General features: G+C 40.8%; 50 protein-coding genes, 2 tRNA genes and 2 rRNA genes (1 of these 54 running past the window's edge). 18 read left to right on the top strand and 36 right to left on the bottom strand.

Annotation, left to right across the window (positions count from 1 at the left end; translation table 11 throughout):
- Positions 1-153 carry the final stretch of a type I glutamate--ammonia ligase gene (gene glnA, locus DC083_RS08280; protein ID WP_109189756.1) on the top strand. The gene continues 1260 nt to the left of window position 1, outside the view, so only the last 153 of its 1413 coding nucleotides appear in the window; its start codon lies beyond the left edge, outside the window; it ends in the stop codon at positions 151-153.
- A gap of 475 nt (positions 154-628) precedes the next feature.
- Here the strand turns inward: glnA and csrA are convergent, their stop codons facing one another.
- From csrA to mutM, 15 genes are all read right to left on the bottom strand, one after another.
- Positions 629-814: a carbon storage regulator CsrA gene (gene csrA, locus DC083_RS08275; RefSeq protein WP_109189755.1), complete on the bottom strand. Its 186-nt coding sequence runs from the start codon at positions 812-814 to the stop codon at positions 629-631.
- A 142-nt stretch (positions 815-956) separates the two neighbouring features.
- Positions 957-1646 (bottom strand): tRNA (guanosine(37)-N1)-methyltransferase TrmD, encoded by a 690-nt coding sequence (gene trmD, locus DC083_RS08270; protein ID WP_109189754.1) that lies wholly within the window; start codon positions 1644-1646, stop codon positions 957-959.
- A gap of 12 nt (positions 1647-1658) precedes the next feature.
- A complete protein-coding gene (rimM, locus tag DC083_RS08265) occupies positions 1659-2162 on the bottom strand; it encodes a ribosome maturation factor RimM (protein ID WP_109189753.1) in 504 nt (167 codons plus the stop codon).
- Between the two features lie 77 nt (positions 2163-2239).
- Positions 2240-2509 (bottom strand): 30S ribosomal protein S16, encoded by a 270-nt coding sequence (rpsP, locus tag DC083_RS08260; protein WP_026879662.1) that lies wholly within the window; start codon positions 2507-2509, stop codon positions 2240-2242.
- A 133-nt stretch (positions 2510-2642) separates the two neighbouring features.
- Positions 2643-3557 carry a UDP-3-O-acyl-N-acetylglucosamine deacetylase gene (gene lpxC, locus DC083_RS08255; RefSeq protein ID WP_109189752.1) on the bottom strand — a complete coding sequence of 305 codons (915 nt, stop codon included), beginning with the start codon at positions 3555-3557 and terminating at the stop codon, positions 2643-2645.
- Between the two features lie 29 nt (positions 3558-3586).
- Positions 3587-4702 (bottom strand): cell division protein FtsZ, encoded by a 1116-nt coding sequence (gene ftsZ, locus DC083_RS08250; RefSeq protein ID WP_109189776.1) that lies wholly within the window; start codon positions 4700-4702, stop codon positions 3587-3589.
- Positions 4703-4764: 62 nt separating this feature from the next.
- Complete coding sequence (gene ftsA, locus DC083_RS08245) at positions 4765-6015, bottom strand: cell division protein FtsA (protein WP_109189751.1); 1251 nt, start codon at positions 6013-6015, stop codon at positions 4765-4767.
- 79 nt (positions 6016-6094) lie between these two features.
- Positions 6095-7048: a cell division protein FtsQ/DivIB gene (locus tag DC083_RS08240; RefSeq protein ID WP_133243364.1), complete on the bottom strand. Its 954-nt coding sequence runs from the start codon at positions 7046-7048 to the stop codon at positions 6095-6097.
- Entirely contained in the window at positions 7015-7974 is a 960-nt protein-coding gene (locus DC083_RS08235; RefSeq protein ID WP_109189749.1) for a D-alanine--D-alanine ligase, read from the bottom strand. Before DC083_RS08235 ends, DC083_RS08240 begins: the two co-directional genes overlap by 34 nt.
- A 12-nt stretch (positions 7975-7986) precedes the next feature.
- Complete coding sequence (gene murC, locus DC083_RS08230; protein WP_109189748.1) at positions 7987-9405, bottom strand: UDP-N-acetylmuramate--L-alanine ligase; 1419 nt, start codon at positions 9403-9405, stop codon at positions 7987-7989.
- Positions 9402-10508, bottom strand: a complete 1107-nt coding sequence (gene murG, locus DC083_RS08225) for an undecaprenyldiphospho-muramoylpentapeptide beta-N-acetylglucosaminyltransferase (RefSeq protein ID WP_109189747.1) — start codon at positions 10506-10508, stop codon at positions 9402-9404. Before murG ends, murC begins: the two co-directional genes overlap by 4 nt.
- On the bottom strand, positions 10505-11713 hold the full coding sequence (gene ftsW, locus DC083_RS08220) for a putative lipid II flippase FtsW (RefSeq protein WP_157954913.1): 1209 nt from the start codon (positions 11711-11713) through the stop codon (positions 10505-10507). Before ftsW ends, murG begins: the two co-directional genes overlap by 4 nt.
- A gap of 467 nt (positions 11714-12180) precedes the next feature.
- Positions 12181-13587: a UDP-N-acetylmuramoyl-L-alanine--D-glutamate ligase gene (gene murD, locus DC083_RS08215; RefSeq protein WP_109189745.1), complete on the bottom strand. Its 1407-nt coding sequence runs from the start codon at positions 13585-13587 to the stop codon at positions 12181-12183.
- Between the two features lie 156 nt (positions 13588-13743).
- Positions 13744-14079 (bottom strand): ribosome hibernation-promoting factor, HPF/YfiA family, encoded by a 336-nt coding sequence (hpf, locus tag DC083_RS08210; RefSeq protein WP_109189744.1) that lies wholly within the window; start codon positions 14077-14079, stop codon positions 13744-13746.
- Between the two features lie 300 nt (positions 14080-14379).
- Positions 14380-15195: a bifunctional DNA-formamidopyrimidine glycosylase/DNA-(apurinic or apyrimidinic site) lyase gene (gene mutM, locus DC083_RS08205; RefSeq protein WP_109189743.1), complete on the bottom strand. Its 816-nt coding sequence runs from the start codon at positions 15193-15195 to the stop codon at positions 14380-14382.
- 106 nt (positions 15196-15301) lie between these two features.
- On the opposite strand from mutM, the gene DC083_RS08200 reads away from it, so the two are divergent.
- On the top strand, positions 15302-15664 hold the full coding sequence (locus DC083_RS08200) for a DUF2069 domain-containing protein (RefSeq protein ID WP_229822726.1): 363 nt from the start codon (positions 15302-15304) through the stop codon (positions 15662-15664).
- Positions 15665-15748: 84 nt separating this feature from the next.
- Here the strand turns inward: DC083_RS08200 and lnt are convergent, their stop codons facing one another.
- Together lnt and DC083_RS08190 are read right to left on the bottom strand one after the other, a co-directional pair.
- Positions 15749-17425, bottom strand: coding sequence for an apolipoprotein N-acyltransferase (gene lnt / locus DC083_RS08195; RefSeq protein WP_109189741.1), 1677 nt, complete (start codon positions 17423-17425; stop codon positions 15749-15751).
- Positions 17422-18609: a serine hydrolase gene (locus tag DC083_RS08190; protein WP_109189740.1), complete on the bottom strand. Its 1188-nt coding sequence runs from the start codon at positions 18607-18609 to the stop codon at positions 17422-17424. The genes lnt and DC083_RS08190 overlap by 4 nt, the downstream gene beginning before the upstream one ends.
- A 137-nt stretch (positions 18610-18746) precedes the next feature.
- Here DC083_RS08190 and DC083_RS08185 point away from each other — a divergent pair.
- The 3 genes from DC083_RS08185 to DC083_RS10195 all read left to right on the top strand — a co-directional run bounded on the left by DC083_RS08185 (position 18747) and on the right by DC083_RS10195 (position 19743).
- A tRNA-Phe gene (locus tag DC083_RS08185) sits at positions 18747-18822 on the top strand.
- A gap of 406 nt (positions 18823-19228) precedes the next feature.
- Positions 19229-19304 (top strand) — tRNA-Phe (locus DC083_RS08180).
- A gap of 295 nt (positions 19305-19599) precedes the next feature.
- The gene (locus tag DC083_RS10195; protein ID WP_157954912.1) at positions 19600-19743 is read left to right on the top strand and encodes a hypothetical protein; all 144 of its coding nucleotides are present in this window, start codon (positions 19600-19602) and stop codon (positions 19741-19743) included.
- Positions 19744-20069: 326 nt separating this feature from the next.
- Here DC083_RS10195 and DC083_RS08175 read toward each other — a convergent pair whose 3' ends face one another.
- The 3 genes from DC083_RS08175 to thrC form a co-directional block, all read right to left on the bottom strand.
- A complete protein-coding gene (locus DC083_RS08175) occupies positions 20070-20669 on the bottom strand; it encodes a DUF2058 family protein (RefSeq protein WP_109189739.1) in 600 nt (199 codons plus the stop codon).
- Positions 20670-20853: 184 nt separating this feature from the next.
- Positions 20854-22089, bottom strand: coding sequence for a phosphoglycerate dehydrogenase (serA, locus tag DC083_RS08170; protein ID WP_109189738.1), 1236 nt, complete (start codon positions 22087-22089; stop codon positions 20854-20856).
- A 15-nt stretch (positions 22090-22104) separates the two neighbouring features.
- The gene (thrC, locus tag DC083_RS08165; RefSeq protein WP_109189737.1) at positions 22105-23508 is read right to left on the bottom strand and encodes a threonine synthase; all 1404 of its coding nucleotides are present in this window, start codon (positions 23506-23508) and stop codon (positions 22105-22107) included.
- Positions 23509-23929: 421 nt separating this feature from the next.
- Here thrC and DC083_RS08160 point away from each other — a divergent pair, with 421 nt between their 5' ends.
- The gene (locus DC083_RS08160; RefSeq protein ID WP_109189736.1) at positions 23930-25741 is read left to right on the top strand and encodes an aminopeptidase P family protein; all 1812 of its coding nucleotides are present in this window, start codon (positions 23930-23932) and stop codon (positions 25739-25741) included.
- A gap of 144 nt (positions 25742-25885) precedes the next feature.
- Here the strand turns inward: DC083_RS08160 and DC083_RS08155 are convergent, their stop codons facing one another.
- Positions 25886-26401 (bottom strand): hypothetical protein, encoded by a 516-nt coding sequence (locus DC083_RS08155; protein WP_109189735.1) that lies wholly within the window; start codon positions 26399-26401, stop codon positions 25886-25888.
- Positions 26402-26678: 277 nt separating this feature from the next.
- Positions 26679-27530: a 3-deoxy-8-phosphooctulonate synthase gene (gene kdsA / locus DC083_RS08150; protein ID WP_109189734.1), complete on the bottom strand. Its 852-nt coding sequence runs from the start codon at positions 27528-27530 to the stop codon at positions 26679-26681.
- 352 nt (positions 27531-27882) lie between these two features.
- Between kdsA and rarD the strand changes: the two genes are divergently transcribed.
- The gene (gene rarD, locus DC083_RS08145) at positions 27883-28806 is read left to right on the top strand and encodes an EamA family transporter RarD (RefSeq protein WP_109189733.1); all 924 of its coding nucleotides are present in this window, start codon (positions 27883-27885) and stop codon (positions 28804-28806) included.
- Positions 28807-28857: 51 nt separating this feature from the next.
- Here the strand turns inward: rarD and murJ are convergent, their stop codons facing one another.
- The 9 genes from murJ to purL all read right to left on the bottom strand — a co-directional run bounded on the left by murJ (position 28858) and on the right by purL (position 42276).
- A complete protein-coding gene (murJ, locus tag DC083_RS08140) occupies positions 28858-30417 on the bottom strand; it encodes a murein biosynthesis integral membrane protein MurJ (RefSeq protein ID WP_109189732.1) in 1560 nt (519 codons plus the stop codon).
- 499 nt (positions 30418-30916) lie between these two features.
- Positions 30917-31261 carry an integration host factor subunit alpha gene (locus DC083_RS08135; protein WP_157954911.1) on the bottom strand — a complete coding sequence of 115 codons (345 nt, stop codon included), beginning with the start codon at positions 31259-31261 and terminating at the stop codon, positions 30917-30919.
- Between the two features lie 4 nt (positions 31262-31265).
- Positions 31266-33650 carry a phenylalanine--tRNA ligase subunit beta gene (gene pheT, locus DC083_RS08130; protein WP_109189731.1) on the bottom strand — a complete coding sequence of 795 codons (2385 nt, stop codon included), beginning with the start codon at positions 33648-33650 and terminating at the stop codon, positions 31266-31268.
- An 18-nt stretch (positions 33651-33668) separates the two neighbouring features.
- Complete coding sequence (pheS, locus tag DC083_RS08125; protein WP_109189730.1) at positions 33669-34682, bottom strand: phenylalanine--tRNA ligase subunit alpha; 1014 nt, start codon at positions 34680-34682, stop codon at positions 33669-33671.
- Between the two features lie 105 nt (positions 34683-34787).
- Positions 34788-35144, bottom strand: coding sequence for a 50S ribosomal protein L20 (gene rplT, locus DC083_RS08120; protein ID WP_026879638.1), 357 nt, complete (start codon positions 35142-35144; stop codon positions 34788-34790).
- A gap of 24 nt (positions 35145-35168) precedes the next feature.
- A complete protein-coding gene (gene rpmI, locus DC083_RS08115; RefSeq protein WP_109189729.1) occupies positions 35169-35366 on the bottom strand; it encodes a 50S ribosomal protein L35 in 198 nt (65 codons plus the stop codon).
- A 39-nt stretch (positions 35367-35405) separates the two neighbouring features.
- Positions 35406-35939 carry a translation initiation factor IF-3 gene (infC, locus tag DC083_RS08110; protein WP_109189728.1) on the bottom strand — a complete coding sequence of 178 codons (534 nt, stop codon included), beginning with the start codon at positions 35937-35939 and terminating at the stop codon, positions 35406-35408.
- A gap of 203 nt (positions 35940-36142) precedes the next feature.
- The gene (gene thrS, locus DC083_RS08105) at positions 36143-38062 is read right to left on the bottom strand and encodes a threonine--tRNA ligase (protein ID WP_109189727.1); all 1920 of its coding nucleotides are present in this window, start codon (positions 38060-38062) and stop codon (positions 36143-36145) included.
- 320 nt (positions 38063-38382) lie between these two features.
- Positions 38383-42276, bottom strand: a complete 3894-nt coding sequence (purL, locus tag DC083_RS08100) for a phosphoribosylformylglycinamidine synthase (protein ID WP_109189726.1) — start codon at positions 42274-42276, stop codon at positions 38383-38385.
- 507 nt (positions 42277-42783) lie between these two features.
- Between purL and DC083_RS08095 the strand changes: the two genes are divergently transcribed.
- The 7 genes from DC083_RS08095 (at position 42784) to rimO (ending at position 48993) form a co-directional block, all read left to right on the top strand.
- The gene (locus DC083_RS08095) at positions 42784-43425 is read left to right on the top strand and encodes a c-type cytochrome (RefSeq protein ID WP_109189725.1); all 642 of its coding nucleotides are present in this window, start codon (positions 42784-42786) and stop codon (positions 43423-43425) included.
- Positions 43426-43621: 196 nt separating this feature from the next.
- A complete protein-coding gene (locus DC083_RS08090; protein ID WP_109189724.1) occupies positions 43622-44344 on the top strand; it encodes a thiol:disulfide interchange protein DsbA/DsbL in 723 nt (240 codons plus the stop codon).
- A gap of 242 nt (positions 44345-44586) precedes the next feature.
- Positions 44587-45408 carry a prolipoprotein diacylglyceryl transferase gene (gene lgt, locus DC083_RS08085; protein WP_109189723.1) on the top strand — a complete coding sequence of 274 codons (822 nt, stop codon included), beginning with the start codon at positions 44587-44589 and terminating at the stop codon, positions 45406-45408.
- Positions 45405-46199, top strand: a complete 795-nt coding sequence (locus DC083_RS08080; RefSeq protein ID WP_109189722.1) for a thymidylate synthase — start codon at positions 45405-45407, stop codon at positions 46197-46199. The genes lgt and DC083_RS08080 overlap by 4 nt, the downstream gene beginning before the upstream one ends.
- A gap of 75 nt (positions 46200-46274) precedes the next feature.
- Positions 46275-46766 carry a ribonuclease HI gene (gene rnhA, locus DC083_RS08075; RefSeq protein ID WP_109189721.1) on the top strand — a complete coding sequence of 164 codons (492 nt, stop codon included), beginning with the start codon at positions 46275-46277 and terminating at the stop codon, positions 46764-46766.
- A gap of 36 nt (positions 46767-46802) precedes the next feature.
- Positions 46803-47492, top strand: a complete 690-nt coding sequence (gene dnaQ, locus DC083_RS08070) for a DNA polymerase III subunit epsilon (protein ID WP_109189720.1) — start codon at positions 46803-46805, stop codon at positions 47490-47492.
- A 181-nt stretch (positions 47493-47673) separates the two neighbouring features.
- Complete coding sequence (gene rimO / locus DC083_RS08065) at positions 47674-48993, top strand: 30S ribosomal protein S12 methylthiotransferase RimO (protein ID WP_109189719.1); 1320 nt, start codon at positions 47674-47676, stop codon at positions 48991-48993.
- A gap of 125 nt (positions 48994-49118) precedes the next feature.
- On the opposite strand, the gene DC083_RS08060 is transcribed toward rimO, so the two are convergent.
- Both DC083_RS08060 and DC083_RS08055 read right to left on the bottom strand, forming a co-directional pair.
- Positions 49119-50669, bottom strand: coding sequence for a phospholipase D family protein (locus DC083_RS08060; protein WP_189364637.1), 1551 nt, complete (start codon positions 50667-50669; stop codon positions 49119-49121).
- A gap of 225 nt (positions 50670-50894) precedes the next feature.
- On the bottom strand, positions 50895-51482 hold the full coding sequence (locus DC083_RS08055; RefSeq protein ID WP_109189717.1) for a glutathione S-transferase C-terminal domain-containing protein: 588 nt from the start codon (positions 51480-51482) through the stop codon (positions 50895-50897).
- Between the two features lie 278 nt (positions 51483-51760).
- Here DC083_RS08055 and nfsB point away from each other — a divergent pair, with 278 nt between their 5' ends.
- From nfsB to DC083_RS08035, 4 genes are all read left to right on the top strand, one after another.
- The gene (gene nfsB / locus DC083_RS08050) at positions 51761-52408 is read left to right on the top strand and encodes an oxygen-insensitive NAD(P)H nitroreductase (RefSeq protein ID WP_109189716.1); all 648 of its coding nucleotides are present in this window, start codon (positions 51761-51763) and stop codon (positions 52406-52408) included.
- A gap of 382 nt (positions 52409-52790) precedes the next feature.
- A complete protein-coding gene (locus tag DC083_RS08045; RefSeq protein ID WP_109189715.1) occupies positions 52791-53930 on the top strand; it encodes an ABC transporter ATP-binding protein in 1140 nt (379 codons plus the stop codon).
- 30 nt (positions 53931-53960) lie between these two features.
- Complete coding sequence (locus tag DC083_RS08040; protein ID WP_109189714.1) at positions 53961-54980, top strand: ABC transporter permease subunit; 1020 nt, start codon at positions 53961-53963, stop codon at positions 54978-54980.
- Between the two features lie 9 nt (positions 54981-54989).
- Positions 54990-55814 (top strand): ABC transporter permease, encoded by an 825-nt coding sequence (locus DC083_RS08035; RefSeq protein ID WP_109189713.1) that lies wholly within the window; start codon positions 54990-54992, stop codon positions 55812-55814.
- A gap of 188 nt (positions 55815-56002) precedes the next feature.
- On the opposite strand, the gene DC083_RS08030 is transcribed toward DC083_RS08035, so the two are convergent.
- The 3 genes from DC083_RS08030 to DC083_RS08020 form a co-directional block, all read right to left on the bottom strand.
- Entirely contained in the window at positions 56003-56644 is a 642-nt protein-coding gene (locus DC083_RS08030) for a cysteine hydrolase family protein (RefSeq protein ID WP_275667369.1), read from the bottom strand.
- A 356-nt stretch (positions 56645-57000) separates the two neighbouring features.
- Positions 57001-57115 (bottom strand): 5S ribosomal RNA (rrf, locus tag DC083_RS08025).
- A 169-nt stretch (positions 57116-57284) separates the two neighbouring features.
- Positions 57285-57671: ribosomal RNA gene (locus tag DC083_RS08020) — 23S ribosomal RNA — on the bottom strand; the annotation flags it as partial.

Here is a 57671-nt window from a genome sequence, read left to right as displayed (position 1 = left end):
GAAGCTTTAGACAAAGATCGTGAATTCTTACTGGCAGGAAATGTCTTTAGCAATGATCTTATTGATGCTTATATTCAATTAAAACAAAAAGAAGTGAATAAAGTTGCGGAAACACCACATCCTGTAGAATATGAGCTTTACTACTCAATCTAAAATTTCACTACTGAATGTTTTTTGAATAACTACAAGGTACATATTTTAAAATACATATTAAGCCCACTATATACTCCAATATAGTGGGTTTATTCATAACCTAAAATTACTGATTAAATCAAAAATATAGAGTAAATTTGGTTTAAGAAAACATAAAACCGTACTAAACAACACTTGCAAGATGCCGGATAGAATGGCGTCCTTACTTATTACAGCCGATGCGCCGGCATTTATAGTGAAATCGGTTTTAAATTATTAAGTGAAAATGTTGGCAAGATTGCAAGAATCTTCATCCCATAATGATTGTGAATTTTCTTAAACCGGAACGACTATAAATAAGCTTGTTTTGAACCGATACTGCTATAAATACACCATCAAGGACTTATTTTTTAATAGCTAGTACTTATCATTGAATGACTATTTCACCATATATTGACAGCAAAAATCCCGATATTAGATCGGGACTTCTAACTCATTACTTCTTTTCATTATCTGAAGAAGCTGCCATGATCCGTTCATAAACTTCTTCTCTAAATATTTTTACATCACTAGGTGCATCAATACCAATGCGAATTTGGTTTCCTTTGAACTCTAGTACTGTAACTGTGATATCATCGTTAATAACGAAGCGCTCACCTGGTTTTCTAGTTAAAATTAACAAGACATTCCTCCTTGTGTCATATCTATCGGCAGACCCAATAATCAACTCCTGCTCGAGCCTTGAAAATAATAAACATTAATTGATAAATAGTCAATATAATTGACAATATTATCATTAATATAAATTAAATTTTATTAATAAGTTAATGATTATTAATATCTGCTTTGTTATGACGCAGCGCAGTTCTCCGAAGAGATTCTTCTCGGCGCCAAGCTTCAATCTTGGCATGGTCACCTGAAAAGAGAACATCAGGGACGGATAATCCGTTAATTTCTCGTGGTCTTGTGTAATGAGGATGGTCTAACAGATCTCCTTCACTAAAAGAATCATTTTGATGAGATGCTTCATTAGACATTGCATCAGGGAGTAGGCGTACCACAGTATCTATCACTACGGCTGCAGCTAACTCTCCTCCTGAAAGTACGTAATCCCCTATTGAAAGCTCAAAATCAATTTCTGTATCGATAATACGTTGATCTACGCCTTCATAGCGTCCACATAAAAGCACTAAGTGAGGTATCGCCACCAATGCTCTTGCTTTCGATTGCTTTAGAACCTCACCTTGCGGAGACATATAGATACGAACACCACGACTTTGCCGATAATCTGCAATTGCATCGAATGTCTTTTTCAAAGGTTCATACATCATCACCATACCAGGGCCGCCGCCAAATGGCCGTGCATCCACAGTATGATGACGATCTTCCGTATAATCTCTAGGGGTCCAAAAACGAAGCTCAAAGAGTGATTTCTGATGCGCACGACTGACGATCCCATCTTCAATAATTGGCTGAATAATCTCCGGAATAAGCGCTATAACATCAATAATCATCTTGTTCACTTTCTACTCTTCATCCCAATCGACTACAATATAACCTTCTTCTAAATTGACTTCCATGACGATATATTCCATTGAATAAGGGATCAAGATCTCTCCCTTCTCACCTTTCACGGCTAATACATCATTCGCCCCAGTTTCAAAGATATCTTCAATAATACCCAATTCTACATCTTCATGATTAAATACTTTGAGTCCGTAAAGATCCACCCAATAGATCTCATCTTCAGCTAATTCTGGCAGATCTTCCCGTGCAACATAGAGTACTGCACCTAACAAAGGTTCAACTGCATCCCTTGAATCCAATCCCTTAAATTTAAAAAGAATATGCTTGCTATGCTTCTGTCCTACTTCAACTTCTAGAGTTTCCCAAGCACCATTTCGCTGAATCAAAAAATGCTTATAATGCAAAATACCTTCTCTTGGTCTAGTTTCAGAAAATACTTTAATAAACCCTTTGACCCCATGAAAACCATTGATCTTACCTACAACAATCTTCTCTGCTTGCATTATTCTGACTCCTCAAAAGCGAATAAAAAAGCCACCTTATACTAGATAAGATGGCTCTACATTAAATTATTGAACGATTAAGCTTCAACTGCTGCTTTAGCTGCCGCTCTTTTTGCTTCTTTAAGTAATGAAGCAACACGTTCAGAAGGCTGTGCACCTACACCTACCCAATAATCAACACGGTCTTGAGCAAGCTGTAAACGTTTCTCCCCACCTTTTGCGATGGGATTAAAAAAGCCAAGACGCTCAATATATTTACCTGTTACTGAATTTCTTTGATCCGCAACAACGATTTGGTAGAAAGGACGCTTTTTTGAGCCCCCACGAGCTAGACGAATTGTAACCATAAAAATTTATATCCTATATTCAACTAATATCCAAAACTTTTTTATATTATATAGAGACACGTTATTCAATATAAAATCGTAAACTAAAGACTATACTCCAATTTCTCTCAAAATTAAAGTATTTCCCATAAAATTAATTCCAAGCAGGTACCGTGAAAGTCACAGGCGAATGTTCAGCTTCTTCATAAGTGACAATCTCATAAGCTGAAGTATCTTTCATTAACTCACGAATCAGCATATTATTCATCATATGCCCTGCTTTATATCCTACAAACTCTCCGATAATAGGGTGCCCTAATACATAGAGATCACCTACAGCATCTAGGACTTTGTGACGCACAAACTCATCTTCATAGCGAAGACCATCTGCATTTAAAATACGATAATCATCCACAACAATAGCATTATCCATACTACCGCCTAATGCAAGATTCAGCTCACGCATTACTTCGAGATCCTTCATAAAACCAAAGGTTCTCGCTCTTGCCACTTCATCAATATAGTATTGACTTGAAAACTCACAACGGTGTTGTGGATTTGTTTTATCTAATACCGCATGGTCAAATTTGATTGTAAAATCTAATCTAAAGCCATTGTAAGGCAACAATTTAGCAATCTTGTCTTCATGCTGGTACATGACCGGTTTTTTAATCTTGATAAATTTCTTAGCGGCATTTTGCTCCTGAATACCTGCTGATTGAATCAGATAAACAAAAGGGGCAGAACTCCCATCCATGATAGGAATTTCTGGTGCACTCACTTCGACTATGACATTGTCAATCCCTAAGCCACATAACGCCGACATAAGATGCTCAATAGTTGAGATCGTCACATCGGGTGCTTCAGGAGATGCAATCATTGTCGCAAGCTGCGTGCTCACAACCGCATCAGCCGCAATTTTAATATCTGGTGAAGGTACATCCGTTCTACGGAAAATAATACCTTGATCAATTCCTGCAGGTCGTAAAGTCAAATAGACTTTCTTCCCGGAATGTAATCCAATCCCAGTGGTTTGTACCAGACTTTTTATCGTTCTCTGTTTTAACATAACTTTTCTTTCTTAGAGTTCTACGAATTTTAAGAATTTTTTCTTAAAAACGCAGGAATATCTAAATAACCTGTTGAATGTGAACCGCTCGGTTTAGCACTCTCTTTTACAGCTTCTGGTGCTACTGCAGGTTTTGTTCGACCTAACAACTGATCGGCAATACTCACCTTCTCTATAGAAGATTGATACTCACCCAATCCCGTCGCCACAAGCGTTACTCGGATATCATTGCCCATCTCTTCATCAACAACGGCACCAAACACAACTGTTGTATCTTCATCTGCATATTCACTGATAATGGCACCGATTTCATGAAGGTCACCAATACTCAATCCTAGGCCACCAGAAATATTCACTAAAAGACCTTTAGCACCTTTAAGACTCACTTCTTCTAAAAGCGGTGAAGAGATCGCTTGTTGAATTGCTTCACGCGCAGCATTATCGCCAGATGATAAACCTACACCCATCATGGCGAGTCCTTGCTGACGCATCACCGTTTTGACATCATTAAAGTCAAGATTGATCATGCCAGGCTTCGTGATACTGTCTGTAATACCTTGTACAGCATTGAATAACACATTGTTAGCAGCGCTAAATGCATCATAAAGGCTTACACCTTTCCCAAGCACACTCATTAAACGATCATTCGGGATCGTAATTAATGAATCGACATTTTGCGCCAATTGTTTTAAGCCTTGAGTCGCTGCTTGATCACGCTTACGACCTTCCATAGAGAAAGGACGAGAGACTACTGCAACAGTTAAAATACCTAATTCTTTCGCAACTTCTGCCACGATAGGTGCAGCTCCTGTACCGGTACCTCCACCCATTCCTGCGGCAATGAAAACCATATCTGCACCATTTAATTCAGCTTTAATATGTTCTTTCGTTTCTTCTGCCGCTTGACGACCAATCTCTGGGTTTGCCCCAGCTCCTAATCCACGAGTTAACTGCTCACCTAATTGAATACGAACATCAGCTTTCGCCTGATGTAGATCCTGAGAATCTGTATTCGCGGCAATAAAAGTTACACCGGTAAGACCAGAATTCACCATATGCGTGATAGCATTACCACCCGCGCCACCGACACCTATTACTTTGATAATAGGACCATGTTCGTTATGATCTTGCTGCAGTTCAAAAATGGACATTATTAATCCTCAATTTTATTCGTATTCTTTAATGTAATTGTTTGACCAGAAATAAATCACAAATAATTTCGACATATTCCAGCGATTTTCTTATATATATTACTAAAGATGTTACCACTTGGCATTGTTTTTTGTAACTCTTTTTGCCAAATATTCTCATATTTATAGGAAGCAAGAAGACCTACGACAGCAGCATGTTCTGGCGTTAAAGGTTCTGAACTTTTATAACTGACATTAATCGGTAAGCCAATTCTACAAGGCTTATCCATCACATCCCTTGCTAATTCAACACATCCCACCATTTGACTTGCGCCACCCGTCAATACAACACCGGCATCATGCAACTGATAAACCCCTGCTTCTTCTATCTTTTCTCGAACAAATTCTAGAATTTCACGATAGCGGGCATCAATAATAAAAGAGAGCTCACGAACCGACATTTTACGATTTTCACTCTGATTTGTTATAACAGGCAATGTAAATGTTCCATCATAACTGGCATACCCCATACATGAACCATGTTCAATTTTGATACTTTCTGCGACTTGAGTTGAAAAGCGCTTCAATTTGGCGATATCTGCCGTTACATCATCGCCCCCTAAAGGAATTGAGTCATGAAAAACCACAGCCCCATCTTGGTAAACTACTACATCAGTAACACCCGCGCCGATATCTATCAGAGTTACACCTCTTTGACGCTCATCCTCTGTTAAGACACTAATTGCCGAAGATAATCCTTCATAAATAACATTATCAACATTAACATCGCTTGCTGCAATACAATTACGGATATTCGTAATTTCATTGGTTGCGGCAGTTATCAAATGCGCAATCAGTGTAAAGCGAACACCCGCGAGACCTATGGCATTCTCAACAGGTTCGCCACCATCAACAATATATTTTTGTGGCAATACATGAATAACACTCTCACCAGGATCTAATTTCAATTTCCCCGCTTCGATTAAAATACGTTCATAATCCCGCTCAGTAAATCGTTCGTGGTCTTTAGCGAGTGTGATCACGCCTGTATTCTTTCGACTACGAATATGTGATCCGCTAATAGAAGCAGAAACCGATAATACATCGATCTTCAAATCGCGTTCAAGTTCAGTAATGATATCTTTAACAATTCGAGTGATGGGCTCAATATTATTAATAACACCTCTTTTAATACCTCGAGATGGACGAGAGGCAATCTTTACAATTTCGATAATTCCGTCTTCTCGCGCTTTTGCCATCATTCCAACGACTTTGTGCGTTCCGATGTCGATACATACACCTACGGACTGTATTGAAAGTTCTGTCATACTCTGCACCTATTTATCGTTTTTATTATTCATTGCCTATTAATACTTTACTAATAGTCTATTAAATATTAGCGTTAATCTATTTTTTCCATTTTACCGAAAAACCATTTCTATAACGAAAATCAATATGCGATATCGCATCTAATACATTTTGATCGGGTAATTGTCGTAAAAAACGCGCTAATCGTTCATCTAGCTCTTCTGAACCCATGATAAGCAACAAATCACCATCAAGCAAGATACTCCAAGAATCTTGATCATCTAATATAATTTCTTTAACCTTAAAACCATTAGCCGCCAATTGTGGAGCAACCTTATGATAAAACTGTAAAATCTCTTTAGAATCTTCATCCGCTCCAGTGAGATAAACCCAATCATAAGCCGGAATATCCTTTGGCGAAAAGATCTCTCCTTCGCTATTAAGCATTTCAGTATTATTCCAAATGGCCACAGGCTGTTGTTCTGTCAGATACACATCTAATTCATGAAACCATTGCCGCTTTAAATCTACAGACTTTACCCAAGGTTCACTCAATATTTGATCCTGATACTCTTTAATGTCTAAACCCACTAGGTTTTTCCCAACAGCATCTTTAACCAGCTCGTTCACTCGATCATGGGGCAAATAATGGATATCCCCATAAACCATCACTTTATCAATTGTAAAAAAGACGGTGCTTCGCTTCAGATATTGCCATCCATAGTAAGGACCTGCTACGATCAAAATCAGTAGCGCTACTAAAATAAATCCTCGAACAATACGGAAAAACAGTTCCCAAAACCGCTTCCAACTAAACTCTTTCCGCGGTACAACGCCTTGTTGATAGCGCCGTGATTTTCCTTTTATTCGTTGATTTGATGAATATAACAATAACTGCTTCAAAGTAAATAATAACCCATCAATGTGTCCATATTTATAGTACGAAAAACTTACGATATTCTCGATCCTACTACCGATTTTAATTAAAATAAGTTTTCCAAGTTTTTCTACAACATCTGCTACGCCGCAAGCGTCTCTTCTAAGATCAGCCAACAGAGCTTTTCAAAAGAGATACCGGCCTCTTTCGCCGCCATAGGAACTAACGAGTGGCTTGTCATACCCGGCACTGTATTGATCTCTAATAACCAAGGATTATTTTCCTGATCGACCACTAGATCAATGCGCCCCCAACCACATGCACCTAATGCTTTAAATGCAGATTCGCAAAGCAATCTAAAGCGTGATTCATCTTCATCTGGCAAGCCTGCAGGACAGTAATAACGAGTATCATCTCTCAGGTATTTAGCTTCATAATCGTAGAAAGCGAGATCTGTCTCCATACGAATCAGAGGAAGCGCGGTTCCATTTAATAGGCCACAAGTATACTCACCCTTACCAATAATCCAGTTTTCAGCAAATACTGCTGAATTAAATCCTCCAGCCGCCTGCCAAGCGCTCACTAAGTCCTCGGCACGATCAACTCTGCTCACGCCAATACTTGAGCCCTCTTCCGCAGGTTTCACTGCTAATGGGTAAGACAACTCATCTTTTAAGCGTTCAACTGTCTCAAGATCTTCTAACAAGTAAGACTCTAAAACAGGCAAATTTAAAGCTTTCCAAATTTGCTTCGTTTTCAACTTATCCATACCCACACTAGAAGCTAATACACCACTGCCGGTATAAGGAACCTGTAGATACTCAAGCGCCCCTTGTAACACGCCATCTTCTCCGCCCCGACCATGAAGCACGATAAACACACGATCAAATTGTTCTGATTTAAGGTAACTCAAGAGCTCAACAGCTTGCGTATCGACACCATGTGCATCAATACCTTGTGCTTGAAGCGCCTTTAATACCGCCTCCCCCGACCAAAGAGAGACTTCTCGTTCTGAAGAATTTCCACCGTAGACCACCGCTACTTTACCAAAAAGCGCTGGATCTTCAATACGTTTTATTAAATTATTATATTTATTATTCATATAGTTATCGCCCTAAAGCGCCCCTCCTTTATAAAAGTTTGCAGCAATACCACCTATATTTCCAGCGCCCATCATCACAATCAGATCCCCTTCTTGTGCAATAGCAGCATATTGATCTCGAATATTATCAATACTTCCTACAAACAATGTCTGATTCCCACCTTTAGTCGCCACATCTTTTGCGAGTTGTTCACCACTAATACCGGCAATCGGTGTTTCTCGTACGCCGTAGATATCTGTGACTAAAACGGTATTAATCGTTGATAAGACATCTACAAATTCATCATAGAGTTCTGCTGTACGAGAATGGCGATGAGGCTGGAATGCAACCACAATTCGTTTCTCAGGATATGCCGTAGTCAACGCTTCATATACAGCCCGAATTTCGGTTGGATGATGACCATAATCTTCCATCACCTCCACATTGCCACCCGCTTTAAGTGGAACTGAAGGGTGAAACTGAAAACGACGACCAATTCCTTTAAAACGACGAAGTGCGCGGCGAATAGCGGGATGTGGCACCCCTAAATCATTGGCAATAGCAATCGCAGCAATACTATTTAACACGCTATATTTACCAGGTAGAGCTACCGTAAATTCACTTGTGCCATTAGGCATTTTAAGTTCAAAACAAGTCTGCATGCCTTTCGATTCATAACGCAATAGTTGATAGTCCGCGCCCTCTGCTTCCCCGTAAGTAATGATCGGACGATGAATACGTGGCACTAAATTCGCCACTTCTTCATTATCAATACAGAGTACCGCTAAACCATAAAAAGGTAATAAATGTAAGAATTCAATAAAAGTCTTGCGTAAATTCTCAATATCACCGCCATAGGTACTCATATGATCTTGATCGATATTGGTAATAATCGCTGACATCGGATGAAGGTGCAAGAATGAAGCATCAGATTCATCGGCTTCTGCAACAAGATATTGTCCTAATCCTAAACGCGCATTTACATTTGAACTATTTAAACGGCCACCAATCACATAAGTAGGATCAAGCCCTGCCTCATCTAAGATCGAAGCAAGAAGACTTGTTGTTGTCGTTTTACCATGCGTTCCGGCAACGGCGATACCATAGCGAAAACGCATTAACTCTCCAAGCATTTGAGCCCTTTGAATAATAGGAATACGTGCCTCTTTCGCACTAATGACCTCAGGATTATCTTCTTTAACTGCAGTAGAGACAACCACAACATCGGCACCTAAAGCATGCGCCTTATCGTGACCTATCCAAACAAGCGCACCCAAATCGATAAGGTGTTCAACAACGGGGGAACCGGCGATATCTGAACCCGTTACTTCATACCCAAGATTGAGAAGTACTTCTGCAATCCCACACATTCCTGATCCACCGATTCCCACAAAATGGATACGCTCAACTCGGCGCATATCAGTAGGACAAATATAACTTTTATGATTCATGATGCTATAACCTTTTGAATTTCAGAAACAATCTTTTGGGTTGCTTCTGGTTTTGCTAAAATTTCTGTCTTACTCGCCATCTCTAAAGCTGTTTCACGAGTAAATGATGTTAAAAGTTGTTCTAATGTTGATACATCCATCTTTGATTCAGGATAGAGAAAAGCGCCACCAATATCCGCAACTGCCTGTGCATTTTTAGTCTGATGATCATCTACAGCCTTTGCAAAGGGGACAAAACAGCTAGCGACATGCACTGCTAAAATTTCAGAGACAGTCAATGCGCCTGCTCGACAAATCACGAGATCAGCCCAACCATAAGCCTCATCCATATTTTCAATAAAAGGGGTTAAACGATAATTCTCGCGATTAAAACAATCATCTTCTTTATGTGCTTCGTAGAATGCAGTGCCGGTTTGATGCCAAATGTCAAATTGCTCCGAGAGTTCCTCTTCAGCAAACTGCTGCATCAATTGATTTAAGATACGCGCCCCTTGAGACCCACCAAAGACCAATATACGTAAAGGTTCATTTCCCCTTGACTTATAACGCTCACGATAATCAGGTAGAGCCAAAAGAGAAGCTCTGATAGGGTTACCTACGACTAATGCATTCGGTAATTTTTGATTAAAGGCAGCAAGATTACGTTGACTCAATCGAGAGAGTAGACGATTCACCAATCCAGGCTCGGCATTTTGCTCGTGAATCACTAACGGAATTCTCAATAATCTTGCAGCAATACCACCGGGTGCAGCTGCAAAACCGCCGAACCCTACCACACATACAGGATTAATCTCTTTAAGGAATGTTTTCGCTTCACGTATGGCTTTTAAGAGAATAAAAGGGGCTTTTAACCAACCAGCAATACCATTTCCTCGCAGCCCTTTAATCGTGAGTGAATGCAGAGGCAATCCATTTTGAGGGACAAGACGCGTCTCTAAACCATTCGCCCCTAACCAATAGATATTATACCCCGCTTGCTGTAAATCCTCGGCAACAGCTAGACCAGGAAAGATATGTCCGCCCGTTCCCCCCGCCATAATAACGATATTGCCCTTATTATCACGCCCTGTTCCTGAATCTTTTTGTATCTCATTGAGGCTCATTTTATCGTCACCTTAATCTTAGAATCTGCTAATTCTTGCTCCGCTCTTGCTGCTTGTTTCTTCTGATAATCTGCTAACTCTTCAGTCTGTACAAAACGATCCACTTTGAATAACACACTTAATGCAATTAACATCATCACAATACTTGACCCACCATAACTAATCAAAGGCAGCGTCAATCCTTTAGTGGGTAATAGGCCTGAAGCCACACACATATGAATTAAAGCTTGGATACCAAACCAGAAACCGATGCCATAAGAGATATAAGCTGCGAAATACCGCTTAAGATTTTCTGCCCTGCGTCCTATATCAAACGTCCGATAGACAAACGCAAGATAGAGAAGCACGAGAATCACGACGCCAAAAAAACCAAACTCTTCGGCATAAATAGAAAAGATAAAATCGGTATGCGCTTCTGGAAGATAGCCCAATTTTGACATACTCTCCCCAATGCCGACACCCGAAAGCTTTCCTCGCCCAATCGCAATAAGTGAATTAGCCAATTGATAACTTTGATTATAAGGATCATCCCAAGGATTCATAAAGCCTGATAAACGTGCTCGGCGATAGGGGGATGTCAAAACAACAAATGCCATCACACCTAAAGTTGGCACTAAAACACATAAAAACTGCCAAATACTGACGCCCGCAATAAAGAGTAATCCTAACCCAATCACAAAGATGATCGCAGTTGAACCAAAATCAGGTTCTAATAGCAGTAAAATACCAAGAAACCCCATCACCACAAGGGGAATAATCAGTGCTGTAGCGCGTACATCAATCGTCTCTTTATGCCGATGAAGATAGGAAGCGATATACATCACAATCGCGAATTTAGCCACTTCAGCAGGCTGGAAGTTAAAGACAAAGATCGGAATCCAACGCAACGCCCCATTAACCTCTCGCCCAATCCCAGGAATGAGTACTAATATCAAACAAATAATCGTAATGATCATCAAAATAGGGGTTAACCGATACCACCGATCTAAACCTATCTTCATATAAACGGCAGAACCTAAAATAGTCCCTATGGCAATATACATTAATTGGCGCATCCCATAATGGTATGGTGATAAACCATAATATTCTGCAACATATCCTGAGGCTGTTGTCACCATTAAAAGCCCAATCAGCAAGAAGATAACCGTCGTTACTAATAACCACGGATCTGCATATATTTTTGTAGTTGACAATGCGTTTTTCAAAATACACCTAAATTTAGTCAATATGGTCGAAATTGTAACATACTCTTACTCTAGAGATCATAATGACAACATCTCATTTACGAAACAATTGTTAAAAAAAGACATATATCACAAATAATATCAACATTATACACCGATATAATCTCCAACAATCTCTAATAACCCCTGATACCCACTAATACTCTAACATTATCTTTTTTATAGTAAATTTGGTTTAAAAAAAATGGTTTTTAAAACGCTATTACGGAATTTTAAAAAATATAAAACCTGACTCACCCACACTTGCAAGATGCCGGATAGAACGGCCTCCTTACTTATTACAACTGATGCGCCGGCATTTCAATAATGCTTATTTTGAACCGATCTTACTATACTATTTCATTGCCTCTTAATAGCTATTTAATAGCAATTTAGTAGCGATTTAATCTACTGTCGCATCTAGAACCATTAATCACTATTTATAATACCTATAATGCTCGAACCATCTCTGCAAACACTTCACCGCGATGTTCAAAGCCTTTGAACTGATCGAAGCTAGCACACGCGGGGGAGAATAAAACAATATCACCTGCGGTCGCCTCTTGCCGAATATCCGCTATTGCTTGAGTTAATGTATCGCTCTTAAAACAGAGAATACCCTTTGGAATATGGGGCAAAATCGTAGAGTAATCTGCACCAATCAATGCAACACCTGCCACATTATGCGTTAATAAGCTTTCTAGAATAGAGAAATCTTGCCCTTTCGTGACACCGCCTAAAATAACCCACTTGCGCTCAGGAAACCCTAAAATCGCGGCTTCCGTAGAAGAGATATTCGTTGCTTTTGAATCATTGTAATAAGTCACACCCTCAAGGGTACGCACTTTCACAGTTCTATGGGCCAGCGGTTGATAGTTTGTAATACCTGTCTCAATGGCTTTGAGAGGTGCACCAAAAATCTCAGCCGCTCCGGTCGCCGCAATCATATTGAGGACATTATGTAAGCCCCCTAAATGACTCTCCCGGAAACTCACTCGCTCCCCTTCTCTACTAATAATCATCTGTGTTTCTAAGTCCGCCCAATAATCGATTTGCATATTATCATTATCGCTTGTAGATCTATCTGTCAGCGCAAAGCGATAGATTGAATCTTCTCCTAATTCAAACTGATAACGATGATCTGCCATTCCTGCCCTAAGATCCGTTTCGATTGCAGTAATTCCGGCAGGGATCATAATATTATTTGACTGGGCAAAGAGTCTAAACTTAGAGGTAATATAGTGCTCATAATCACGATAGCGATCGAGATGATCCGGCGATAGATTGAGCAATATGCCCACATCGGCTTTAAGACTCGTTGTAGTTTCCAACTGAAAGCTCGATAACTCTAAGATAAAGAGGGGTTCCCGTAGATCTGCTTGATCTCGAGATTGATACTTAAGCCAAAGCTCTAGTGCCGGAAGCCCAAGATTCCCCCCCACATAGAGATCATAACCCGTTTCAGCAAAGATAGTGCCTAACAGCGTGGTCACCGTACTCTTTCCATTCGTGCCGGTAATAGCAATGATATTCTCTTCTACTAAGCGGGCAAATAACTCGATATCGCCCCCAATATGCGATTGTGGCAGACGCACTAAGGTTGATTGTAGCTCAGGAGTCGCCAGTGCAACGCCAGGGCTTAACCAGAGATAATCACATTGATCTAATAAAGTTGCTGAAAAACCACCGACAGCTGTCTCTTCACACAATGGTGCAATTTCAGCATAATTTGGGGGATTCTCCCGAGAATCAAGTGCCCAAATATGTTGTACATTTAAAGCTTTTAGAGCTTTAACGATAGAGAGGCCGGTAATACCAAATCCGACCACAAGATGTTTCGCATCTACAGGGAACATAACGTATCCTTTGTTGATTAATCGAGAGAAAGATAGCCGTATGATACGCTGAAATAGTTCAAGACAAAAGAGAAACCCCGCATAAAAATACGGGGCTTCCTGCACGATTCTATTTAAGCATATTTCCTAAACGTTGCCATCACAACTAAGATCGACTTATGCTTCTTCCTCTTCTTGTCGAATCTCTTGTCCTTGCTTGCGCTCAGCGGTCATTGCTTTCTCTTTCTGTTTGAGCAGTTGACGCTCAATTTTACCAGCAAGTTCATCAATTGATTGATACATATCCTCAGAAGTTGCTTCAGCGTGAAGATCTTTACCCTTCGCAATGTTTAAGGTAATTTCAGCGGTTTGTTGTTTATCTTTTAAACTTAAGATCACGTGTGCGCCGGTAATATGATCACTAAAGCGTTCAAGCTTAGAGAATTTCTCCTCAATACGACTGCGAAGTCCATCAGTTAACTCTAAACCTTGGCCTGTTAAATTAACATTCATACAAACTCTCCTTCATTTCATTATCAATTGTTATATCAAGAGCTTCAAAGCAATCAATGATCATCCATTATTAATGTTGTTCAAAGGCTTCTACGCCTATTCATCAATTGAATAATCTTGATCTACCTTTACTTCACCCTATCACTTTTTATGAGAAAGGGATAGCCCTTTTCAGCGCTAAATCATTTCCCCTTTTGATCTTATGCCAAAAATTGTCTATAAAAATGACAAGATGAACACAATAAAACGTCAAGTACTTCTTCGATCTGATAACAGCGGTTTTTTAAGATATCTAGATGATTATTTTTGACATTGAGGGCAGAAATAGGTAGCCCGATTGCCAAGTACAATCCGCTCAATAGGGGTTTGGCAAAGTGCACAAGGTTGCCCTTTTTGCCCATATACTAATAACTCTTGGGCAAAATAGCCCGGATGACCATCCGGCGTTGTGAAATCTTTCAGGGTCGTTCCTCCTTGAGTAATCGCCCGAGTTAATACTGCTTTAATCGCCGACACTAAACGCTCAACTTCCTCTCTGTTCAGATTATTCGCCGGACGCTCAGGATGAATGCCCGCCATAAAGAGGGATTCATTCGCATAAATATTCCCGGCACCCACAACAAAAGCTTGATCCATCACCACAGATTTAATCGGTCTTGTGCGACTATTTAATTTAGCAAAGAGGTAATCTGTAGAAAAAGCATCACTCAGGGGTTCGGGGGCTAACTTTTCTAAGAAAGGAATTTCTGCCTCTCGATCGTAGAGCAGAATAAAACCAAACCGCCGAGGATCGTGATACACCATCAACTGATCGTTATCCATCTGCATAATAAAATGATCGTGCTTTTGCCACTCAAGATCGCCCTCATTCTCAACGATGCGAATTGCACCAGACATTCCAAGATGAATCAAAACCTTATGCTTTTCGGTATAGAGAATGAGGTATTTCGCCCGGCGTTCAATTGCCATAATCTCGGCACCATAGAGGGACTCTATCGCTTTGGGAATGGGATATCGCAAACGATCATTACGAATCTCTATCGCGCCAATTTTCGCCCCTATTAGATGAGGGGAAATACCGGCTCGGACCGTTTCAACTTCAGGTAGTTCTGGCATACTTTGCTCTCTCTTCGTTCAATGATAAGATAGCGCCTTATCACTTCATATTTCTATTAGACATACAAAAGCGAATATCACACGTTGTTAAACGCTTAAGGATTAGATGACTATAATGCGCCCGATTGTTCCTATTTCAAGAATTTCCACCTTAGTGGCTTACTTTGCCCTCTTCTTTTTTACGATTTACTGTATTGTGAGTAACCAAATCTACCCAGATCAGCCTCGAATTTTCCTGATTATTGGACTACTGATGCCACTGGTATTCCCGGCACGAGGGTTATTACGCGCTCGCCGTTTTACTCACGCGTGGACGAGCTTCCTCTCACTCTTCTATCTTGTCGCTGCAACTGATATTTGGGTTTCAGGTCATCCAGCCATTGGTAGCGTCTACTTTCTCTTAACGGTTATTCTCTTCATCAGCTGTATTCTCTATGCGAGATACTCGCCTCTTCCTTTTCGAGAATAGGCACTCACGATATCCACTACAGATGCGCCGGCATTTGCATAAGCTTATTTTAAACTGATCCTACTATCCATAGTTTAACTGCCATCAGTGAGTTGCCGGCAATGAACTTCTAGTAATTAATTTCCGGCAATAAGAGCGCCCTATCAACATCGTAAGGCTTAAGAGCAGTAGAAAACTGACACTCCAAAATAGATCCCCCAAACGCGCATAGGCGGTCATTCCTCGAATCGGCGTTACGGCGACTTCTAATGTACCCTCTTGAAATTGTGGCAACATTGCTTTCACTTGCCCATTAGAGCCAATCCAAGCGGTAATCCCATTATTAGTAGAACGCACCATCTCTTTCTGTAATTCAATCGCCCGAGCGCGGGTAATTTGAAAATGTTGCCAAGGACCAATGGAATCCCCAAACCAAGCATCGTTACTGATATTGATTAAGAAATCCGACTCTCGCCCCATTAAACGCGCCTCATCTCCAAAAACCGCTTCATAACAGATCGAACTCCCTCCTTGGAAGCGGCCTTGTGCCGTCATAAACGAGAGCGGTTTTTGTATCATCGTTCCTTCCGACAGATCCGCGAAAGGAATTTCAATCATATTGCCAAAGAGACTTAATAGCGAACGAAAAGGAATATATTCGCCAAAAGGCACTAAATGCACTTTATGATAGAGCTGATCACTACGGCTATCTGCACCATAAGCCACTATAGAGTTGCGAATTTGAGCCCCTTCCGTTGAAAATATCCCTGTGACAATCGTACTCCCTGACTCTGCAGAGAGATCTCGTAATACCGTTGATAACGAAAAATCATCTTCATAAATCCCAGGGATTGCCGTTTCTGGCCAAATAATTAAATCAACTTTCGGTGCAACCTTTTCTGTTAATTGGTAATAACGCCGGATAATCGCTTGATATTGCGCTTGGCTAAATTTCATCTCTTGCGGAATATTACCCTGTACCAAGGCAATCTGGATCTTTTCATTCCCTCGTTCAATCGGCGTTGAGATAGTAGAGACGATCACCATCAATAAGGCAACAATCACCCCACCGGCAATACTTGGGACAAGATAGAGTAGAAACTGTTTTCCCCATAAAGCCCGCAACAATAAGAAGAGCAATCCGGCAATCCAGTAAACCCAGAAGCTTGCCATCAATGCGCCCATTTGCGGGAAGAGCCAATAAGATACCGGCAAATCAGTAAAACTATAGCCTAAAGCTAACCAAGGAAATCCAGAGAAGAGGATACTGCGCAGATACTCTAATAACACACCGACAAGTGGGAAAATAAGACCATATTGTATGGCAAATGCGATTAACGAGCTTTTTGAGGATCTCGCAGGTTTTGAAGTGCTCATTGTCGATTCTTGAGTTTGAAAAGCAGCTTGTAACCACTTACCTAATCGCTTTGTGATATAGAGTAACAAACTATAATAGAACGCTAGATAGAGTGCCAGCAGTAGTGCCACAAACGATCCAAGCGCTAAGGGTGCCCCGCCAAATTGCACTAAACTAATTCGCACCCAGAAAATGCCCCAAGCAAAAAAACCAAAGCCAAATAAAAGGCCTAGCAATGCACTAAAACGGGGGGATTGAGACACCGTTAATTGTAAAAGTGCCACTAATGCTAGAGGCACAATAAGAGACAACGAAAAAGGTGCAAAGCCCAATGGCATTAAAGCGCCCAACAGAAGCGCAATGATCATTATAAATCCCTTTTTGCCACGCATACCGTTACCCTCCTTCAAATCGTTCCTTTTCATTTCCCCATCCCTGCTAAGTCTTGGTAGATTGCTTGAATCATATTCAAATATCGCCCTGCCGGCAATCGATCTCCATAAAAAAGATGTTGATTTTCAACCGGGTTAATCACCGGTGTATTTTTACGATTGGTTAAATAGATCATCGTTAATGCAATTTTTGGATCGCGCATCACAAGGCATCCGGTCCAACCAGTATGACCAAAGGATTGTAAGGAAGCCTCATCTCCGAACATATAACGCATATCCGGCCCATTTAAACGCCAACCTAAGCCAAAGGTCGGATCAGAAAAGGCCGGCGTTAAAAATCGATTAATTGTCACTTCATTAAAATAGTCATTGGGCTGATACATCAAACGAAATAGTGACAAAAGTGTTCTCGCATTAGCAAATAACCCTGCGTGCCCTGAAATGCCATCCATACAGTGATAGGCTTTCTCATCCTGCACTTCCCCTTGGGTCATCTCTGTTCTGATATTCGGGAAACTAATCACACCATCGCGCGTATTGCCATATCTTTCAGTAGCAGCTAGGGTATTGAACGATCTCCCAGAGTCTAATGGCTTGTAGAGAATATCGCAAAGCCCTAAAGGCTCCCAAAAAATCTCTGATAATTGATGTTCAATAGATTTCTCGGCATAGCGCTCTAAAATAAAGGTTAAGAGCATAAAATCCACATCAGAATAGAGCCCTTGAGCGCCAGGCGGATGAATTAACGGTGCTTGTAACAATGAAGTTAAAAAACCCATCCTATTTTGACAATAGAGCTTTAGATCATACTCAGGATCATAAAAGAGCGGATTCGGTTCAAAGCCGGCGTGATGCGATAAGAGCATTTCAACCGTAATATTGGCAACCAACTTATTTGATGTAATATTTAGTAAATTGGGCCAAAAATCGACAATTCGTTGTGTGAGAAGTTTTGGATCTCGCTTCGCATAATATTGAAAAAGATAGGTTGTGGCGAAAATTTTAGTGAGCGAAGCAATATCAAAAAGTGTCTTCTCCGTTACCGGCGCACCCCGCACTACCTGTAATTGATCGTCAACCACTTGGCACTGCGTCAAAATTTGACTGCCAAAATTGCGTTCATAGATCACCTCGCCTGATAACTCAAGCAGTAATTGCCCGCCGGGAAAACCACGAGATAGAGATTCTTCAATATTTTCAGTGATATGCCGCCACATATACCGTCTCACTTTTATAATCACAAACCTTTATTTTACCCTGTTATATCAATAGCCCTTCGCTATTGCGCAATAATACAGCAACATTACATCTTGACGAAGTCGGGATAATGCTGTTTAATAGCCTTCATCAGCACGGCTTGATAGCTCAGTCGGTAGAGCAGCGGATTGAAAATCCGCGTGTCGGCAGTTCGATTCTGCCTCGAGCCACCATATTAAGAAACCTAATAACGAAATGTTATTAGGTTTTTTTATTTTTCTCTTCTCACCTGATTCCCTTCCCTTCGAACCCCCTCCCTCATTTGTTCGATAACTATTAATACTATAGTAAATTTGGTTTAAGAAAAATGGCTTTTAAAGAGCTTTTTAAAGAGCTATTGTATGGTTTTAAAAGAAGATAAAACCTGACTCACCAACACTTGCAAGATGCCGGATAGAATAGCTTCCTTACCTCGATCAACGGATGCGCCGGCATTTTAATAAGCTTATTTTGAACCGATCTTACTATCTGTTAATGCTTGTACTTATTTCGATCAAAATCCCCTCATTCTAATGAAAAGATCAATTTCTCCTTGACGAAGTGCTCATTATCCTGTTTAATACCTATCTTACTTCTTACGGCTCGATAGCTCAGTCGGTAGAGCAGCGGATTGAAAATCCGCGTGTCGGCAGTTCGATTCTGCCTCGAGCCACCATATTAAAAGACCTAATAACTCAATGTTGTTAGGTCTTTTTTTATGACTTTATAGTCGAATCATCGTCAAAATTTGATACGCGTCAAACTCCTCGCAGAGTTCTACCATTTCGCTAGATTCCCCTTTGATTTTATGGAATAGTAAGCTTAACTCTATTTTATAAAATATTTATTTATCAATTCAGACATTTCTGATGATAAACAATAACAAAATGAATTATAGAAATAATATTCAATAAGTGGTTTCAACCTAAGTAACATCTATTTAACATAGCGATATTATGAGGTAGTAATTTATGACAGCACTTTTTGGGGCAGATCCCTATTTCATCTTCATCATCGGTTTTGGTATCGTCTTTATGATTGCGATGCTCTCTTTTCTTGGCTATTTCTTTTCAAAGAAGATCAAAGAGGAACAGAAGCAGCAATCTAAAAAATAGTAGGCTCTCACTACCTGTTTAATATAGTGAAATTGGTTCAAAATAAGCTTATTTAAATGCCGGCGCCTCAGTTGTAATAAGTAAGGAGGCTGTTCTATCCGGCATCTTGCAAGCGTTGGTGAGCCAGGTTTTATCTTCTTTTAAAATCCCACATTAGTGGCTTAAAAACTACTTTTTTAAACCCAATTTACTATAAAAAATACTCTTAAAACAACAAAAAGCGCCCAAATGGCGCTTTTTGTCATTAGAAAGAATAGACTGTAGAAATTTATCCTTTTTTAAATGATCGGTTCTATCCTACAGACTCGACTTCATAAGCGTTATCACTACTCACCACTATGTTTCGGGTCTTTCTTCAATGATTCCTCATAAGCATCCCAAGCAGCCCACTCGGCCTCTTCATCTCCTTGCGTCATCGCTTCAGAGAGATAGTAGAAGATCTTCTCTCCAAGCTTCTCTTCAAGATGATGAATACGATCTTTAAAGCTGACCGGCAGGACAGGATAATCAAAGCCATCTCGGTCATTACGACAGATCATCAACTTGCCATCACTCAAATCTTTATGCTGTTTATCAGTGACAAATACCGAGCGAATTTTCTTCCCGTCGTGGGTAAAATTAAAGCGCACATCCCCTTTCTCTTTATTGACTCGTTCCCGGTCGATCAGATCGCGCATTTCGCTACGAGCACGATTTTTCTCCTGCTCCGCTTGAATCGCTTGATTTTTCTCACGATCCATCGCTTTTTTCGCCTCATCAAAGGCTTTAAGTTCCGCCGCCTTTTGTGCTTTTTCAGCCTCTATTTCGGCTTTGAGCTTCTTATCACGATGCGCTTGAAACTTCCGTTTAGATCCCTCATTCTCCACTGCCTTAGCTTTCTCTTTAGAAACTATTCCAGCTTTCACTAATTGATCTCTTAATGACATAATAATCTCTCTCTTTGAGTTTGAATCGGTAAAATATCCCTTACAAAGGATTATCGTTATGATGTGTACAATCAATATTAGATATAAATATAAATATAAAAAATGGACTTATGCCATTGCTATAAGCCCATTATATTTATATATTCGTAATAACCAATAAAAATTTACAAATTTACTGATGATCCTAATATAAAATCCGGCATTTTAAGGTGCCTTTGATCTCTTTCATACCTGTTTGTAATTTCTGCGCATTTGTAGAATCTCCAGAGACATCTAATACGACATACCCGACTTCTCCAAGCGTTTGCAGATACTGCGCATTGATATTAAGATCTAAACTCGCTACAAGATCATTTACCGCACGCAGAATACCCGGTGTATTTTCGTGAATATGTAAAATACGATGACTACCTGGTTGTTTGGGCAACATTACCTCAGGGAAATTCACTGCTGAAACCGTTGAACCATTATCAGAATAGAGTACTAATTTAGAAGCTACTTCAATTCCAATATTTTGCTGTGCTTCTAATGTTGAGCCTCCAATATGTGGTGTTAAAATCACATTATGTAGATCCCGTAGTGGCGTTTGAAACTCTTCACTATTAGATTTTGGCTCTACAGGGAATACATCAATTGCGGCACCTAAAATATGTTCAGCCTTAATGCTATCCGCCAATGCGTCAAGATCCACAATCGTACCACGCGCCGCATTAATGAGCACAGAACCCTGCTTCATCTTTTCGATACGCGCCCGATTCATCATATTTTTAGTTGTATCATCTTCCGGAACGTGAAGTGTTACCACATCAGCCACCGATAATAGCTCATCAAGTGTCTCTACTTGTTGTGCATTACCTAAAGAGAGTTTTGATTCGATATCATAAAAAAGCACTTGCATACCAAGGCTCTCGGCAATAATTCCAACCTGCGTTCCGATATGACCATAACCCACAATCCCTAAAGTCTTACCCCGCACTTCATAAGAACCTTTAGCCGATTTATCCCATCCTCCTTGATGACAGATATAGTTTTTATAAGGAATACCACGTTTAAGCATAATCATCTCTGCAATGACAAGCTCAGCAACAGAACGCGTATTAGAGTAAGGGGCATTGAAAACAGGAATTGCCAAATGTTTCGCCGCCTCTAAATCCACCTGATTCGTACCAATGCAGAAGCAACCAATTGACATTAAGCGAGGCGCTTTTTGCAATACTTCCGCGGTCAGTTGGGTGCGGGAACGGATACCGATAATATGCGCATCTTGGATCGCTTCAATCAGCGCATCTCCCTCAAGCGCCGTAGAGTGAATCTCAAGATTACGATATCCTGCACGTTTGAAATAATCAATTGCATCTTGATGAATTCCCTCTAAGAGTAGTACTTTCATCTCATCTTTCGGAAATGATGTTTTTTTCATAATATTTTGTATTCCTTAGTCTAAAACGGCTTCAATAAATTGACGTAGCAGCGCGGCATCATTAGCCATCACCTCTTTTTTCTGTGGCAACGCTTCAATCCTCGTCACCTCAGTCAAATCAAACGGCGCGTCCTTCACCGCTTGCTTAATCGTTTCATAGAATTTAATCGGTTTTGCAGTCTCAAGACAGAGCTGTGTATGTTGATCTAAATAATGACTTCCCACAAAAACGCCATCGGCAGTGTGAGGATCGATTAATTCACCTGAATTTTCAAATACAGCTTGAATCGTCTTAATACGATCTGCGTGCGAACTTGAACCCGATTCAATATTCCACATTGCTCGCTCTGCCCACAAAGGATCTTTCGATAGATCAAAGGATCCTTTCTCATCAATCTCTTGCCACAGCGCTTTAGTCTTGTCGCTTCCGGCTAAGAGATAGATGAAACGTTCAAAATTACTCGCTTTAGCAATATCCATTGAGGGACTTGAAGTTAAATGCACCTCTTTCGAGGCACGTGGCTGATAAATACCTGTTTTAAAGAATTGATCTAAAACGTTATTCTCATTCGTTGCTAAAATCAATTTATGAATCGGCAAGCCCATTTTACGCGCCATTATGCCGGCAAAGATATTACCAAAGTTCCCGGACGGTACAACCACATCGATTTTTTCATCATTACTTTTCGTGGCCATAAAATAGCCTCTAAAGTAATAGATAATCTGTGCTAAGATCCGCGCAAAGTTGATTGAGTTCACCGCACCTAAATGATGTTTCTCTTTAAACGCAATATCATTATTGAGTGCTTTTACAAGATCTTGGCAATCATCAAAAACGCCTTCAATCGCGATATTATGAATATTCTCATCTTGTACCGAATACATCTGCGCCGTTTGGAAAGCACTCATTCGATTATAAGGACTTAACATCACCACATTAATGCGAGGCTTACCTTTCATCGCGTGAATCGCACTCGAGCCAGTATCCCCTGATGTAGCACCCACAATATTTAAAGTTTTATTCTGTTTTTCTAAAATATAGGGGAATAATTGCCCTAAAAACTGCATTGCCATATCTTTAAAGGCAAAGGTCGGACCTTCTGATAACCCTAAAATCGTTACATTTTTAGCAATATTGCGGGTAGTAATAATAGATTCTGTCGAGAAATTCACACCATTATAAGCACGATCCATCATTTTTTTGAGATCTTCCCGAGGAATATCGGTCGCATAGAGTGAAGCGATTTCTACCGCTAAATCACTATAGTGCTCTATCTTTCGCCATTGATCTAATGTTTCACGTGAAATCTGTGGGATCGACTCCGGCATTGCCAAACCACCATCTCGGCATAGACCTTCTAATACAACATCACAAAAAGATTTGGGCGCATCGCCCCCGCGTGTACTGATATATTTCATTCGTTCGCCTGTTTTAATATCATCAATAAGGAATCAATATCGTTTTACTTATGATCTCGTTTATTACATCTTGTGTATTACATCTCATTCATTAGCTTAGCTATTATCATTTTTGATATCCGCTTTTTAAGCTCGCTTTTCATCATACCGAAAGCAGAAATTTTTTGCTGTGAGATTTCCATTTCTCACCCTCTCTATTTGTAAACTATTTCGGATCCTTTTAAAACCTTCTCTCCCCCTTTTCTTTTCATTTATGTCATCAGAATCCCTCCATTTGCCATTACAGTGAGTCACATAACATTCCCTATCTCCCGATAACTCCTTCTGCCGAGCTTGCTAGAAAGTGATACACTAAATAACAATTTACAGCGTGATTGCAATGAGTAGTTGCAATAAACAGAATCAGAAAAGGAATATCGCTATGAGCAATAAAACCATCCAAACGCGCCTCAGCGCTCTTCAAAAACAGATGCAAAAAGAGAGAGTCGATGCGTGGCTTATTTTAAGTGCCGATCCTCATCTTTCTGAATATCTCCCTGATCATTGGAAACTGCGGGAATATTTCTCAGGATTTACCGGTTCAGCGGGTTCTCTTCTTGTATTGCGCGATAAAGCTTATCTCTGGGCAGATAGTCGTTATTGGGTACAAGCAGAGAAAGAGCTTGCCGGCACCGGTATTACATTGATGAAATTAGGCGAAGCGAATACGCCCTCTTATACGGCCCTGCTACAAGAGATTTTGCCTGAAGAGAGCCGGGTTGCCGTTTTAGGCGATACAATCTCCATTGAGAAGTTTGTAGATCTATTTGAATCGCTTGCAGAAAGTGGCATTGAACTCACTACGGAATTTGACCCCTTTTCTAAAATTATGCCAGATCGGGCAGAATTACCTTGCGAACCGCTCTACCTCCACGATCCACAATTTGTTTCGGAATCAGCAAGCGCTAAAATTCAAAAAATTCGCGCCGTAATGAGTCACTATGGCACCGATGTTCATCTTGTTTCAACCCTTGATGATATTGCCTGGATTACTAATCTACGCGGACAGGATGTCACTTATAATCCTGTTTTCTTAGCATTTCTGATGATCACCCAATCTTCGGTAACGCTCTTTATTGATGAGCGTAAAATCACCTCTGAAGTGAAGAAATATCTTGGCGAACATAAAATTACTGTCTTCCCATACGATGTCTATTATGAAGAAGTGATGAATATCCCCACCGATAAAGTATTAATGCTCGATGAAAAGCGCAATACTTATGCAACGCTTGAGGCACTTGATGAAGAGATTGAGATTCACTATCTCACTAATCCAAGTACACTGCTCAAAGCACAGAAAAGCGATGCCGATATTGCCAATATTGAGAATGCAATGCGAGAAGACGGCATTGCAATGGCACACTTCTATAGTGCCTTTGAAGCACGCTTAGCCCAAGGGGAAACACTCACAGAATTAGATGTGGCTGATCTTCTTGCCGAAGAGCGCGCTAAACGTCCACACTTTGTCGATTTAAGCTTTGATACCATTGCCGGATTTAATGCCAATGGTGCGCTTCCCCACTATCGAGCCACAGAAGAGAATCACGCAACCTTAGAGGGAAATGGTTTACTTCTCATCGATTCTGGTGCTCAATATCAAAATGGCACCACCGATATCACCCGTGTTATTCCGATTGGTACGGCGACAGAAGCCCAAAAACGGGACTTTACTCGGGTCTTAAAATCACTGATTGTAATGAGTGAAACCATCTTCCCTGAAAATATTCCAATGCCTTATCTCGATGCCATTGCTCGCCGGCCATTGTGGGAAAATCATCTCGATTATGGTCACGGCACTGGTCACGGAGTGGGATACTTTATGAATGTTCACGAGGGGCCACAGGTACTCTCTTTTAGAGCACCTGTAACGGCTGAAATGAGTGTTAAAAAAGGGATGATTACCTCTATTGAACCTGGTCTCTATCGAGAAAATGAGTGGGGGATTCGTATCGAAAACTTAGTCGTTGCTTTACCGGTTGAAAAGCAACAAGAGACAAACTTCGGACGTTACTTCTACTTTAAAACTCTAACATTCTTCCCGATTGATACACGCTTAATTGACCGTTCATTATTAGAAGCAAAAGAGATCGAATGGCTCAATCGTTATCACAAAGAAGTCTATCAAAAACTCAGTACCGGCATTAAAGATGACTCTGTACTTGCTTGGTTAAAAGAGAGAACAGCAGAGATCTGATAGATTCAGCAGATAATCATATTACTACTTGAACGTATTAGATCAATTTTAGACCTAGTATCCATAAACAACCCCAAAGTATCATTATGATATTTTGGGGTTTTTAATAGATATTTAATAGGCATTTAATAGATGCCGTAATAGCTAGTTATTATCGATAGAGTGGGAGTCCTCAGCCTTTTCCTCTGCCGTAGAATCTTCGACCTGATCAGCTTCCGCTTCAATCGCTCTTCCGATCTCATCTTGACGGGCTTTAATATCCTTATAGATCGATTCAATAACGGCAATATCATATAAACCGTTCATCGCCATTACCGGATCTTGACCAATCGGACTATAGGTTAGGCATTCTGCTTCTTTCTTAAAGAGCATCACCATTGCCGAAACGCCCTGCTGTTTATCAATCGCAAAAGTGCCATCGTGAAAGGTAAATTCCCGAGCGCGACCAAGTATCGGCTTCACGACTAAGCGATCGCTTTTTAAAGTGGTCGTTGACACAGAAGTGATATAGAAAAAGATACCGAGTAGCACAAAGAGCAATACCGGCACACGTCCTACTAATAATTGTTCAATCACAACAATGGCCACGACTGCAAACACAATCATTAAGATTAAATTCGTTTTGGCTTTACTAGAAATAGTATAGACTTTCTCTTCCATTTTTATGCCTCTCTTTTTAGACAATCAAAAAAAACGACCCTGATGACAGGATCGTTTCCTATTCGGATTTGGAATATTTTTCGTATCTCAAATGTTTAATGCGATACATCATTATGATTTCCAAGTCATCATCGATAGTATAGCATCAAAATATTAGTTATAAATAATTATAAACAGATATAAATTTACATAAATATATTTTCTTACATTTATATAATAATATCTCCTATATATCCCCTATACATCTAGCCTCTTCCCTTATTGATGACAGTTAAACCTAGCGAATCTCTAAAGGTGTAAAAGATTTCACTACTTCATCAACAGCTTTGACTCGCTCTAAAAATGGTTTGAGTAGAGAAAGCGGTAATGCACTAGGGCCATCGCATTTTGCACGATCGGGATCCACGTGTGCTTCTAAGAAAAGACCCGCTAATCCTGTTGCCATCCCTGATAGGGCTAATTCTAATACCTGCTCCCGGCGACCGCCTGATGCTTTCTCTAATGGATTACGTTGTTGCAAAGAGTGAGTCACATCGAAGATCACCGGTAAGTTGTGGCAAACCTTTTTCATTACGCCAAAACCGAGCATATCTACCACTAAATTATCATAACCAAAACAACTGCCACGCTCACAGAGAATCACCTGTTCATTGCCGGCTTCTGCAAACTTTTCGACAATATTCCCCATTTGTGACGGGCTTAAAAATTGCGGTTTTTTCACATTAATCACGCGCCCAGTTTTAGCTAATGCTTCGACCAAATCCGTTTGCCGTGCTAAGAATGCCGGCAATTGCAGAACATCCGCCACTTCAGCCACAATCGGTGCTTGATGCGGTTCGTGTACATCGGTAATGACCGGTACGCCGAATTCTTTTTTAACTGCTTCAAAAATTCGCATCCCCTCATCTAAACCCACACCACGATAAGAATGGATAGAAGAGCGATTGGCTTTATCAAAAGAACCTTTAAAAACAAGGGGGATTCCTAAGCTTGTAGTGGCTTTAACATACTCGCCACAAGCGTGCAATGTACTATCAAGATCTTCTAACACATTAATGCCACCAAATAGGACGAAAGGTTGCTCATTGCTAACCGAGATTTTCCCAACTTGAATACTCTTTCCTTGCATTGCCATAACTCCTTGCTTATATATTCATTGATTATACATTTATTGATTATTACGCAGATGTAGCACATTCACCACACCATACTGTTGCCGTGATATCTAGTGAGATTGATTTAATCATCTCGATTTGATTTGTACCCTATTTTACCCGAATCAGAAAAAATTCGCTGACCCTTACGAAGATTCTTATGATGATCTTTATGACACGGATCATTGTAATGATGATATCGTCCAAATATTGAAATAAAAGAGAAATCACGTTCCCGAATGAAATCCTGCTACACTAACGAATATCTCAAGATCTCTATCTGATGTCCTTTATCTCATCCTTAATCATCTCTATCGTGAGCTCGCTATGAATGCTAATCTGTCGCCCGAAAACTATAAAAAAGGAATTCTCCTTACCCTTACTTGCTATATTATTTGGGGATTCTTTCCTATTTATTGGTTTCCCTTAGCGGGACTTGATCCACTTCAATTAATGGCTCAACGTATTGGGTGGGCACTGCTCTTTATCGCGATTTTACTGCTGTTTCGTAGAGAGGATCGGCTACTGCTTGCGGATGCTTTTCGCAATCGTAAAATTCTGCTTACCTTTATTGGTTCCTCATTTTTTCTCTTTCTCAATTGGTCAATCTATCTCTATGCCATTAGTAGCAAACAGGTACTTGAAGCAAGTTTAGGCTACTACATCAATCCGTTAGTGAGCATCTTCTTAGGACGATTACTCTTTAAAGAAACACTCACCTCAATGCAATATATCGCCATTGCAGTTGCCGGAATAGGTGTTTTATGGCTTGCCATTTTAGGCGGAACATTCCCCTTTATCGCACTTCTACTTGCGTTCTCTTTTGCCTTTTATGGCGCGATTAAAAAGATCGCCTCGCTCCCGCCATTGCCGGGGCTCTTTCTCGAGACGCTCTTTATGAGCCCATTCACAATCATCTATCTAACAATGATGTATCAGCAAAATACACTTGTATTTCTAGAGTTAGAGAGTCTACCACTCTTTGTCTTAATCTTCTCCGGTGCGGCGACGACAATTCCCCTACTCCTCTTTGCTAAAGGGGCGAAATATATTCCGCTCTCCATTGTCGGCATTTTGCAATATGCCTCTCCGACTCTACAATTTATCTCCGGCATTTGGATCTTTGAAGAAGCGTTCTCACTCTCAAGATTTATCGGTTTTGCTATTGTGTGGGGCGCAGTCTTCCTCTATATCGGCAGTGAGATTTACCGATTTCAGCGCAATAAGAGAGCTTCCAAAATTGTAAAATGATTTCAAAATAATTTGCAAACCTCTTATCAAACACCTTGCGCCCACGATACTCTATTCTTGCACCGATTGAATATTGCCTAATGGCCCTTTTAATCGGGCAAGCTTAAAGCCGGCAAAATGTAATACGGCAAAATAGAGTATAATAATCAGAAGAATAACGCCGATCATCAGCGGTAATTTGAGCCAGATAGAGGCTGTAAACCAAAATGATTGGTAATGATTAACCCCTATTAGCGCCACAATAAGAAGCCCATTGGCCGGCAGTAGCGCAAGCATTTTACGAGTTAAGAGATCTTTAAAGTAATGCACTTTCATCACAATCAATCCACCGGCAAGTAGTAACGCATTCACCCAAGCGGCAATCGAGGATGAGAGCGCTAGCCCTGCGTGTTGATAATAGCGTACCAAAATAAGTTGCAATAAGATATTAGTGCCAATGGCAATCAGACTAAAATACATCGGGGTTTTCGTATTTTGCCGAGAAAAATAGACCGGCGCCAAAATGCGAATAATAAAGAATGCCGGAATACTCAAGGCATAAGTCATCAGACTTCTGCCCGCCATTACAACATCTGTTGCCGTAAATTCTCCTCGCATAAAGAGGATCGCTAATAAAGGTTCTGCCAAGAAGACCAATCCTAACATTGCAGGGATACCGATAATAAGCGATAACTCTACCCCCCAATCAATCGTTTTGCCCAAATTAACCCAATCTTTTTGGGTATGTAACTCCGAGAGTTTTGGCAAAATAACCGTCCCTAAGGCCACTGCAAAAGTACCAATCGCAAATTCGACTAAACGATCTGAATAATAGAGCCAAGTAATACTACCTGTTTCTAAACGTGAGGCTAATTGAGTATTAATCAAAATATTAATCTGACTACTCGAAGAACCAATCAAGGCTGGAACCATTAACCACATCACCTTTTTGACCCCCGGCGATGAGAATCGAATTGTCGGCTGACTAAGAAGCCCTGCCTTTTTGACAGCAAAGAGTAAGGTCAATAACTGCACAATACCCGCAATAAATACCGCATAGCCAAGAGCCATAATCGGTTCAGCCCAGAGGCTACTGATCATTGCGCCGGCAATAAGAAAAAGATTAAGTAGAATCGGCGTTGCGGCGGGAATAGCAAATTGATGTAAGGCATTGAGTACACTACTATACATCGCCGTCATACAGATAAAAAAGAGATAAGGAAGCATCAAATGTAAGAGCGATTCTGTAAGATAGAATTTCTCGGGATTATCTCGAAATCCTGAAGCAAAGAGAAGAACCATTTCTGATGAGAAAAATAGCCCTAATGCAGTAATAGCGAGTAAAATAACACCCAGCGTACCACTAACTTCCGCTAAAAACCGTCGCAGTTCATCAAAACTTCTCTCTAAGCGGTACTCACTAAACACAGGCACAAAGGCTTGATTAAACGCCCCCTCTCCAAAAAATCGGCGAAAGAGATTCGGGATTCTAAAAGCAACACTAAATGCATCCATTGCAGCAGTTGCACCGAAGAAGCTTGCAAACACGATATCACGCAATAGTCCCATTACCCGTGAGAGAAAGGTAAAACCACTCACAGTAAAGAGCGAACGAAAGAGCGATGATTTCATAAAATTCCCCGATAGTGACTCATATGAGATAGATCTTGGTGAAAAATAGTAATATTGGTTCAAAATACGCTTATTTAAATGCCGGCGCATCGATTTCAAGAAGTAAGGAAACCGTTCTATCCGGCATCTTGCAAGTGTTGCACTTCATTCTTGAATCTAAGTTCTTTTAAAATCCAATATGAGCTACTTAAAAACCATTTTCTTACACCAAATTGACCATAGATCTTCAGACGATAGATGTTAAGAAAACTGTGCTTGATTATACGCCGATCTTGATCGAAGATACAAAAAGCCCTGCATTTTATTCTGCAGGGCTTTTGATTGATCTCAAAAATGAGAAGTTTTGGAAGATCTCATCTCTGAGTAGACCGGACTTTCGTCTATTGTGAAAGAATTATATTGATAATCCTCAAGCAGTGAATCATTTAATTATCATCTTAGATCATAATCTTAAAATCATCGTCTTAGGATCATAATCTTCAGACTCAAAACGCAATGATTAGCGCTCTGCTTTTTGGCTTAATTCATTCATACTTAAACGTAAATTCTGACCAATACGGAATGTCACAACACGGCGTGCGCTGATTGGAATCTCTTCCCCTGTTTTAGGGTTTCTTCCTGGACGCTCTGATTTATCACGTAACTCAAAACTACCAAAACCAGAGAGCTTAACGGCACGGCCTGAAGCTAACGCATCACTAATTTCCCCGAAGAAATCTTCTACAAATTGCTTTGTATCTTCCCGAGAGATATTAGTGCTGTGATAGAGGTTTTCCGTAATCGCAGCTTTCGTTAAAGTAGACATATATAACTCCTTTACATATAACTTATTTGTATCAAACATCGAATTATTGTCGTAGCGTGACACCTAATTGCGTAAGATCGCTTAATATCTCCGCTACCACCTGATCAATTTCCACATCTTTGAGGTTTTCCTCACGATTTTGGAAAGTAAGACTAAATGCCATATTTTTTGAGGCCTTTTCATCTTGATGGTTCTTCGGTGCATAGATATCAAATAAGTTAACGGAAACAAGATATTTACGAGGCGTTGTTTCGCCTTGCATTACATCTACGATCTGCTGCGTCGTCACTGACGCTGGTACAACGAGCGCTAGATCTCGTTTTGACACAGGGAATCGAGAGAGCGCTTGGAACTTAGGTGTTTCAGATTGACTGAGAAGATCATAATTAAGTTCAAAGACGAAGATATCTCGATTCAGATCTAAAGCTTTCACCACAGATGGATGTAATTTTCCTAAATAGCCGACTGTTTCACCACTTTCTAACTTGATATCTGCCCTCTGTCCTGGATGTAAAATTTCACGCTCTGATGGTACAAAACAGAAATCTTTTCTGCCTGTCCGCTTTAAGAGTGCTTCTACATCCCCCTTCAAATCAAAAAAGTCAGCCGCTCGAGCATCAACGCCCCACTGTAAAGGTGCTGCGGTACCACAAATAGCACCGGCAATATGCAATACCTGTACAGGATTCTCTAATGTCCCATTATAAGTACGGCCTGACTCAAAAAATCTTAATCGTGTCTGTTGCCGTTTCAAGTTATGATCCATCGCCCCTAAAACACCCGGTAATAGCGTTGTTCTCATCACAGAAAGATCATTAGAGATCGGGTTTTTGAGTGCGATCGCATCTCTACCCGGATCTAAAATCGCTTGCCAAGTAGGACTTGTAAAGCTCATCTCAATCACTTCATAAAAACCACGATCCACTAAAATCTGTTTGAAATCCGCTAATTTGACCTTTGATTCAGGCACAGGATTCATCACAACTTGTGATAGCATCTCAAATGAAACAGGAACTTCATCATACCCATTTAACCGCGCGACTTCTTCAATAAAATCTTCTTCTATTTGTAAATCAAAACGATAACTAGGTGGCTCAATGATAAGGTAATCATTGTGAACTTCTGTCACATTTCCAACACGACTTAGCAATGTATTTATATCATAGTTTGTAAATTTTTGTCCAATTATTTGATTTATTTTACAAAATCTTACTTTAATCGGTAGACGCTTTGGTAGCAAATCTTCACTTACAATACGAGTCACTGGCCCTGCTTTTCCCCCCGCATATTCACGAATGAGACTTGCCGCATAAGCTAATGCTTTTTCTGCTAAAGCGAAATCAACACCTCGTTCAAAACGGTGCGAAGAATCAGTATGTAGACCATAATTACGCGCGCGCCCCGCAATAGTAAGCGGATTAAACCAAGCGGCTTCTAAGAAAATAGTCGTTGTTGTATCATCACAACCACTCTCTAAGCCCCCCATAATCCCTGCCATAGCAAGCACTTTCTTCTCATCAGCGATCACAAGGGTATCTTCTCGAAGCGTCACTTTATCTTCATTAATGAGTGTTAAAGCCTCGCCTTGACGAGCCCGACGTACATGAAGATCTCCCTCAATTTTGGCAATATCGAACGCATGTAACGGTTGACCTACTTCTAATAGTACATAATTGGTGACATCTACCAAGATACCATGAGGACGAATACCACTACGGCGTAAACGCTCTTGCATCCATAAAGGTGAAGGGGCTTTAGGATTGACATTCTCAATCACACAACCTAAATATTTAGGGCAATCTGTAGGGTTATCCACTACAACCTGCTTACTAAAAGTGCTCTCTACCGTTAAAGGCGCTTCTTCAAAGGCGCGCACAGATTGTCCGGTCATTGCCGCTAAATCTCTTGCAACCCCTAAAATACTTAAACAATCTCCACGATTGGGCGTTAAATCGATTTCAACGATCTCATCATCTAAGTGTAAGACTTCTCGGAAATCAGCGCCGACCGTTAATGATGAATCTAAAATCATTAACCCTGAAGCATCTTCATTTAATCCTAACTCTTTTGCAGAGCAGAGCATTCCAGAAGAAGCAACACCTCGTAATTTGGCATCTTTAATCTTAAAATCACCCGGCAAAACAGCACCCACTAAGGCAGTGGGGACTTTAATACCGACAGCAACATTGGGTGCACCACAAACGATCTGTATCGGTGCCTCTTGTCCAACATTGACCTGTGCCACCCGAAGGCGATCTGCATCAGGATGTTGCTCTAAAGCGACGACTTCACCGATCACAACCCCACTAAATGCCGGTGCTGCTAATTCTACACCTTCTACTTCTAATCCCGCCATCGTTAAACGATTAGCAAGATCTGCAGGAATCTCTTGAATCCACTCTTTTAACCAAGAAACTGAAATTTTCATATCTTTTTACCAATCCTATTATCTAAATTGCGTTAAGAAGTTCATATCATTTTCATAGAAAAGGCGCAGATCATTGACGCTATAACGAAGCATCGCTAAGCGCTCAACGCCCATTCCAAAGGCATAACCTTGATAAACTTCAGGATCGATATTGACTGCTTTTAACACATTAGGATGCACCATGCCGCACCCTAACACTTCAAGCCAGCCTGTATTTTTACAAACACGACAACCATCGCCATTACAGATCACACACTCAATATCCACTTCTGCTGATGGCTCTGTGAATGGGAAGAAGGATGGGCGAAAACGAAGTTTTAAATCTTTCTCAAAGAACTTTTGCATAAACTCTGTCAAAATGCCTTTCAGATCCGCAAAAGTCACCTCTGTATTCACCACTAAACCTTCCACTTGATGGAACATCGGACTATGGGTGACATCTGAATCACTGCGATACACACGACCATAACCGATCATCTGAATAGGCGGTTTCTCTTCTTGCATCACGTGAATTTGAGTATTCGAAGTATGTGTTCGAAGTAACATATGCTCATCAAAATAGAACGTATCGAACATCGCTCTTGCAGGATGATGTTCAGGGATATTAAGCGCTTCAAAGTTATAGAAATCGCTCTCAATTTCAGGTCCTTCCACCACATCAAATCCGACAGATGAGAAGAACTGGTGAATACGCATCATTGTCCGAGTAATAGGATGTAAGGCGCCCATATCACTATTACGGCCAGGCTGAGTAACATCGACAGTTTCTGTCATGAGTTTGCGATACAATTCTGCTTCTTCAAGCGCTGTTTTTTTCGCTTCAAGCGCTTCTGTAACCGCTCTACGCACCTCGTTAATTTCAGCGCCTCGCGCCTTTCTCGCTTCAGGATCTAATTTCCCAAGTTCTGCCATTAGGCCACTGATCTGCCCTTTTTTACCAAAATAGGTGACACGCACCTCTTCGATAGCTTGTAAATTATCCGCTTTAGCGATGGCTTCTAAAGCAGTTTGAAGAATTGTCTCTAGACTCATTAGTTCATCTACCTACATATCTGTAATTACAATAAAAAAAGGAAAAGAGCAATCAAAGTGCTGCTTTTCCTTTTTGTTCAAACTCTTATATTAACTAAGAGAGATTTATGCTAATGCTGATTTAGCCCGTTCTGCTAATGCGCCAAATGCATTAATATCATGAACAGCCATATCTGCTAGCACTTTACGGTCAATTTGAATTTCTGCTTTCTTAAGACCATTGATGAAACGGCTGTATGAAAGACCAAACTCACGCGCTGCAGCATTGATACGAACGATCCATAGTGAACGAAAATCTCTTTTGCGTTGACGACGGTCACGATAAGCGTATTGACCCGCTTTATAAACCGCTTGGGTTGCTGTACGGATTGAACGTGAACGTGCACCGTAATAACCTTTTGCTTTTTTTAAGATTTTTTTGTGACGCGCTTTAGTCGTCGTCCCGCGTTTAACTCTTGCCATTTTATAATTCTCCTAATTAATAACTTATGCGTGTGGTAACAATTGTGCGATTTGCTTATGATCTGCTTTCGAGATCACAGCCTCCCCACGAAGATGTCTTTTACGCTTAGTTGTTTTCTTAGTCAGAATATGGCTACGGAACGCACATTGGCGTTTGAAACTACCACTTGCTGATTTGCGGAAACGCTTTTTTGCGCCGCTATGTGTTTTTAATTTTGGCATTTTAATCCACTCGCATTTCTATCATTTTAATAAATTGGACTAATCTTTCGGCGCAGTTTTGATCGGTGCTAGTACCATGACCATTTGTCGCCCTTCCATTTTTGGACGCTGTTCAACAGTACCGTACTCTTTCAAATCTTGCTCAACCCGAAGTAATAGATCCATACCTAGATCTTGGTGCGCCATTTCACGCCCTCTAAATCTGAGCGTCACTTTGGCTTTATCACCATCTGTAAGGAAACGTATCAGGTTGCGTAGTTTTACCTGATAATCACCCTGATCCGTCGAAGGACGGAACTTGATCTCTTTTACTTGAATTTGCTTCTGTTTCTTCTTCGCTTCATCTGCCTTTTTCTGTTGCTCATAACGGAATTTACCGTAATTCATGATGCGACATACAGGCGGACGGGCAGTCGGAGAAATTTCCACTAAATCAAGCCCATCATTGTATGCTAAATCTAACGCTTCATCAAGTGGAACAATTCCTTTTTGTTCCCCATCAGCTGTAATCAAGCGTACTTCTTTCACCGAAATTTTATCGTTAATTCGATGTTCATATTGATTGCTAATAATACTATCTCCTATGCTAATGAATCTTTAAAATATCTTTTGAATATGGGTTAAATAGTCATTTCTGAATAAAATTCGATAGAAATGTTTTTATAAAATATCTATAAATATCCCATAAATTATATCAGTTACCGACTATTTAAGTGATTAATTACGGGCATTTTTCTAAGAATAATCCCCGTTTAATGTTTTATAAGTTCAATATTCTACAATGATTTTTGTAGAAGTTCGAGAAATTCCTCAAGCGTCATTGCACCAAGGTCTTCCCCTTCACGAGTTCTTACCGCAACTTTGCCCTCTTCCATCTCACGATTTCCAAGCACTAAGATATAAGGAATCCGTGCAATCGTTGCCTCACGAATCTTATAACCGATCTTCTCATTACGAATATCAAGCTTTGTTCTTATATTAAGGGCTTTCAAGCTTTTTTCAAGTTGTTCAGCATACTCTGTTTGCTGACTCGTAATCGTTAAAATTGTGACTTGTTCTGGTGCTAACCATAATGGCATCGAACCGGCATGATGCTCAATTAAAATACCGATAAAACGCTCAAATGAACCTAAAATAGCACGATGTAGCATTACGGGACGTTTACGCGTATTATCTTCATCCACAAACTCAGCATCCAAACGTTCAGGCAATACAAAATCGAGCTGAATAGTGCCTACCTGCCAAGAACGGCCGATTGCGTCTTTAATGTGATATTCCACTTTAGGACCATAGAAAGCACCTTCTCCTGGTAACTCTTCCCACTCAATGCCTGCACTACTTAACGCTGAACGAAGTCCTGATTCAGCTAGATCCCAAACACGATCATCTCCCGCTCTTTGATCAGGACGAAGTGATAATTTAACGCTGACATCATTAAAACCGAAGTGATCGTAAACACTCATCGCAAAACGATGGAAACGCTCTACTTCAGAAACCACTTGATCTTCGCGACAGAAAATATGAGCATCATCTTGTACAAAGCCCCGAACGCGCATCAGACCGTGCAGCGCGCCTGATGGCTCGTTACGATGGCATGAACCAAACTCTGCCAAACGCATTGGAAGATCACGATAAGAGTGAAGTCCATTATTAAATACTTCGATATGACATGGGCAGTTCATCGGTTTAATCGCATAATCCCGATTCTCCGATGAGGTGGTGAACATATTCTCTTTATAGTTTTCCCAGTGACCCGAGCGCTCCCAAAGCGTACGATCCATCACAAGCGGCGTACGAATCTCTTGGTATCCTTCCTCTTTCTGGCGACGACGCATATATTGTTCTACCGCTTGCCAAATCGCCCAACCTTTAGGATGCCAAAATACCATTCCTGGTGCTTCTTCTTGTAGATGGAATAGATTTTGTGCTCGACCAATACGACGATGATCCCGTTTTTCCGCCTCTTTAACACGTTCAAGATGTTCTTTAAGCTCTTTTTCTGTTGCAAAAGCCACCGCATAAATGCGGGTTAACATCTTATTATTGGAATCACCGCGCCAATAAGCACCGGCAACATTCGTTAATGCAAAGGCTAACTTCGCTTTGTTAGTGGTTGGAAGATGTGGTCCACGGCAAAGATCCATGAAGACGTCTTCCCCATTATTTCCTTGACGATAGAGAGAGATCTCGGTCTGCTCTTCCGGCGCACGTTCGATAATATCCGCTTTATAAATTTCCCCTTTATTGAGGAAATACTCGATCGCTTTCGCCCGAGGCCACATCTCACGAGTAACCTCTAAATTCTCTTTGAGGATTTCACGCATTTTGGCATCAATCGCCGGTAATGCTTCTGGCGTAATCGGTTCTACAAAATCCACATCATAATAAAATCCATTTTCAATAGTCGGTCCGATGGCCAATTTCGCATCAGGATAGAGCTCTTTCACTGCACGGGCAAGCACTTGCGCTGCAAGGGTATGCCTTGCAATATCTAATCCTGCCGTATCCTTTACCGTTAATACTTTAAAGTCTACATCTTCTGTAATCGTATAGCTAAGATCCTTATCTTCTCCATCGACAACAATTCCTACAGCAGCCTTTGCAAGACCTGGACCAATATCATTGACAATATCAAATCCTGTAACGGCGCCTTGGTACTCTCTTTTACTACCATCAGGCAATGTAATAACGGGCATTGATTTCCTCACTCTAATTAAAACAATGTAAATGTCTATAAACAGTCTATTATAGACTATTCTCTATTCGGTGTACCATAATTTCTTATCGTAACGCAAGTTAGATGACAATTGAATAATCTTTATCACACTTTTCAAGCTCTCTCTTCTAACCGCCATTAATTACGGACAAATAAAAAGCAAGAAATAAAAAAGCGAGCTAATGCCCGCTTCTCTGATAGTGCGTAACTATCGAAAAATAGTTACGACTTATTATCAGACCTCTTAGATCCATTCAATCCCTAATCTATTAGGTCCTCAGTCCATTGATTCACACCGCATTAACCTAAGGCTTTTCGGGCATTACGGAAGAGACGCATCCAAGGGCCATCTTCCTGCCATTCTGCCGGATGCCAAGAGTTACTCACTGTTCTAAAAACACGTTCTGGATGTGGCATCATAATGGTTGCCCGACCATCTTGGGATGAAACAGCCGTAATACCGGCAGGCGAGCCATTTGGATTGGCCGGATATTGTTCTGTTACTGCACCATAAGCATCCACGTAACGTAAACCGACTAAACCTTGATTGATCAATGCCTCTTGATGTGCTTGATCTCTAAACTCTGCAAATCCCTCGCCATGAGAAACCGCAATGGCTAAACGAGAGCCCTCCATGCCTTTTAAGAATAGAGAAGGACTCTCTAATACTTCCACCATACTAAAACGAGCTTCAAAACGCTCTGAACGGTTACGCGTAAAGCGGGGCCAGAGTTCTGCACCAGGTATGAGATCCTTGAGGTTTGACATCATCTGACAACCATTACAAACGCCAAGTGACAATGTATCTTCCCGCTCGAAGAATGTTGCAAATTCGGCACGAACACGCTCATTGAAGAGGATTGATTTAGCCCAACCTTCCCCTGCACCCAATACATCGCCGTAAGAAAACCCACCACAAGCCACTAATGCCTGGAACTCCTCTAAAGTTCGCACGCCACTCAATAGATCACTCATATGGACATCAATGGCTTCAAATCCTGCACGATCAAAGGCTGCTGCCATCTCTACATGTGAATTAACGCCTTGTTCCCGAAGTACAGCGATGCGAGGTTTGGCTTTACCGATAATATAAGGCGCTGCAATATCGTCATTCTGATCAAAAGTGAGATAAGGATTAATACCAGGATTATCCCAATCTGCTTTAGCTTCATGCTCTTCATCGGCACAGAGAGGATTATCCCGCTCTCTTTGCATCTGCCAAGTGGTTTCTGCCCACCAGAGACGCAGCTGCGCTGTACTATTATGATAAAGCGCCTCACCATTTTGAGTCAGCACAAAATCATTGCCTGTTGTTGCTTCCCCTAACAAATGCGTGACTGAATCTAATCCCGCTTTCGCAAAACGTGCCATCACAGCATCTAGATCTTCAGCACGTACTTGAAGCACCGCCCCTAGCTCTTCAGTAAAGAGGACTTCTAATGGATTCTCACCTAAACCGGCAATATCCACTTCTACGCCACAATGACCGGCAAATGCCATTTCCGCTAATGTTACAAATAAACCACCATCAGAGCGATCGTGATAAGCTAATAGCTTCTGATCACGCACTAACTCTTGCATCACCTCAAAAAATGCCCGAAGCTTATGAGTATCTCGCACATCTGCGGCTGATTGACCTAATTGGCGATAGACTTGTGCTAAAGCGGTTGCCCCTAACGTATTACGCCCCTCCCCTAGATCAACGAGCAATAGCTTATTCTCAATCGCAGGCTGTAATTGCGGTGTGACCGTCCGGCGAACATCTTCCACTCGTGCAAAGGCTGTAATCACCAATGATAACGGAGATGTCACCGAACGCTCAGATCCATTGTCGCTCCAAGCCGTTTTCATCGACATCGAATCCTTACCGACAGGAATGGTTAAACCTAATGCCGGACAGAGCTCCTCACCAACGGCTTTAACCGCTGCATAGAGACCTGCATCTTCACCAGGATGACCGGCAGCCGCCATCCAGTTTGCAGATAATTTAATCCGCTTCAAATCACCAATGTCAGTTCCAGCAATATTCAGCAATGCTTCCCCTACTGCCATACGTGCAGAGGCTGCATGATCTAACAATGCAACGGGTGTTCGTTCACCCATCGACATCGCTTCACCATAATAGCTATCAAGACTTGCAGTGGTAACAGCACAATCAGCCACAGGCACCTGCCAAGGACCCACCATCTGATCTCGCGCCACCATTCCAGTCACAGAACGATCGCCGATCGTGATTAAGAAGGTTTTTTCTGCAACCGCCGGCAAGTGCAATACTCGCTCAACGGCTTCAGATAACGAAATATCCTGCAAATTAAGCGCTTCACCTACAGACTGACGAGAAGCCACCTCTCGTGTCATCTTCGGTGTTTTACCCAACAGGATATCAAGAGGCATATCAATAGGTTGATTCTCAAAATGTTGATCATTTAATACTAATTCATGCGCTTCTGTCGCTTCACCAATAACAGCATAAGGCGCCCGCTCCCGTTGACAGATCGCATCAAATTGCGCCAAATCTTCTGGCGCAACGGCTAATACATAGCGTTCTTGTGATTCATTACACCAGATTTCAAGCGGTGTCATTCCGGGTTCATCGCTAGGTATATCACGAAGCTCAAATCGGCCACCGCGCCCACCATCACTCACTAATTCCGGCATTGCATTTGACAAACCGCCGGCACCGACATCGTGAATAAAGAGAATAGGATTCTCATCCCCCAACTGCCAACAACGATCGATCACCTCTTGGCAACGTCGCTCCATTTCAGGATTATCACGCTGTACCGAAGCAAAATCCAGATCGGCATCCGATTCACCCGATGCCATCGAGGAAGCAGCGCCACCACCGAGTCCGATATTCATCGAAGGCCCACCCAGAACAATTAATTTTGCCCCCACAGGAATCTCACCTTTTTGCACGTGTTCGGCCCGAATATTTCCAAGACCGCCGGCTAACATAATTGGTTTATGGTAACCACGAACCTCTTCGCCATTATAACTATTGACCGATTCTTCATAAGTTCGAAAGTAACCCAAAAGCGCCGGGCGACCAAATTCATTATTATAAGCTGCCCCACCAAGCGGACCTTCCATCATAATGTCGTATGCCGATACGATTCTCTCAGGCTTGCCAAAATCCACTTCCCAAGGTTGAATAAACCCTGGAATCCGAAGATTAGACACTGAAAATCCGGTTAAACCTGCTTTAGGTTTTGCTCCTCGACCCGTTGCGCCTTCATCACGAATCTCCCCGCCGGAACCTGTCGCTGCCCCCGGCCAAGGTGAAATTGCAGTAGGATGATTATGAGTTTCTACTTTCATCAGGATATGATTGGGTTCTTGATGATATTGGTAATGCCCCGATTTCTCAGGGAAGAAACGTCCTACCGTTGAGCCTTCCATCACAGCTGCATTATCTTTATAAGCAGAGAGCACATAATCTGGCGTTTTTTCAAAGGTATTTTTAATCATCTTGAAGAGCGATTTAGGCTCAACTTTACCATCGATAATCCAATCGGCATTAAAGATCTTATGCCGGCAATGCTCAGAGTTTGCTTGTGCAAACATATAGAGCTCAACATCAGTAGGATTACGCTTTAACTGAGTAAAGGCAGCTAAGAGATAATCGATCTCATCAGGCGCTAAAGCTAGTCCTAAACGGATATTTGCTTCTTCCAGTGCAATACGCCCCTCTTCTAAGAGATTAATACGCGTTAAAGGCGCCGGCGTTTGTAGTGTAAAGAGCACCTCTGCCTCCGCCATTTCCCGGAAGACTGTTTCCATCATACGATCATGTAGGTGTGCTGTTAAAGCTGTCATCTGATCAGCTGTTAAGCTACTGCCTTCGGCAACAGTAATATAGTAGGCAATCCCTCGCTCAATGCGCTTCACTTTATCAAGTCCACAATTATGCGCGATATCTGTGGCTTTAGATGACCAAGGGGATAGCGTGCCAGGACGAGGCGTAACAATAAAGAGCATACCTTGTGGGGCATGCTCTTTAAGGGTAGGACCATAATGAAGAAGTTGCGTTAACCGTGTCATCTCATCAGTTGTTAAGGGTTCTGATAGATCTGCAAAGTGAAGATACTCTGCATAGATTCCGGTAATAGGGAGATTCTGTTCGGTAAATAAATTGATAAATTTCGTAACACGAAACGGAGATAACACAGGTGAGCCACGCAAAATTTCCATAGTTTTTTAGTTCTCTCTCTTATTAACAATCGAGCTTAATGCTCAGGGATAAGGAGAATCATTATAGAGGAATCAAACTCTTGACGGAACTACCGAAACGATGTTTTTTATTAAGGCACTGTCCTATTTTCTAACTCTATTAGGTAGTGTAAATAATTTTTTGCCCAATGATAATTTCCAAAATAAATCATCATCAAAATGATTAAAAAAACCCTATAACTGCATTAAACAAGTGTTTCATACTACTTTAATCAAAGTATCATCTTATGCCTTTATATTCCCTATTCTTCCCCCTTGTATGAGAAAATTCTTGATATAAACAAACTTCTTTTAACCTTCTACTACATATTTTTTTTAAAATAGAATAGAATAGTGCAATATTTAAGAATTATTTTGCTCAACTTAGCTGATCAAATCCCGTAACTTAGCGATTTAAGCGTTAAAATTACAAGGTTTAATGAGTCCGCTATATGAAAAGAACAACCCAAATTTAGGAGAGAAACGGCTGTGCGTTTTAATTATAAAGCTCTAATTGGAATGAGTGTCACGTTGATGTTAACTCAAGTGAACGCCAACGAAATTACACCAAATTATGATGCAGGAAAAAAGATCGCGGAAACTTGCGTCTCTTGTCACGGTAAAGATGGCGTAAGCGCAAATGATCTATATCCTAAGCTTGCAGGACAACATCAAAAATATATTCGTACTCAACTCTATGAGATGAAACGTTCTTATAGTGATCCTGATAATGGCCTTCGTTTTGATAAAGATATGAGCGTCGAAGCGAATAAATTAACCGATCAAGATATCGCAGACGTTGCGCTCTATCTCTCTAAACAAAAACGTAGCTACGGTACAGCGGATGAAACACTCGCAATTCGCGGTGAGCAGATCTATCGCGGTGGTGATCTCGCTCGTGGTATTCCCGCATGTTCTGCCTGCCACAGCCCAACAGGCCAAGGTAACGCTGCTGCAAATTATCCAGCACTTGCAGGTCAACATGCATTCTATACAGAAAAACAATTAAATCGTTTTAAAACAGAAGAGCGCAAAAATGATCCCGCGCGTATTATGCGCGATATCGCTCAACGCATGAGTGAAGCTGAGATCAAAGAGGTTTCTTCTTATATTCAAGGTTTACAACCTTAAACTGAATGTTTAAGATTTTGATTCATTATGAATCTTAAAAAAAGTGGGCTTTTGCTCACTTTTTTCTTTTTGATTCACATTAAAAATAGAGGTCTATCATTCATTCCTTAATAGATGAAAGAGTTATGGTAAAATTCAAATCTCATAAAGATCTCTAGCAAAGATATAATCCCGCAAATTAAGAAGGAGTTATGTGATGTTTAAAAAATTATTAATGACAGGTACTTTACTCGTAGGCTCATTACTCGGTGCAGCTAATGCCCAAACTTATGAGACCATTACCCCCCCAGTTGCGTCTATCTATGATCCTAATAAGATCGAAGTCGTTGAAATCTTCTCTTATGCTTGCCCTGCTTGTTATATGTTTGAAGGTTATTTTGAACCTTGGCGTGAAGCGCAAAAAAATGTTGATGATGTCGAAGTCATTACACTCGCATCTCCAGGACAAGCCCTTTGGTCACTCTATGCCCAAGCATTTTATACGTTAGAAGCGATGAATGAATTAGATAAAGGGCACGAAGCATTCTTTAAAGCTATTCATGAAGATAAAAAACGTTTTATCAATGAAAATCAAATTGCAGACTTTATGGCAACCCAAGGCATCGATAAAGAGAAATTCTTAAAAGCATGGAATAGTTTCTCAACAAAAAGCTCCTTTAATCGTGCAGCGGATCTTATCGGAAATCAGTATCGCGTGAACTTCACACCTGCAGTTGTTGTCGATGGTCGCTATCTTTTAAGTGCTAATAGTGCTAATAACCGTCCTGGCAATCAAAATGCTTATGAAAAATTCATTCTCACCATCAATGATGTAGTAGAAAAAGTGCGACAAGAACGTAAAGCACAACAAACAGAAGCGAAAGCTGAAGAACCTCAAGCCATTGAGACCGTCACTGAAACTTCTGTAGTTGCCGAATAATAAACCGACAAACTTTGTCTCTAGGGGGTTTTACAACAAATATAGATGAAGCAAAGATCCCCTATTTGAATTGAGACTATCAATAGTGAATACTTCATTTCTAAGTTAGGCTTTAGAGGCAAAATCCGCTACAATCTACAAGGGCTAATTTAGCCCTTTTTTATATGAGTTTAATTATTAAATGGCTTAACACTACAAGCCTATTATTGTTACCACCCTATTCTTGTTTGTAAGAGGATTGAATGTCATCACTCTACTTTGCCCCTCAAATTGATCCTATTATCTTCTCCATTGGGCCTGTTGCGCTTCGATGGTATGCTTTGATGTATATCGTTGCGCTTGGACTAGCGGTATTACTGGGCTCCTATCGTGCTAAAAAGCCCAATTCTGGATGGACGGTTGCACAAGTCAGTGATATGGCTTTTTATCTCTTCTTAGGCGCTATCTTAGGCGGTAGAATTGGCTATACTCTCTTCTATGATTTCCCTCATTTTATAGAAAATCCAGCTTCGATTATTGGCTGGACGGGATCTAGTATTGAATGGGCTGGCATGAGTTTTCATGGGGGTCTAATCGGTGTTTTAATTGCTAGCTTCTTAGTGGCCAAACGCTATAAAAAAGGATTCTGGGAATTTACTGACTTTATTGCACCACTGATTCCGCTAGGGCTCTTCTTCGGTCGCCTTGGTAACTTTATTAATGGCGAGCTCTGGGGTAGATTCACCGATCAAACCTGGGGTTTTTACTTCCAAAATGCGCCCTCAACAGTAGATTATATTTATCGTCATCCTTCGCAGCTCTATGAAGCGTTCACCGAAGGGTTACTGCTCTTTATTATTCTTTGGGTTTATACCGCCAAACCGCGTCCACGCGCAGCCGCTTCAGGCCTATTCCTCCTTGGTTATGGGGCATTTCGTTTCTTTGTAGAATTCTTCAGAGAACCTGATGCGCACCTAGGCTATATTGCCGGCGGTTGGTTAACTCAAGGAATGTTACTCTGTATCCCAATGATCGTCATTGGTCTTATCATTCTCGTTATCGCCTATCGCAAGGATAAAGCATGAAACAGTATCTTGATCTAATGCAAAAAGTACGCACGGAAGGGGCTTTTAAAGAAGATAGAACGGGTACCGGTACCTATTCTATCTTCGGTCATCAGATGCGTTTTGATCTCTCACAAGGTTTTCCATTAGTCACCACCAAGAAGCTTCACATTCGTTCAATCATTTATGAATTGTTGTGGTTCTTGAAAGGTGATACTAACATCGCTTACTTGCAAGAGAATGGGGTTCGCATTTGGAATGAATGGGCAGATGAAAATGGTAATCTAGGCCCTGTTTATGGAGCTCAGTGGCGCTCCTGGCCAAAAGCCGATGGTACCGTTGTTGATCAGATTTCTGAGCTCATTGAGCAGATTAAATCGAATCCTGATTCTCGTAGGCTCATCGTTAGCGCCTGGAATGTAGGAGAGCTTGATAAAATGGCGCTTCCTCCTTGCCATCTACTTTTCCAATTTTATGTCAGTAACGGTAAATTATCCTGCCAACTCTATCAACGATCAGCCGATATATTCTTAGGTGTTCCCTTTAATATCGCTAGTTATTCGCTATTAACACACATGATTGCCTATGTTTGCGGGCTTGAAGTGGGTGATTTTATCTGGACAGGTGGCGATTGCCATCTTTATGCGAATCATATCGAACAGGCTGACCTACAACTTTCAAGAGAGCCCATGGCACTTCCAACACTGAAAATTCACAATGATCCACAATCGATCTTTGATTTCCAATTTGAAGATTTTGAAATTTGTGATTATCAGTCTCATCCCGGTATTAAAGCTGTTGTTGCGGTATAAGCTCCACCTTAACCGCTTATTTCGCTCAATACACTCGACTTCAGCATCTACAAGAAACAAGAAATAAGAATTTCTATGACGACTCATCAACAAACCTCTCAGAATTCATCCAAGCCTTCTCCGGAGGAGCTTGTATATGCTTATACAGATGGCGCTTGCCGAGGAAACCCTGGCCCTGGCGGTTGGGGCGTATTATTGATCTATAAAGGTCATGAAAAGACTCTCTCGGGATTTGAAGCTGAAACAACTAATAACCGTATGGAATTAACGGCGGCCATTAAAGCTCTGCAAGCGCTTACTCGCCCTTGTCATATTGTGCTGACTACAGATTCTCGGTATGTCCAGCAAGGTGTATTAAACTGGATTGATGGTTGGATCCGCCGGGATTGGAAAACTGCCAATAATAAACCGGTACTCAATCAAGATTTATGGCGCTTACTACTGAAAGAGCGGGAACGCCATCTTTCGATTGATTGGTGTTGGGTAAAAGGACATGCTGGACATCGGGAAAATGAGATAGTGGATCAGCTCGCTACCGGGGCGATTACCGAGCATTTAGGACAATAATCAGGAATCTTCTCTCATACTTCTTTAGGACAAATCATGAGTAGACAAATTGTATTAGATACCGAGACAACCGGTTTTGATTTTAATAAAGGCGATCGTATTGTTGAGATCGGCTGTATTGAGATGATTGACCGCAAAATTACAGATAATGATTTTCATGTCTATATTAACCCTGAGCGATCAATGCCGATTGAAGCTTTTAATGTTCATGGGTTAGGCGATGAGTTTTTAGCAGATAAGCCTCTTTTTGCGGAAATTGGTCAAAGTTTTCTAGATTATGTCGATGGTGCAGAGCTCATCATTCATAATGCCGGCTTTGATATTCCCTTTCTGAACTTTGAACTTCAAAGAATGGGATTACCGAAAGTCACAGAACGTTCCGAGGTGATTGATACCCTCAAACTTGCGCGAGAACTCTATCCTTCACAAAGAAATACACTCGATGCACTCTGCCGGCGTTTAGGGGTTGATAACTCCGGTCGAGAGCTTCATGGTGCGCTATTAGACTCTGAATTACTCGCACAAGTTTACCTACTGATGACCGGTGGACAAGAATCTCTCTTTGATGATTTTGCCCCTCCTATAATTTCTGAAGAGATAGAAGAAGCAACGGAACAGACCTCGATACAGACCGCAGCAAAAACCACTCAACGTAAGATTCTCTACGCATCTGACAGCGAAATTGCGGCGCACGAGGCTTTTATCGCGAAGATTACGCCCAAATAATTCCCTGATCGGTAGTGATGTGGATCAACCGGATCGCTTATTTTATCCTGAAGCATTAAAGCGGTAATCTGTAGAACTATTTTTATAATTTTAAAGGCTATTGTAAAATAGCCTCTCTATTTATGGCTGATGATGATTTCTCCTCATCTCAGTTATTTTCACTCTATTGAAGGTTAAATTTGTGACAGCAAAAATTGGATTTGTATCATTAGGTTGCCCTAAAGCGCTCGTTGACTCGGAATATATTTTGACGCAACTTCGCACAGAAGGGTATGAAATTGTTCCGCAATATGATGAAGCGGATCTCGTTGTCGTCAATACTTGCGGCTTTATTGATTCTGCGGTACAAGAGAGTTTAGATGCCATTGGGGAAGCACTCGACGAGAATGGGAAAGTCATTGTAACCGGTTGCTTAGGCGCTAATGCCGATAAGATTCTTGATCAATATCCTAATGTTTTAAGTGTGACAGGTCCGCATGCTTTCCAAGAAGTGATGGCAGCTGTACATCAGCATCTTCCTCGACCACATGACCCATTCCTTGACCTTGTTCCACAAACAGGAATTAAGCTCACGCCTCGGCATTATGCGTACCTTAAAATCTCTGAAGGCTGTAACCACCACTGTACTTTCTGTATTATTCCTTCAATGCGAGGAAAACATCAGTCTTATCCTGTGGGCGATGTGCTTTCACAAGCTAAAAAATTAGCTGCAGCCGGCGTTAAAGAGCTGCTCGTTGTAGCACAAGATACAAGTGCTTATGGCGTTGATGTGAAATATCAAACAGGATTCTGGGATGGCAAGCCGGTTCGTAGTCATATTCAAAATCTGTGTGAAGAATTAGGCAAACTCGGTATTTGGGTACGTTTACACTATATCTATCCTTATCCTCATGTAGATCATCTCATTCCACTGATGGCAGAGGGGAAAATCCTCCCTTATCTTGATGTACCGATGCAACATGCCTCGCCACGCATTCTGAAAGCAATGAAACGCCCGGCGAATAGCGAGAATATGTTAAAGCGGATTCAAAAATGGCGGGAGATCTGTCCTGACATCACGATTCGTTCAACCTTTATTGTCGGCTTCCCGGGTGAGACAGAAGAAGAATTTCAAGAATTACTCGACTTTATCAAAGAAGCGCGCTTAGATCGCGTGGGTGCTTTTATCTATTCACCCGTCGAAGGCGCTGTTGCCAATGATCTTGCTGAAGCGATTCCATTAGAGATCCAAGAAGAACGATTAAATCGTTTCATGACACTGCAAGCAGAGATCTCTGCTGAAAAATTACAAGCCAAAGTGGGGCAAACATTAGAGGTACTGATCGATGATTTCGATTATGAAGAAGGTGTTGCCATTGGTCGAACTAAAGCCGATGCCCCTGAAATTGATGGCCTTGTCTATATTGATGATGCAACACCTGAAATGATTGGGCAGATCATCTCCGTTGAAATTGATGATGCAGATACCTATGATCTCTACGGCGTTGTTGTCAATGCTTAAATAAGCACCGAATAAAAGGGTGAAAGTTTAAAAACTTATCACATAGAAAAAGCCACTTGAATTGTGAACTACAGCTCAAGTGGCTTTTATCCTTCTAGTTATTAGGACTTATGGTCAATGCCTCATTAAAGAAGCCATTCAATAGGCAACCATGTTAAGAACTTCACAAAGCCGCGTTGCCAAATATTAGTATTCGGTTCCACATCGTATGTCTTTACTAATTCGCCATTCTCAAAAACTTGCCAACGTAACTTACCTTCTTCACTGATGACTTTATAAGAGCGATCTAAGAGATTACGTTTAATAATACTCTCTACATCTTGCGTTAATTGATCATTTAAGATCACAACTCCCATTTCAGTATTAATCTTTGCAGAACGTGGATCTAAATTCAGTGAACCGATGAAAAGACGTTCGCTATCTACTACAAAGGTTTTTGCATGCAAGCTTGATGCCGAGCTTCCCACAAGTCCGCGATCCGAAGGTTCTGGTACATTATCGGCATAAGATTTTTTGAGCTCATAGATATCAACGCCCGCTTCAACTAAACCTTGACGATAATTAGTATATCCTGCATGAACAAAAGGCACATCTGTCGCTTCATAAGCATTTGTCAATACCGAGACAGTGATACCATCTGCCACTAATCCCTCTAAAAACTCAGCACCTGCACCGGTAGGTACAAAATAAGGGGATACAAAAAAGATCTCTTTCTCTGCTTTCCCTAAGGCTTTCACTAGTGGCTTATAAAAATCGTCCTCACTCCAGACCCCCAATGCTTTACTCGGCGGATCTGAGATTAAAATAGCCTCAGACCATTGCCAATCAACATTATTATTCATGATTTTTTCAAGTAACTTTGAACCTCGTAATGCTTGCTGATATGTCTCTACATCGGCTCGATATTTGACACGACGAAGCTTATCTAACGCTGCAGTATAATCAGTACCATATTCTTTGGTGATAATTTGCCCCGCTGGATAAGCTAATACACTATTCCAATAATGGTCAAAATCTTGTGATAACCTTGGCACTATTTGTCCTATAGCAATCACATCTAAGTCAGAAAAGACCATGCCATCGCCGGCTGCAAAGTACTCATCTCCGATATTCCGCCCACCAGTAATGGCCGCCTTGCCATCAACAATCAATGACTTATTATGCATTCGGTGATTCAATCTTTTCAGATCAATGAGATAACCTAGAAAACGTAATTTACGATTAGTAAAAGGATTAAATAACCGCACTTCAATATTAGGATGACTATCTAGCACCGAAATGAGATCATCCATTCCTTGCGTATTATTATCATCTAGTAATAATCGTACCCGCACACCACGCTCTGCAGCACCTAAAATATCGTAAAAGAGCATAATTCCAGAAGTATCAGGTCGCCAAATATAGTATTGAATATCAATAGACTCTTCGGCAATATTTAAAAGAGCAGAACGTGCTACAAAAGCATCAAGTGGATCACTTAGAGGGACAATGCCTGTAAGACTACGATCTTCTGGCAGATCTTTTTCAATGGCTTTAGCTAATCTCGTATTTTCATTGGGGGGGGAAAAAGCATGGCTTTCTACTTGCTGTAACTTTGGCAATGGTTTTACTGCACAAGCTGTGACAACCACCAATACAAGTAATATCAACCCTCCCATTATAAAAAACATTTTCATATTGCGCCCCATCGCGAATTTTGATCTTCTGATAATTTTATTCCTAGTACGAAGTATAATTAAGGTTTCAAACCTTATAAAATAGTGACCAATAACGATTAATGATATCGAGAAAAGGATTAATAAAAAAGAGACTTTAAGTCTCTTTACAATCAGATACTATAATCTATCTTAATAGCCCTTTATCATCACACATAAGAGTATCTCCCATACAATTGAGAAAATTTAAACTGATTCAATCATTGACTTTACTCTTCGGCGATAGGCTTTAAAATCATGGTCCGCATCTAAGCCCACTTTAGTCGTCACTGCCCACTGTAAAGTCGTATAGAGATAGATATCGGCACAGGTGAATGTCTCTCCCATTAAAAATGATTGATTCTCTAACAGAGGCAATAACGAATGGTAACTCTTTAAAATATTACTCTGCCCCGCTTCAAACCAATCATCACTCACAACTTGACCAAATACTCGACGAAAAATAGGCTGATAGGATTGATGAATTTCTGTAGCAATAAAATTAAGCCAGCTTAACTGAGCCACTAAGGCTTCACCCTCAAAAGGAAAGAGTGTTTGATTCGGCACTAATTGACAGAGATAAGCAGCAATCGCCGGCACCTCACTAATGGTTTTACCATTATCTAATTGCAATACCGGCACATAGCTTTTCCCCGTTTCTTCAGCGAAGAGAACGCCATTTTCGGTCTTCCCTGTCGCAAGATCTACAGCGATTAAATCAAGTGTAATATTCAGCATCTTAGCAATCGTTTGCGGAACTTCTGAGCAGGAACCTTTAGAATAGTAGAGTTTCATTTATATCTCCTTTTATCTTTAGCTTTTATCTTCAACTTTTACGTTAAGCTTTCACCGTATCTTCAGCATCTTGAATAGGATTAATCTTCAGTGGCAATAAGATCAATAAGATCGCTACATCACTCATAAAATCTATCATAAAATCAAAATGAAACGTCAACTTTCTCTGATATAGATCAGGAAAACTGATACCATATAACTCGGTCTAGATTGTTGTTTAAAATTTAATAAACAACAACACAAACTTTAGTAAATCGTAGTAAAAGGAGTGATCAACGATGACATCTATCAGTGATATTGCAGCAAAACGTTACACTTGCAAAGAGTATGATCCTAACAAAAAGATCCCACAAGCAGACCTTGAGCAGCTCTATAAAGTCCTCCAAAATAGCCCTTCATCAGTAAATTCTCAACCTTGGCACTTTGTCATTGTAGAATCAGATGAAGCAAAAGCTAAAATTCTCCCCGCAATCTTCGAGTTTAATCAACCTCGTATTACCAAGGCCTCTCATGTGGTGCTTTTCCTTGCCCGCAATGAGTTTTCAGATGCCTACCTCAAAGAGATTGTAGACCAAGAAGATAAAGATCAACGCTTCCCTGAAGAAGAGATGAAAGCGGCAAATGATCAAGGTCGTCGTTACTTCGTAGACCTTAATAGTCAAACAGAAGCGCAATTACACGATTGGCAAAATCGTCAAGTCTATATTGCACTTGGTAATCTGCTATTAGCAGCGGCAGCCCTTAATATCGATTCAACACCGATTGAAGGATTTGATGCACAAAAATTAGATGAAATCCTCAATCTTAAAGAGAAAGGTTTTAGAAGTCTTGTAGTTGCTTCATTAGGTTATCGTTCAGAAGAGGACTTCAATGCGAAACTACCCAAATCACGTCTCCCCTTCGATGAGCTTTTTACTATTCTCTAATACTCTCTAATGCCTCGTATACTTAAAATATGCTAACGGTAGATGCTCTATATTGATTAATAAGCCTAGAGAATCTACCTAGAGAGCCAGGAAAAATAAGAAGATCAATAAAATCATATCGCCTTTTCTAAAGTGAGCAATACCTGAGAAAAGGCTTTTTTACTGTTAATCCAAATGATAATAGATTAGGTTGCAAAAGTCGTTCGGTTTCAATCGTGATTATTTCTTCAAATAAGGCTTGAACCCTTGGGGTAAACACTCTAAAATTCAGCCCTTGCACACTATATTGCACTATCTCAATAAGAGGCCTTTTTGCCCCTTCCTATTCACCCTTATTAAAGGTATGTTCAGAACGCCTTTAATAAAAATGTGGAGGCGTTCAATGCAACAGAGCCGTTTACACAAAAATGAACCTTGGCGTGATCCTAATTCCGTCCCTCATGTTGAAATTATTGATATTGTTAAGCGTTATGATGAACATCTCGCGGTAGATAATATTTCACTCGATATCTATAAAGGTGAATTTTTCTCTCTCTTAGGTCCCTCAGGCTGTGGTAAAACCACGCTATTAAGGATGCTTGCCGGTTTTGAAACACCGACATCTGGCAAGATTCTTCTAGAAGGGGAAGATATGTCAAAAATTCCTCCTTATGAACGTCCTGTCAATATGATGTTCCAAAGCTATGCGCTCTTCCCTCATATGACGGTAGAAGATAATATTGCCTTTGGTCTTAAACAGGATAAGGTCAAAAAACCGGAGATTCGTAAACGTGTGCAGCAGATGCTCGAGTTAGTCCAGTTAGAGCGCTTTGCTAAACGTAAACCGCATCAACTATCAGGGGGACAACGTCAACGGGTTGCCCTTGCTCGAAGTATCGCTAAAAAACCTAAACTACTGCTACTCGATGAACCATTAGGGGCGCTTGATAAGCGCTTACGAGAGCAGACCCAGTTTGAACTGATGACCATTCAAGAAGAACTCGGCATGACCTTTATTATCGTTACACACGATCAGGAAGAAGCGATGACCGTTTCAAGCCGTATTGCTGTGATGGATTCAGGTAGCTTAGCGCAGGTTGCAACGCCGGCAGAGATTTATGAATTCCCGAACTCCCGTTATGTCGCCGAATTTATCGGAGATGTGAATATCTTCGAAGGCGTTATTTCTGAGATTGCTTCTAATCGAACAACGGTAGAGAGTTATGAATCTCTAACGCCGCTTGTCTGTGCTCAAGGCGTGGGAGCTACAGTCGGTTCACAAGCTTGGGTCGCTGTTCGCCCTGAAAAACTGGATATCTCTTTAACCCCACCAGAAAATCCTACAATTAACTGCGTAGAAGGAGAGGTTTGGGATATTGGTTATATGGGCAATGTCTCTATCTATCATGTCAAACTGGATAATGAGAAGATGATTACCGTCTCACAGATGAATGATACGAGGATTATCGAACAACGAATTACCCACGAAGATCGTGTTTATGTGAGTTTTACTGAAGATTCAGGAATTGTACTCATCTCTTAGCGTTTATCGTTTATATCTGGAGGTTTGACAATGCCCCACCGTCAACAAGAAATCGGCACATTTACGGGTAAAATGGCAGAGATTGTCTCACGCATTAGCTTTACCCACCGTAGATTGCTCCGATTTGCACCTTATCGTTTTATTGTAAGCCTTGGTAACAGCCATCGCTTTATCATCGGCGTACCTTATATTTGGCTAACGCTCTTTTTCCTTATTCCTTTTCTGATCATTCTGCGCATAAGTTTTACTGAAGCAGAAATTGCCTCACCTCCATTCTCTAATCTTTTAGAATGGGTCGATGATGGGCTATTACAGATCACTGTCAACTTTCAAAATTATATGGAGATTTGGAGTGATGGGATCTATATCCATGCCTATCTCAATAGTATTAAGATCGCGTTCTTTTCGACATTATTAACCCTCATTATTGGTTACCCTATCGCACTAGCGATGTCGAGAGCATCTAAAAAATGGCAACTTTTTCTCGTCATGCTTGTGATACTCCCTTTTTGGACCTCTTTCTTAATCCGTATCTATGCATGGGTGACAATTCTCTCCCCTACCGGCGTGCTCAATAACTTTATTAACTGGGTTGGAATGGGCGTTGGCTTGATTGATCCTGATTCACCGGTAACGCTACATATTCTACATACAGATTTTGCCGTCTATATCGGAATTGTTTATGGATATCTACCCTTTATGATCTTGCCACTTTTTGCAACATTAATGAAGATTGATGATACGTTGATTGAAGCAGCATTAGACTTAGGCTGTCGACCCCTTAAAACATTCTGGACAGTGACCTTTAGGCTTTCACTCCCCGGTGTTTTAGCCGGTTGTTTCTTGGTCTTCATCCCGGCCACAGGGGAATTTGTTATCCCCGATCTGTTAGGTGGCTCTAATGTGACAATGATCGGGAAAGTTCTTTATGATACTTACTTACAAGGCATGAACTTACCGCTTGTATCTGCAATTTCCGTTATTCTCCTTTTAATTGTGATTATTCCAATCTATATCTTTAATCGCATTCAAGAAAGACAGTTCAACTAGGAGACAATAATGAAAAAGAAAATGACAGCGCTCAACTGGATGGCACTCATTGTTGGACTATTTTTTCTCTATATTCCAATTATCTTGGTCATTATCTATAGCTTCAATGAATCGAAATTAGTGACCGTTTGGAGTGGTTTCTCGACAAAGTGGTATGGTGATCTTTTTGAACAAGAGGGAATCTGGTCTGCGGCTAAAACAAGTCTATTATTGGCGATCGGCACCTCTACCTTTGCCGTGATTCTTGGCACGATGGCTGCATTCTCATTAGTGAAATTCCGCCGTTTTAAAGGCCGAACACTCTTCTCCGGCATCACCTATGCACCGATGGTCATGCCTGAAATTATTATGGGAAGCTCATTAGGTTTAACCTTTGTCGCTTTAAAATTTAGTACCGGATTTTGGACGATGATGATTGCTCATATCACCTTTACAATGTGCTATGTAGTCGTTGTGGTACAATCTCGCCTCACAGGTTTTGATCGACATATCGAAGAAGCGGCAATGGATTTAGGTGCGGATGGCATTCGTACGTTCTTCTATATTACACTACCGATGATTCTGCCGGCGATTATCTCCGGCTGGCTACTCTCATTCACATTATCATTAGATGATTTAGTCATTGCCACCTTTACAACCGGCCCTGGAGGCACAACACTTCCAATATGGATCTACTCTAAAGCCCGTTTAGGAGTAAGCCCTAATATTAATGCCCTATCAACCATTATGATCGGCATCGTAGCAACGGCTGTATTCTTAGTAACATTACTAAATCTCTATCTTACTAAACGGCGAGAGCAAGATGAAAAAAATGCAATTCGTGAAGGCATCTAAGCTTCAATAAAATTTAATAAGATTTAGTAAGAGTACACAACTGCGACACTTATAACATCATTAAAATCTCACAAACAGCAATCATCTCTTATCGTTGATTGCTGTTTTTTTATACGAGTTATCAAGTTTTCATTTCCATTACAAATTGTCGCAAATCTCCCCCTTTTTACTAAGATATTGATCAATTCTCAAGACCACGTTTCTTTAAGATCGGTTAATTGTATGATTTTTGCTAATCCCGTTAATGCTTGCATACTCTCTTCATGTTGCTTAGATGTCCCTGCAGCACACAAATCCTCAATGACATTGACTGTAAATCCTAAATCATGGGCTAAACGAGCGCTACTTTGAATAGCAAGTAAAGAGCTCACTCCAGCGAAATAGAGAGTGTTGACCCCTTCTTCTTTTAAATAATCGGCCAAATTATTACCAGCGAAAGCACTTACCCCTTTTTTAATCCAGAAAGAATCACTATCTGTGAGTGCTAATCCCTCAACCCAATCACAACCCGGCCCGCTTAGCTTAAAAGCTCCGATCTCTTTAGCGTGATGAAACATTGGTGAACCCGCCGGAATATCATGATAATCATCGGCAAACCCTACTTTAACAGCAATCACTGGAATATCCTTTTGATGAGCTAATTCGAGGACTTGATTGGTTTTAGCAATAATGTCTCTCTTGATAATTTCTGAATAACTACTATTCGATAATCCATCTTCACTCGCTATATCATTAATCAGATCTATAATAATAAGTGCTTGATTAATGACTATTTTATTAATAGCTACTTTATTAATACCGCTATTTTCTTTAGACATTGTCATAATCATACATAACTTCTCCTCTCACAAAACTTCAACTTTCGATTGATATCGCTGAAATTACTATAGGTATATCATAAGTCTTCTAGGCGATTTAAAGCTAATAAGTATTGTAAATTGGGTTTAAGCAAAATATTTTTTATGTAGCTAATGTGGAACTCTAAAAGAACATTCAATCGCACTAAGCAACACTTGCAAGATACCAGATAGAATAGCTTTCTCGCCTCGATCAGCTGATATTGAAATAACATTAGTTTTCGGTCAATTGGGCTATAAAACAAGCTTTCTTAAATAAAAAGCTTTTACATTTTTTTCACCCAAAAGAAAAACCCCTAGTTCATTGAACTAGGGGTCTCTTAATTAAGCCCTGGAAATGACCTACTCTCACATGGGAACTCCCACACTACCATCGGCGCTGCTACGTTTCACTTCTGAGTTCGGGACGGGATCAGGTGGTTCCATAGCGCTATTGTTTCCAGGAAAACTGGTTTGTGTTTGAAGTGCCAATGCATCTCTGCATTCTATATCACACTCCACTCACGAATAAATTTGATTAGTTGGTTAGTAACAGCAAGTTCTCTGTATTCTCTATTGTAACTTTGGAAACGCTCATGTCTCATTGTAAGACAAATTGTCTAAGACCTATTATATGGTCAAGCCTCACGGTCAATTAGTATTGGTAAGCTCAATGCATTACTGCACTTACACACCCAACCTATCAACGTCGTAGTCTTCGACGGACCTTCAGAGGGGTTAAACCCCTAGGGAAATCTTATCTTGAGGAAGGCTTCCCGCTTAGATGCTTTCAGCGGTTATCCCGTCCGTATGTAGCTACCCGGCTATGCCATTGGCATGACAACCGGAACACCAGAGATACGTCCACTTCGGTCCTCTCGTACTAGAAGCAGCTCCTCTCAAATTTCCAACGCCCACGGCAGATAGGGACCGAACTGTCTCACGACGTTCTGAACCCAACTCGCGTACCACTTTAAATGGCGAACAGCCATACCCTTGGGACCGACTACAGCCCCAGGAT

The organism is Ignatzschineria ureiclastica, from assembly GCF_003121845.1.
Taxonomy (GTDB): Bacteria; Pseudomonadota; Gammaproteobacteria; order Cardiobacteriales; family Wohlfahrtiimonadaceae; genus Ignatzschineria; species Ignatzschineria ureiclastica.
This window is presented reverse-complemented; position numbering and strand designations above follow the sequence as displayed.

Coding starts and splice junctions, on each gene's coding strand:
- trmD (WP_109189754.1), bottom strand. CDS start 1,646: ATGATTATTGATGTTATAGCGCTTATTCCGGAGATTATTCAGCCAATT.
- rimM (WP_109189753.1), bottom strand. CDS start 2,162: ATGCAAGCAGAGAAGATTGTTGTAGGTAAGATCAATGGTTTTCATGGG.
- rpsP (WP_026879662.1), bottom strand. CDS start 2,509: ATGGTTACAATTCGTCTAGCTCGTGGGGGCTCAAAAAAGCGTCCTTTC.
- lpxC (WP_109189752.1), bottom strand. CDS start 3,557: ATGTTAAAACAGAGAACGATAAAAAGTCTGGTACAAACCACTGGGATT.
- ftsA (WP_109189751.1), bottom strand. CDS start 6,015: ATGACAGAACTTTCAATACAGTCCGTAGGTGTATGTATCGACATCGGA.
- DC083_RS08235 (WP_109189749.1), bottom strand. CDS start 7,974: ATGAATAATAAATATAATAATTTAATAAAACGTATTGAAGATCCAGCG.
- murC (WP_109189748.1), bottom strand. CDS start 9,405: ATGAATCATAAAAGTTATATTTGTCCTACTGATATGCGCCGAGTTGAG.
- murG (WP_109189747.1), bottom strand. CDS start 10,508: ATGAGCCTCAATGAGATACAAAAAGATTCAGGAACAGGGCGTGATAAT.
- murD (WP_109189745.1), bottom strand. CDS start 13,587: ATGTTCCCTGTAGATGCGAAACATCTTGTGGTCGGATTTGGTATTACC.
- hpf (WP_109189744.1), bottom strand. CDS start 14,079: ATGAATGTTAATTTAACAGGCCAAGGTTTAGAGTTAACTGATGGACTT.
- mutM (WP_109189743.1), bottom strand. CDS start 15,195: ATGCCAGAACTACCTGAAGTTGAAACGGTCCGAGCCGGTATTTCCCCT.
- DC083_RS08200 (WP_229822726.1), top strand. CDS start 15,302: ATGACTATAATGCGCCCGATTGTTCCTATTTCAAGAATTTCCACCTTA.
- lnt (WP_109189741.1), bottom strand. CDS start 17,425: ATGAAAAGGAACGATTTGAAGGAGGGTAACGGTATGCGTGGCAAAAAG.
- DC083_RS08190 (WP_109189740.1), bottom strand. CDS start 18,609: ATGTGGCGGCATATCACTGAAAATATTGAAGAATCTCTATCTCGTGGT.
- DC083_RS10195 (WP_157954912.1), top strand. CDS start 19,600: ATGACAGCACTTTTTGGGGCAGATCCCTATTTCATCTTCATCATCGGT.
- DC083_RS08175 (WP_109189739.1), bottom strand. CDS start 20,669: ATGTCATTAAGAGATCAATTAGTGAAAGCTGGAATAGTTTCTAAAGAG.
- serA (WP_109189738.1), bottom strand. CDS start 22,089: ATGAAAAAAACATCATTTCCGAAAGATGAGATGAAAGTACTACTCTTA.
- thrC (WP_109189737.1), bottom strand. CDS start 23,508: ATGAAATATATCAGTACACGCGGGGGCGATGCGCCCAAATCTTTTTGT.
- DC083_RS08160 (WP_109189736.1), top strand. CDS start 23,930: ATGAGCAATAAAACCATCCAAACGCGCCTCAGCGCTCTTCAAAAACAG.
- DC083_RS08155 (WP_109189735.1), bottom strand. CDS start 26,401: ATGGAAGAGAAAGTCTATACTATTTCTAGTAAAGCCAAAACGAATTTA.
- kdsA (WP_109189734.1), bottom strand. CDS start 27,530: ATGCAAGGAAAGAGTATTCAAGTTGGGAAAATCTCGGTTAGCAATGAG.
- rarD (WP_109189733.1), top strand. CDS start 27,883: ATGAATGCTAATCTGTCGCCCGAAAACTATAAAAAAGGAATTCTCCTT.
- murJ (WP_109189732.1), bottom strand. CDS start 30,417: ATGAAATCATCGCTCTTTCGTTCGCTCTTTACTGTGAGTGGTTTTACC.
- DC083_RS08135 (WP_157954911.1), bottom strand. CDS start 31,261: ATGTTTGATACAAATAAGTTATATGTAAAGGAGTTATATATGTCTACT.
- pheT (WP_109189731.1), bottom strand. CDS start 33,650: ATGAAAATTTCAGTTTCTTGGTTAAAAGAGTGGATTCAAGAGATTCCT.
- pheS (WP_109189730.1), bottom strand. CDS start 34,682: ATGAGTCTAGAGACAATTCTTCAAACTGCTTTAGAAGCCATCGCTAAA.
- rplT (WP_026879638.1), bottom strand. CDS start 35,144: ATGGCAAGAGTTAAACGCGGGACGACGACTAAAGCGCGTCACAAAAAA.
- rpmI (WP_109189729.1), bottom strand. CDS start 35,366: ATGCCAAAATTAAAAACACATAGCGGCGCAAAAAAGCGTTTCCGCAAA.
- thrS (WP_109189727.1), bottom strand. CDS start 38,062: ATGCCCGTTATTACATTGCCTGATGGTAGTAAAAGAGAGTACCAAGGC.
- purL (WP_109189726.1), bottom strand. CDS start 42,276: ATGGAAATTTTGCGTGGCTCACCTGTGTTATCTCCGTTTCGTGTTACG.
- DC083_RS08090 (WP_109189724.1), top strand. CDS start 43,622: ATGTTTAAAAAATTATTAATGACAGGTACTTTACTCGTAGGCTCATTA.
- lgt (WP_109189723.1), top strand. CDS start 44,587: ATGTCATCACTCTACTTTGCCCCTCAAATTGATCCTATTATCTTCTCC.
- DC083_RS08080 (WP_109189722.1), top strand. CDS start 45,405: ATGAAACAGTATCTTGATCTAATGCAAAAAGTACGCACGGAAGGGGCT.
- rnhA (WP_109189721.1), top strand. CDS start 46,275: ATGACGACTCATCAACAAACCTCTCAGAATTCATCCAAGCCTTCTCCG.
- dnaQ (WP_109189720.1), top strand. CDS start 46,803: ATGAGTAGACAAATTGTATTAGATACCGAGACAACCGGTTTTGATTTT.
- DC083_RS08060 (WP_189364637.1), bottom strand. CDS start 50,669: ATGAAAATGTTTTTTATAATGGGAGGGTTGATATTACTTGTATTGGTG.
- DC083_RS08055 (WP_109189717.1), bottom strand. CDS start 51,482: ATGAAACTCTACTATTCTAAAGGTTCCTGCTCAGAAGTTCCGCAAACG.
- nfsB (WP_109189716.1), top strand. CDS start 51,761: ATGACATCTATCAGTGATATTGCAGCAAAACGTTACACTTGCAAAGAG.
- DC083_RS08045 (WP_109189715.1), top strand. CDS start 52,791: ATGCAACAGAGCCGTTTACACAAAAATGAACCTTGGCGTGATCCTAAT.
- DC083_RS08040 (WP_109189714.1), top strand. CDS start 53,961: ATGCCCCACCGTCAACAAGAAATCGGCACATTTACGGGTAAAATGGCA.
- DC083_RS08035 (WP_109189713.1), top strand. CDS start 54,990: ATGAAAAAGAAAATGACAGCGCTCAACTGGATGGCACTCATTGTTGGA.
- DC083_RS08030 (WP_275667369.1), bottom strand. CDS start 56,644: ATGATTATGACAATGTCTAAAGAAAATAGCGGTATTAATAAAGTAGCT.